Origin of the sequence: Pseudoalteromonas sp. A757, assembly GCF_004103285.1 — a bacterium.
GTDB classification, from domain to species: Bacteria; Pseudomonadota; Gammaproteobacteria; order Enterobacterales; family Alteromonadaceae; genus Pseudoalteromonas; species Pseudoalteromonas galatheae.
In genome coordinates this window covers 1-57,671 of record NZ_QNQN01000073.1, presented here as the reverse complement: position 1 = coordinate 57,671, position 57,671 = coordinate 1, and the positions used below count along the sequence as shown (strand labels likewise).

Annotated in this window: 54 protein-coding genes and 1 pseudogene (1 of these 55 running past the window's edge); 22 read left to right on the top strand and 33 right to left on the bottom strand. The window is 42.9% G+C overall.

Annotated features, from left to right (window positions below; all coding sequences use genetic code 11):
- From serS to lrp, 6 genes are all read right to left on the bottom strand, one after another.
- Positions 1-649, bottom strand: the 5' portion of a protein-coding gene (gene serS, locus DRB05_RS17690; RefSeq protein WP_128728106.1) for a serine--tRNA ligase. 647 nt of this gene lie to the left of the window's left edge; 649 of the gene's 1,296 nt are visible here — the first part of the coding sequence; its start codon is at positions 647-649; the stop codon falls past the left edge of the window.
- Between the two features lie 7 nt (positions 650-656).
- Complete coding sequence (crcB, locus tag DRB05_RS17685; protein ID WP_128728105.1) at positions 657-1,037, bottom strand: fluoride efflux transporter CrcB; 381 nt, start codon at positions 1,035-1,037, stop codon at positions 657-659.
- Positions 1,038-1,039: 2 nt separating this feature from the next.
- Positions 1,040-2,380: a replication-associated recombination protein A gene (locus tag DRB05_RS17680; RefSeq protein WP_128728104.1), complete on the bottom strand. Its 1,341-nt coding sequence runs from the start codon at positions 2,378-2,380 to the stop codon at positions 1,040-1,042.
- A complete protein-coding gene (gene lolA / locus DRB05_RS17675; protein ID WP_128728103.1) occupies positions 2,373-3,011 on the bottom strand; it encodes an outer membrane lipoprotein chaperone LolA in 639 nt (212 codons plus the stop codon). The genes DRB05_RS17680 and lolA overlap by 8 nt, the downstream gene beginning before the upstream one ends.
- Positions 3,011-5,620 (bottom strand): DNA translocase FtsK, encoded by a 2,610-nt coding sequence (locus DRB05_RS17670; protein WP_128728102.1) that lies wholly within the window; start codon positions 5,618-5,620, stop codon positions 3,011-3,013. The genes lolA and DRB05_RS17670 overlap by 1 nt, the downstream gene beginning before the upstream one ends.
- Before the next feature lie 114 nt (positions 5,621-5,734).
- Positions 5,735-6,214: a leucine-responsive transcriptional regulator Lrp gene (lrp, locus tag DRB05_RS17665; protein WP_010372754.1), complete on the bottom strand. Its 480-nt coding sequence runs from the start codon at positions 6,212-6,214 to the stop codon at positions 5,735-5,737.
- Positions 6,215-6,353: 139 nt separating this feature from the next.
- Here lrp and ald point away from each other — a divergent pair, with 139 nt between their 5' ends.
- The gene (gene ald / locus DRB05_RS17660) at positions 6,354-7,475 is read left to right on the top strand and encodes an alanine dehydrogenase (protein ID WP_128728101.1); all 1,122 of its coding nucleotides are present in this window, start codon (positions 6,354-6,356) and stop codon (positions 7,473-7,475) included.
- 86 nt (positions 7,476-7,561) lie between these two features.
- Here the strand turns inward: ald and DRB05_RS17655 are convergent, their stop codons facing one another.
- Positions 7,562-8,521 carry a DUF4382 domain-containing protein gene (locus DRB05_RS17655; protein ID WP_128728100.1) on the bottom strand — a complete coding sequence of 320 codons (960 nt, stop codon included), beginning with the start codon at positions 8,519-8,521 and terminating at the stop codon, positions 7,562-7,564.
- Positions 8,522-8,686: 165 nt separating this feature from the next.
- Between DRB05_RS17655 and DRB05_RS17650 the strand changes: the two genes are divergently transcribed.
- From DRB05_RS17650 to DRB05_RS17620, 7 genes are all read left to right on the top strand, one after another.
- Entirely contained in the window at positions 8,687-10,555 is a 1,869-nt protein-coding gene (locus DRB05_RS17650) for a methyl-accepting chemotaxis protein (RefSeq protein ID WP_153188102.1), read from the top strand.
- 66 nt (positions 10,556-10,621) lie between these two features.
- Positions 10,622-11,188 carry a PilZ domain-containing protein gene (locus DRB05_RS17645; protein WP_128728098.1) on the top strand — a complete coding sequence of 189 codons (567 nt, stop codon included), beginning with the start codon at positions 10,622-10,624 and terminating at the stop codon, positions 11,186-11,188.
- Between the two features lie 114 nt (positions 11,189-11,302).
- Complete coding sequence (locus DRB05_RS17640) at positions 11,303-12,340, top strand: agmatine deiminase family protein (protein ID WP_128728097.1); 1,038 nt, start codon at positions 11,303-11,305, stop codon at positions 12,338-12,340.
- A gap of 5 nt (positions 12,341-12,345) precedes the next feature.
- Positions 12,346-13,236: a carbon-nitrogen hydrolase gene (locus DRB05_RS17635; protein ID WP_128728096.1), complete on the top strand. Its 891-nt coding sequence runs from the start codon at positions 12,346-12,348 to the stop codon at positions 13,234-13,236.
- A 16-nt stretch (positions 13,237-13,252) separates the two neighbouring features.
- Complete coding sequence (mfd, locus tag DRB05_RS17630; protein WP_128728095.1) at positions 13,253-16,726, top strand: transcription-repair coupling factor; 3,474 nt, start codon at positions 13,253-13,255, stop codon at positions 16,724-16,726.
- Complete coding sequence (locus DRB05_RS17625) at positions 16,723-17,547, top strand: CsiV family protein (RefSeq protein ID WP_128728094.1); 825 nt, start codon at positions 16,723-16,725, stop codon at positions 17,545-17,547. The genes mfd and DRB05_RS17625 overlap by 4 nt, the downstream gene beginning before the upstream one ends.
- Before the next feature lie 12 nt (positions 17,548-17,559).
- Complete coding sequence (locus DRB05_RS17620; RefSeq protein ID WP_128728093.1) at positions 17,560-17,808, top strand: DUF3862 domain-containing protein; 249 nt, start codon at positions 17,560-17,562, stop codon at positions 17,806-17,808.
- Between the two features lie 517 nt (positions 17,809-18,325).
- Here the strand turns inward: DRB05_RS17620 and DRB05_RS17615 are convergent.
- The 6 genes from DRB05_RS17615 to seqA all read right to left on the bottom strand — a co-directional run bounded on the left by DRB05_RS17615 (position 18,326) and on the right by seqA (position 25,767).
- Positions 18,326-19,897, bottom strand: a complete 1,572-nt coding sequence (locus tag DRB05_RS17615) for a dihydrolipoyllysine-residue acetyltransferase (RefSeq protein ID WP_128728092.1) — start codon at positions 19,895-19,897, stop codon at positions 18,326-18,328.
- A gap of 9 nt (positions 19,898-19,906) precedes the next feature.
- Positions 19,907-20,884 (bottom strand): alpha-ketoacid dehydrogenase subunit beta, encoded by a 978-nt coding sequence (locus DRB05_RS17610; protein ID WP_010604720.1) that lies wholly within the window; start codon positions 20,882-20,884, stop codon positions 19,907-19,909.
- Positions 20,884-22,101, bottom strand: coding sequence for a thiamine pyrophosphate-dependent dehydrogenase E1 component subunit alpha (locus tag DRB05_RS17605; protein WP_095726851.1), 1,218 nt, complete (start codon positions 22,099-22,101; stop codon positions 20,884-20,886). Before DRB05_RS17605 ends, DRB05_RS17610 begins: the two co-directional genes overlap by 1 nt.
- Before the next feature lie 349 nt (positions 22,102-22,450).
- Positions 22,451-23,485 (bottom strand): succinylglutamate desuccinylase, encoded by a 1,035-nt coding sequence (gene astE, locus DRB05_RS17600; protein ID WP_128728091.1) that lies wholly within the window; start codon positions 23,483-23,485, stop codon positions 22,451-22,453.
- A gap of 82 nt (positions 23,486-23,567) precedes the next feature.
- On the bottom strand, positions 23,568-25,205 hold the full coding sequence (gene pgm / locus DRB05_RS17595; protein ID WP_128728090.1) for a phosphoglucomutase (alpha-D-glucose-1,6-bisphosphate-dependent): 1,638 nt from the start codon (positions 25,203-25,205) through the stop codon (positions 23,568-23,570).
- Positions 25,206-25,218: 13 nt separating this feature from the next.
- Complete coding sequence (gene seqA / locus DRB05_RS17590) at positions 25,219-25,767, bottom strand: replication initiation negative regulator SeqA (RefSeq protein ID WP_128728089.1); 549 nt, start codon at positions 25,765-25,767, stop codon at positions 25,219-25,221.
- Positions 25,768-25,903: 136 nt separating this feature from the next.
- Between seqA and DRB05_RS17585 the strand changes: the two genes are divergently transcribed.
- The 5 genes from DRB05_RS17585 to fur all read left to right on the top strand — a co-directional run bounded on the left by DRB05_RS17585 (position 25,904) and on the right by fur (position 28,349).
- Positions 25,904-26,671 (top strand): alpha/beta fold hydrolase, encoded by a 768-nt coding sequence (locus DRB05_RS17585; protein ID WP_128728088.1) that lies wholly within the window; start codon positions 25,904-25,906, stop codon positions 26,669-26,671.
- Positions 26,672-26,757: 86 nt separating this feature from the next.
- On the top strand, positions 26,758-26,979 hold the full coding sequence (locus DRB05_RS17580) for a DUF2788 domain-containing protein (protein ID WP_010372701.1): 222 nt from the start codon (positions 26,758-26,760) through the stop codon (positions 26,977-26,979).
- Entirely contained in the window at positions 26,979-27,257 is a 279-nt protein-coding gene (gene ybfE, locus DRB05_RS17575) for a LexA regulated protein (protein WP_010372698.1), read from the top strand. Before DRB05_RS17580 ends, ybfE begins: the two co-directional genes overlap by 1 nt.
- 14 nt (positions 27,258-27,271) lie before the next feature.
- Positions 27,272-27,799: a flavodoxin FldA gene (gene fldA, locus DRB05_RS17570; protein ID WP_010604714.1), complete on the top strand. Its 528-nt coding sequence runs from the start codon at positions 27,272-27,274 to the stop codon at positions 27,797-27,799.
- 103 nt (positions 27,800-27,902) lie between these two features.
- On the top strand, positions 27,903-28,349 hold the full coding sequence (gene fur / locus DRB05_RS17565; protein ID WP_010372691.1) for a ferric iron uptake transcriptional regulator: 447 nt from the start codon (positions 27,903-27,905) through the stop codon (positions 28,347-28,349).
- A gap of 67 nt (positions 28,350-28,416) precedes the next feature.
- Here fur and DRB05_RS17560 read toward each other — a convergent pair whose 3' ends face one another.
- The 7 genes from DRB05_RS17560 to glnS all read right to left on the bottom strand — a co-directional run bounded on the left by DRB05_RS17560 (position 28,417) and on the right by glnS (position 35,771).
- On the bottom strand, positions 28,417-28,770 hold the full coding sequence (locus DRB05_RS17560; RefSeq protein WP_128728087.1) for a DUF1428 domain-containing protein: 354 nt from the start codon (positions 28,768-28,770) through the stop codon (positions 28,417-28,419).
- A 14-nt stretch (positions 28,771-28,784) separates the two neighbouring features.
- On the bottom strand, positions 28,785-29,174 hold the full coding sequence (locus DRB05_RS17555; protein WP_128728086.1) for a YciI family protein: 390 nt from the start codon (positions 29,172-29,174) through the stop codon (positions 28,785-28,787).
- A gap of 86 nt (positions 29,175-29,260) precedes the next feature.
- Positions 29,261-30,109, bottom strand: a complete 849-nt coding sequence (locus tag DRB05_RS17550) for a YciI family protein (protein WP_128728085.1) — start codon at positions 30,107-30,109, stop codon at positions 29,261-29,263.
- Between the two features lie 137 nt (positions 30,110-30,246).
- Complete coding sequence (locus DRB05_RS17545; protein WP_128728084.1) at positions 30,247-31,518, bottom strand: RNA polymerase sigma factor; 1,272 nt, start codon at positions 31,516-31,518, stop codon at positions 30,247-30,249.
- 144 nt (positions 31,519-31,662) lie between these two features.
- Positions 31,663-32,136, bottom strand: coding sequence for a DUF1203 domain-containing protein (locus DRB05_RS17540; protein WP_128728083.1), 474 nt, complete (start codon positions 32,134-32,136; stop codon positions 31,663-31,665).
- Between the two features lie 87 nt (positions 32,137-32,223).
- On the bottom strand, positions 32,224-34,050 hold the full coding sequence (locus tag DRB05_RS17535) for a protein kinase (protein WP_128728082.1): 1,827 nt from the start codon (positions 34,048-34,050) through the stop codon (positions 32,224-32,226).
- A 56-nt stretch (positions 34,051-34,106) separates the two neighbouring features.
- Positions 34,107-35,771, bottom strand: a complete 1,665-nt coding sequence (glnS, locus tag DRB05_RS17530) for a glutamine--tRNA ligase (protein WP_128728081.1) — start codon at positions 35,769-35,771, stop codon at positions 34,107-34,109.
- 247 nt (positions 35,772-36,018) lie between these two features.
- Here glnS and DRB05_RS17525 point away from each other — a divergent pair, with 247 nt between their 5' ends.
- Positions 36,019-37,089, top strand: a complete 1,071-nt coding sequence (locus DRB05_RS17525; protein ID WP_128728080.1) for a DUF3083 family protein — start codon at positions 36,019-36,021, stop codon at positions 37,087-37,089.
- A gap of 44 nt (positions 37,090-37,133) precedes the next feature.
- Here the strand turns inward: DRB05_RS17525 and DRB05_RS17520 are convergent, their stop codons facing one another.
- The 4 genes from DRB05_RS17520 to DRB05_RS17505 form a co-directional block, all read right to left on the bottom strand.
- A complete protein-coding gene (locus tag DRB05_RS17520) occupies positions 37,134-37,988 on the bottom strand; it encodes a pirin family protein (RefSeq protein ID WP_128728079.1) in 855 nt (284 codons plus the stop codon).
- Positions 37,989-38,080: 92 nt separating this feature from the next.
- The gene (locus DRB05_RS17515) at positions 38,081-38,488 is read right to left on the bottom strand and encodes a VOC family protein (RefSeq protein WP_128728078.1); all 408 of its coding nucleotides are present in this window, start codon (positions 38,486-38,488) and stop codon (positions 38,081-38,083) included.
- A 101-nt stretch (positions 38,489-38,589) separates the two neighbouring features.
- Positions 38,590-39,516 (bottom strand): FAD-binding protein, encoded by a 927-nt coding sequence (locus DRB05_RS17510; RefSeq protein ID WP_128728077.1) that lies wholly within the window; start codon positions 39,514-39,516, stop codon positions 38,590-38,592.
- A complete protein-coding gene (locus DRB05_RS17505) occupies positions 39,513-40,265 on the bottom strand; it encodes an electron transfer flavoprotein subunit beta/FixA family protein (protein ID WP_128728076.1) in 753 nt (250 codons plus the stop codon). Before DRB05_RS17505 ends, DRB05_RS17510 begins: the two co-directional genes overlap by 4 nt.
- A 176-nt stretch (positions 40,266-40,441) precedes the next feature.
- On the opposite strand from DRB05_RS17505, the gene DRB05_RS17500 reads away from it, so the two are divergent.
- A complete protein-coding gene (locus tag DRB05_RS17500; protein ID WP_128728075.1) occupies positions 40,442-42,091 on the top strand; it encodes an electron transfer flavoprotein-ubiquinone oxidoreductase in 1,650 nt (549 codons plus the stop codon).
- Between the two features lie 84 nt (positions 42,092-42,175).
- Positions 42,176-42,655, top strand: a complete 480-nt coding sequence (locus DRB05_RS17495; protein ID WP_128728074.1) for an acyl-CoA thioesterase — start codon at positions 42,176-42,178, stop codon at positions 42,653-42,655.
- A gap of 44 nt (positions 42,656-42,699) precedes the next feature.
- Here DRB05_RS17495 and DRB05_RS17490 read toward each other — a convergent pair whose 3' ends face one another.
- The 3 genes from DRB05_RS17490 to DRB05_RS17480 form a co-directional block, all read right to left on the bottom strand.
- Complete coding sequence (locus DRB05_RS17490) at positions 42,700-43,707, bottom strand: energy transducer TonB (RefSeq protein WP_240036268.1); 1,008 nt, start codon at positions 43,705-43,707, stop codon at positions 42,700-42,702.
- 238 nt (positions 43,708-43,945) lie between these two features.
- On the bottom strand, positions 43,946-44,134 hold the full coding sequence (locus tag DRB05_RS17485; protein ID WP_235956544.1) for a hypothetical protein: 189 nt from the start codon (positions 44,132-44,134) through the stop codon (positions 43,946-43,948).
- Positions 44,135-44,232: 98 nt separating this feature from the next.
- Complete coding sequence (locus DRB05_RS17480; protein WP_128728071.1) at positions 44,233-44,412, bottom strand: hypothetical protein; 180 nt, start codon at positions 44,410-44,412, stop codon at positions 44,233-44,235.
- Between the two features lie 158 nt (positions 44,413-44,570).
- On the opposite strand from DRB05_RS17480, the gene tsaA reads away from it, so the two are divergent.
- The 3 genes from tsaA (at position 44,571) to DRB05_RS17465 (ending at position 48,069) form a co-directional block, all read left to right on the top strand.
- Positions 44,571-45,278, top strand: a complete 708-nt coding sequence (gene tsaA / locus DRB05_RS17475; RefSeq protein WP_128728070.1) for a tRNA (N6-threonylcarbamoyladenosine(37)-N6)-methyltransferase TrmO — start codon at positions 44,571-44,573, stop codon at positions 45,276-45,278.
- Positions 45,279-45,409: 131 nt separating this feature from the next.
- Entirely contained in the window at positions 45,410-47,137 is a 1,728-nt protein-coding gene (locus DRB05_RS17470) for a proline--tRNA ligase (RefSeq protein WP_128728069.1), read from the top strand.
- Positions 47,138-47,268: 131 nt separating this feature from the next.
- Positions 47,269-48,069: a UDP-2,3-diacylglucosamine diphosphatase gene (locus tag DRB05_RS17465; protein WP_128728068.1), complete on the top strand. Its 801-nt coding sequence runs from the start codon at positions 47,269-47,271 to the stop codon at positions 48,067-48,069.
- A 443-nt stretch (positions 48,070-48,512) separates the two neighbouring features.
- Here DRB05_RS17465 and DRB05_RS17460 read toward each other — a convergent pair whose 3' ends face one another.
- The 4 genes from DRB05_RS17460 to DRB05_RS17445 form a co-directional block, all read right to left on the bottom strand.
- Positions 48,513-49,661, bottom strand: a complete 1,149-nt coding sequence (locus DRB05_RS17460) for a hypothetical protein (protein ID WP_128728067.1) — start codon at positions 49,659-49,661, stop codon at positions 48,513-48,515.
- 155 nt (positions 49,662-49,816) lie between these two features.
- Positions 49,817-51,025 (bottom strand): ABC transporter permease, encoded by a 1,209-nt coding sequence (locus tag DRB05_RS17455; RefSeq protein WP_128728066.1) that lies wholly within the window; start codon positions 51,023-51,025, stop codon positions 49,817-49,819.
- A complete protein-coding gene (locus DRB05_RS17450) occupies positions 51,018-51,803 on the bottom strand; it encodes an ATP-binding cassette domain-containing protein (protein ID WP_128728065.1) in 786 nt (261 codons plus the stop codon). Before DRB05_RS17450 ends, DRB05_RS17455 begins: the two co-directional genes overlap by 8 nt.
- A gap of 1 nt (position 51,804) precedes the next feature.
- Positions 51,805-52,605: a DUF3025 domain-containing protein gene (locus DRB05_RS17445; RefSeq protein WP_128728064.1), complete on the bottom strand. Its 801-nt coding sequence runs from the start codon at positions 52,603-52,605 to the stop codon at positions 51,805-51,807.
- A 258-nt stretch (positions 52,606-52,863) separates the two neighbouring features.
- Here DRB05_RS17445 and DRB05_RS17440 point away from each other — a divergent pair, with 258 nt between their 5' ends.
- Positions 52,864-54,489 carry a M28 family metallopeptidase gene (locus DRB05_RS17440; protein ID WP_128728063.1) on the top strand — a complete coding sequence of 542 codons (1,626 nt, stop codon included), beginning with the start codon at positions 52,864-52,866 and terminating at the stop codon, positions 54,487-54,489.
- 70 nt (positions 54,490-54,559) lie between these two features.
- Entirely contained in the window at positions 54,560-55,726 is a 1,167-nt protein-coding gene (locus DRB05_RS17435) for a putative manganese transporter (protein WP_128728062.1), read from the top strand.
- 303 nt (positions 55,727-56,029) lie between these two features.
- Here the strand turns inward: DRB05_RS17435 and DRB05_RS17425 are convergent, their stop codons facing one another.
- On the bottom strand, positions 56,030-56,509 hold the full coding sequence (locus tag DRB05_RS17425) for a hypothetical protein (protein ID WP_128728060.1): 480 nt from the start codon (positions 56,507-56,509) through the stop codon (positions 56,030-56,032).
- 25 nt (positions 56,510-56,534) lie between these two features.
- Positions 56,535-56,900, bottom strand: a complete 366-nt coding sequence (locus tag DRB05_RS22845) for a prolyl oligopeptidase family serine peptidase (RefSeq protein ID WP_275669094.1) — start codon at positions 56,898-56,900, stop codon at positions 56,535-56,537.
- Positions 56,901-57,183: 283 nt separating this feature from the next.
- Between DRB05_RS22845 and DRB05_RS17415 the strand changes: the two are divergent.
- Positions 57,184-57,671 (top strand): annotated as a pseudogene (locus DRB05_RS17415) (transposase); the annotation flags it as partial.

The following is a 57,671-nucleotide window of genomic DNA, read 5'->3' as shown; positions in this document are numbered from 1 at the left end:
CTTCTGCAAACTTAGGAAGTTGACCCGTGCCAAACAAGCTCGCTTTATTTACAAGATATGGTACATACATTTCTGTATAACCATTTTGCTCAGTGTGAGTATTCAGCATCAGTTGGACAAGTGCTCTATGCATACGTGCTACGCCACCGCGCATCACTGTAAAGCGAGAACCACTTAGCTTAACACCAGTTTCGAAATCGAGGCCCTTATCAAGCGCTTCACCAAGGTCAACATGATCTTTAACTTCAAAATCAAACTGCTTTGGTTCACCCCAAGTGCTTATTTCAACATTTTCTGATTCATCAGCACCTGCTGGTACCTCTTCAGCAGGAAGGTTTGGCAACGACATTGCGTAGTCATTAAGTTCAGCAAGAATTTTATCCTGCTCTTCTTTTGCCGCACTTAATTGGTCGCCCAAGTTTGCAACAGCATCTAGTAAAGGTTGAACGTCTTCCCCTTTCGCTTTAGCTTGACCAATCGCTTTGGAGGAACTGTTACGCTCACTCTGTAATTCCTGAGTTTTGGTTTGTAGCGCTTTGCGCTTTTCTTCTAATTCGGTGATCTTAGCAACATCGAGTTCAAAACCACGCTTTTTCAAACGCGCAGCGGCTTCCTCGATGTCTTGACGAAAGTATTTAGAATCTAACATTGTTTTTTTAACCTTTTTGCATGATGAGGCAGAGACCAACCCAGGCCATAAAGATACACGCCACCACGTTTAATGTGACGTTAAACGCCATTTTCATATATTGCCCTTGTTGAAGTAACAACAAGGAATCCATTGAGAATGTAGAAAAAGTAGTCAGCGCACCTAAAAAGCCAATACCTATCAACGTTTTAGATGGAGAAGCTGAAATAACTTCTTTTTCAATTAAACCGTAAAGCACACCCATCAATAATGAACCAAGAATATTAACGATCAACGTCCCAAAAGGGAATCCCTTACCTAAGAGTTTTATCGACATATCGCTGATAAAAAAGCGTAACATTGCACCAAACGCTCCACCTAGCGCGATTGTGAGATAATTTATCAGCATCGCTACTTGTACCTCTTGGTGCTACTTTGTGCATTTTGCGCCTGTAGATAGTTAAGCTTGTCAGCTATTTGTTTCTCAAGTCCCCTGTCTGTCGGATGATAATATTGTCGCTCTTGAATGGCTTCTGGAAAGTAATTTTCTCCAGCTGCAAACGCGCCGGGTTCATTATGTGCATAACGGTATTCTTCGCCAAAACCCAGCTCTTTCATTAGTTTTGTCGGTGCATTTCTGAGATGTTCAGGTACGGGGTAATTCGGATCACTTGCAGCATCGCGTTTAGCTTGATTGAACGCCATGTAGACCGCATTACTTTTCGGCGCACTTGCAAGATAAAGCGTTGCCTGTGCTATCGCACGCTCTCCTTCGCTTGGCCCAACACGATGAAATATATCCCAAGCATTTAACGCAACTTGCATCGCTCTTGGGTCTGCATTGCCGATATCTTCGGTGGCGATCGCCAGTAATCGCCGTGCAACATAGAGCGGATCGCCTCCGCCTGCTAATATTTTGCAATACCAATAAAGTGCTGCATCTGGTGCGCTGCCGCGAACTGACTTATGAAACGCTGAGATTAGATCGTAGTATAAGTCGCCCTTATTGTCATAACTTGATAATTGGCTGGGCAACACTTGTTTTAGTACAAGTTCATTCACCAAATGAGTGTTTGAGTTTGGCTCAAAACTTAAGTCAACCGCCTGTTCTAGTAGATTAAGCGCCTTTCTCGCATCTCCCGAAGCGGCTTTGGCGATAAGTTCAAGTGCGCTGTCATCAATGTTGATGGTTAATTTCGACAGTTGTTCATCACGTGACAACGCGTCTTTAAGTACTTGACCTAATTCATCCTCTACAAGTGATTGCAGAGTATAAACACGCGCGCGAGACAAGATCGCATTATTTAGTGCAAAAGATGGGTTTTCAGTGGTCGCGCCAATAAAAATAAAGGTGCCATCTTCAATATGAGGTAAAAAACCGTCTTGCTGGGATTTATTAAAGCGATGTACTTCATCAACAAATAACAGCGTACGTCTACCAAACTGAGCTAATCGATTTTTAGCATCGACGACTGCTTCACGAACCTCTTTAATTCCCGCGCTAACAGCGGAAAGCTTAATAAGCTCTGCATCCGCATAGTTGGCAATGATCTCAGCAAGGGTGGTTTTACCCACTCCGGGTGGCCCCCAAAGGATTAGGCTATGACAGCGTCCAGATTCAATTGCACGATAAAGTACAGAACCCTTAGACAAAATATGGCTCTGCCCAACATAATGCTCTAACGAGGTTGGCCGCATTCTTGCGGCCAACGGTCGTACATCTGGTGTGAAATCAAACCCTAAACTAGTCACTGCCTCTTTGGTCGTCTACGACCACTCCTTGTGGAATTGTAAACTCAAACAAACTCTCTTTTACTGGCGCATTGACTTTGCTTTCCTTAAAGCTAAAAGTAGATACTTGACCTGAAATATCATTCACTTTCAATAGCGCTAAGCCGTCGTTTTTATCATCAAAACGCAGTGTTAATTGCTCTACCTGCGAGTCTACTTTGTTTTTTGGCGTGATCAGATATTCTTGACCATTAAGTGCTACATTGTACTTCAACCATTGACTGTCCTCTTGGGTCGTAAGTAGCACAAATGGCGTAGTATCAATAAGTTTAGTCGTATCTAGGATGGTCACTTGCTCAGCAAACGTATCGTAGTAATAGGTTGTTGCTCCGCTTGATACAAATAAAGTGTCATCCGGCATCTCTTGTTGCCAGCGGATTTTTAATGGCTGCGCTAAGGTTATCGCCCCTTCACCGGTTTGCAACTCATTGCCATCTTGATCTTTAACGATTTGCTCAAACTTACCTTGAAAACTGGTTAATTCAGCCAGTCTTCCTTTTAGACTTTGCATCGCAGCCTCATCAGCCCACACAGGCTGAATAAAAAGGTTTGATAGTACCGTTAGCAATGCAATTTGCTTAAATTTTTTCATTAATTGGCTCCACCTTTTACCAATACATCTCGTGCACCATTGTGACCAGGAGCGCTTACCACTCCCGACATTTCCATTTGCTCAACTAATCGAGCGGCACGGTTATAACCAACTCTTAACTTACGTTGTACACTCGAAACAGACACTTTGCCTGTTTCAATAACAAACCCAACGGCTTCATCATAAAGTGGGTCAGACTCTTCATCCCCACCTTCCGGTGCTTCGCCTGGTAGTAAAATATCCTCAGTTGCTTCACCGCATAGAATTTCTTCTACGTAGTTTGGTTTACCTCTTGCTTTCCAGTCACTCACTACCGCATGCACTTCATGATCGTCAACAAACGCGCCATGTACACGAACCGGAACACTCGTTCCTGGCGGCAGATAGAGCATGTCACCCATACCCAACAGGTTTTCTGCGCCTTGTTGGTCTAGGATTGTACGTGAATCAATCTTACTTGATACTTGGAACGCCATTCGCGTTGGTATATTCGCTTTGATCAAACCCGTAATGACATCCACTGATGGGCGCTGTGTTGCCAGCACTAAATGTATGCCTGCCGCTCGTGCTTTTTGTGCAATACGTGCAATTAACTCTTCTACTTTTTTACCAACAATCATCATCATGTCGGCAAATTCATCTATAACGACCACGATACTCGGTAATTTATCTAGCTCTTGTGGTTCATCCGCCATACCGTCTGTATCTTTAAAGAGTGGATCTAAAATTGGGTGACCCGCTTCTTTAGCGTCTTTAATCTTTTGATTGTAGCCTTTAAGGTTACGGACACCGAGTGCAGACATCAGCTTGTAACGGCGTTCCATTTCCCCCACACACCAACGTAGCGCGTTTGCTGCCTCTTTCATATCGGTAACCACTTCACACAATAAGTGCGGGATACCTTCGTAGACTGAAAGTTCGAGCATTTTCGGATCTATCATGATCATTCGCACATCTTCTGGTGGCGACTTATATAACAAGCTTAAGATCATGACATTAACGCCCACTGACTTACCAGAGCCTGTTGTTCCAGCCACCAGCAGGTGCGGCATTTTGGCTAAATCAGCAACGACCGGCTGGCCTGCGATATCTTTACCAAGCACCATAGTCAAAGGAGATGGATTTTGTTCAAACTTAGGAGCATCTATCACTTCGGACAAACGTACGATTTCGCGGTGTTTGTTAGGCAACTCTAAACCCACATACGTCTTGCCTGGGATAACCTCAACTACACGCACACTAACTGCAGATAATGAACGTGCCAAGTCCTTTGCTAAGCCGGTGATCTTGGCCACTTTAATGCCCGGCGCGAGATCTAACTCAAAACGCGTAACGACAGGGCCTGGATACACACCTACTACTTGAGCCTGAACATTGAAATCTAATAGCTTGGTTTCAACTAACCGCGAGACCTGATCTAGCTCTTCTTGCGAAATTGGATTTTTAGCCTTGTCTGGCCTATCCAACAGATCTAATGAAGGCAATGGATCCGCAGGTGGTTGAGCTTCTAGAAGCGCTTCAAATTGCTCTTTAGCGCTTGGTGGAGGCTGATAACCATTGGCCGTCTTTTCAGGTGCTTTAGGCTTAAGAGGCCTTGCCGGAGAAACCACTTTGGTTTCATGCACTGGTGCTTCATCCAAGGCATTTAAAGCCGCGACAGTATCCAGTGGCTCATCTTCTATTGCAGAAAAGTTGATTTCTTGCTCTAGAATATCATCTAGCTCATCGAACACCGACGGCTCTTTCTTCTCTTGTAGATCAGAGTGCGGTGCAGACGAAGTTTGAGGTGTAGATTCAGTACTCGTTTTGCGGAACAATTTATCTTTTAATTTGCCTAGTCCACTGGGTTCTTCTTCAGCATCGAAATCTATATTAGTTTCTGTATCAGTTTGTTGCTGGAGAGCCTGCTCGAGATCATCTTTTCGCTCGGTAGCTGTTATTGGAGTCTCAGTTTCTAGTTTATCCGTGCTGATGCCAGCGGTCTCAGGTTTCTGTGAAATTGGCTGCGTTTGCTCTATATTGCGCTCAGCTGTCAGTCTATCACGTAACCATCTACAGCCGGCAAGGACCTTTTCACCCAAATAATCTACGAATTCAACCCAAGACACACCGGTAAGTAATGTCATTCCTGCAAAGAAAAAGCACAGTAACAGTATAGAGGTACCAGTAAAGTTAAAGGCAGGCATCATGGCCCCTGCAACAACATCGCCAACTACCCCACCAGATGAGAAATTATAGATATCATCAAAGTTGATACTGCTGATTGCACTTGCAGAGGTGATAAACAGTGTTGCGCCAATAAGACGTAAGCCAAGTGTGGTGTAGTCTAATTGCAGTAGCTTATGCGGCTTTTTAAATAGTAAGTAACCAAGAAACTGCAGCGCCGCTGGGATCAAAAACGCCAGCCAACCGAAACTCAGTAGCATAATGTCCGCCAGCCAAGCTCCGGCAGCACCAGTTATGTTGTTTACTTTTATGTACTCACCGGATTGAGTCCAAGCAGGATCGGCTGGGTCGAAACTTATCAACGCACACAACATAAATATTGCTGCAGCCGTGCTTACAATCAAACCTGTCTCTAAGAGGCGTTGCACACCATTTAAGCGCATTGTAATTAAACCTTTTTTCTGTTTCTTTTCCGGGCAATTAAAGCCCAAAACGTCAGCAAATTAGTGATTTGCGTTAGTATTGCTGTATATACTTACACCTTACCAAGAAATACCTCAAGGTGCACAAGGTTTTATTACTTCTCCCTCTTCTCCTTTTACTTCTTCCATGACCACAAAAGTTCGACTTTCACTGATGTTTGGCAGTTTAAGTAAAATTTCTCCTAACACTCCGCGATATTCGGACATATCGGTCACTCGTGTTTTCAATAAATAGTCGAAACTACCGGACACAAGATGACATTCAATAATTTCGTCATGCTGCTTTACTGCTTGATTAAATCTATCGAATACATCAGGCGAATTTTTATTCACTGTAACTTCAACAAACACCAAAAGCCCCTGTCCAAGCTTAGCAGGATCGACTACGGCTTTATAACCGCGAATAAATCCTTCTCGCTCCAGCTTTTTAACGCGCTCTAAGCAAGGCGTCGCGCTTAATCCGATGCGTTTCGCTAATTCAACATTAGAAATTCTGCCATCTTTCTGAAGTTCTACTAAAATCTTTCTGTCGATCCTGTCTAGTTGTTGATACATAGTGTAGTTTTTTATCCTGAACGATTCGTTAATTTAGAGTATATCACTACACTTAGATATTAAAACAGTGAGACACACTGGCTATAGGTAAATATAATAGTCAAAAATTTTACCCCGTTCTTATTTTGAGGCGAATATTATGATTATTGGTGTACCTAAAGAGATAAAAAACCACGAATACCGCGTTGGTATGGTTCCTGCGAGCGTTCGTGAACTAATCAATCACGGTCACGAAGTCGTTGTTGAGACAAATGCTGGTATTGGCATTGGTTTTACTGACGAAGATTATGTTCAAGTTGGTGCTAAAGTTTTAGACACGGCGGCAGACGTTTTTGCTACTGCTGATATGATTGTTAAAGTAAAAGAGCCTCAAGCTGTTGAGCGCGCGATGCTACGTGAAGACCAAATTCTATTCACTTACCTTCACCTAGCACCAGACCTTCCACAAACAGAAGATCTTGTAAAAAGTGGTGCTATCTGTATCGCGTACGAAACAGTAACTGATGCACGTGGTGGTCTTCCACTGCTAGCACCAATGTCAGAAGTTGCTGGTCGAATGTCAATTCAAGCTGGTGCTCAAGCGCTTGAAAAGTCACGTGAAGGCCGTGGTATGCTGCTAGGTGGTGTGCCGGGCGTTGAACCAGCTAAAGTTGTTGTGATCGGCGGTGGTATGGTTGGCCGTAACGCAGCGCAAATGGCTGTAGGTCTAGGCGCAGACGTAACTATTCTTGACCGTAGCATTGATGTGCTACGCTCTTTGAATGCACAGTTCGGTAGCCAAGCTAAAGTTATTTACTCAACGGCTGATGCACTTGAAAAACACGTACTTGAAGCAGACCTTGTGATTGGTGGTGTACTAATTCCTGGTGCAGCAGCTCCTAAGCTTGTAACTGCAGAACACATCAAAGCGATGAAGCCTGGTGCTGCTATCGTTGACGTTGCAATCGACCAAGGTGGCTGTATCGCGACTTCTAAAGCGACTACGCACGCAGATCCAACATACATTGTTGACGACGTAGTTCACTACTGTGTAGCGAACATGCCAGGTGCTGTACCTCGTACTTCAACGTTTGCACTTAACAATGCAACGCTTCCGTACATCATCAAGCTTGCAAACCTAGGCTACAAACAAGCACTATTAAATGACAAACACTTCATGGACGGCTTAAACGTTCTGAAAGGTCAGATAACGTGTAAAGAAGTGGCAGAAGGTTTCAACATGGAATATGTTGACCCGCGCGCAGCACTAGAAAATGCTTAATTTTGAATTTAAGTAGTAAAAAGGGCTTCACTTGAAGCCCTTTTTGTTTTGCTGTTACATCAATTCGTTTAAAAGACTAAATGGTATTAGTTTATCTCGAAATTCACTTCGATATCTTGAGTTAACGTAACGTCTTTTGTTTGATACAAGCCAAAATCTGCATCTATCGTTTCGGCATCATCTAAATGGCCTAAGCACGAATACCCTACTTTGTAATCTCCCGAACCAATAAATGCTATCTCATATTCACTCTCGGCATCTAAGTTTGCGGTTGCTACTGGCGCTGAATCTTCATCACTGATGTCGCCTGGCACTGCAACATCCGCTTTATAAAGATACACAACATGTTTGTACTCTCCGACTAGAGGAGCTAGATCTGCATTATCTGCTACACATGCATTTTTTACAGACTCGCTAACCATGCCCTCAATCTCAAAACTGGTTAATAGATTCTCCAAACGGACAGCTGTTGGTTTTAGATAAACCGTGTCATCATTTGTGCGCTTCAACAGCGCCTTATTCAAGTCAAACTCCAATACGATCTGGTTCTCACCTTCATTTAGCGAGAAATTATTGAGTTGGATTTCACCTACACCATCGTTACCTTTACGGGTTACGGCTAATGGTGCTTGACTACCATCTAAAAAACGCACGCTAGAAGTGAAATCAAAATTCGACCCAACACTGCCGTTTACAACATCGGCTCTGATCCACTCATAATCCCCAGCATCGATCTCTTGGTCGTTTACAACTAAATAGATATCATCACCCGTATACTCAAGCAGATTGATCTTCATTGGATTACCCTGTGCATCCAAGGTATCAAATGTCACATCTTCTTTTCCAGATGCTCTAAATGTCAGCCGTTGAATAACAAGGTTGACCTCAGCAAGATTATTCACAGCAGCATCTGAGACACCAACACTTACAGTGGTTTTTTGAGTTGGTTGTGAGGTGTTGTTGTCGTTTGAGTCAGAACCTGAACCGCCACCGCATGCAGCGAGTATCATCGCCGAGGCAATTGCTGTTAAAACTGGTTTGTGCATGATGTTTTCTCCTCTTCTAAGCATTAAAGAATAGGAATTGCGCCATGAATAAATAATTAATATAAACGCAACAATTTGAAATAGCTTCAAATGCAGCGCAGAAGGTTTGGCATTTTCTTATTAAATGTCATAAGTTTAATGTATCAAACTTATTGGAGTGTGGCCGTGAAGTTTAAACACAAAGTCGTATCCGTCTCTGCGCTTGTGCTGCTAATAGCATTACTGATCTTATCTGTTATTCAATATATTTCTGTGCAATCAGCAATCAAAGCGCAAGCAGAACAAAGTGTGGATGAAATAATTCAGGGGATTGGTAACACTGTCACTGCGCAAATGAAAGGAGCAACCGATCTCGCCGCGCTTGCTACCAATCTCGTTGCTTCCACTGACACCTTAGACGCAGCCTTTCCTATTCTCTCGCAGCCACAGCTCACAACCTCTTTCCTACTGATAGGTTATGGAGAAGAGCAAACCGGAAAATATGTCGCAAGCGATCCAAATTGGAACCCCGGTGCGAACTGGGACCCGAGAAAACGGCCTTGGTATACCGACGCAAAAACTGCACGAAAGCTAATTATCACAGCGCCTTACGCTGATGCGGTAAGTAACGAAATCGTGGTATCAATCGGTGCACCTGTGTTTAAACAAGGCCAATTCAACGGCGCGATTTTTTACGACGTTAGTTTGGCAAAACTCGGCGAAATGATTAACTCGTTTAACCTGCTAGACGCGGGTTTTGCCTTTATGGTGAGTAAAGACGGGTCGACTATCTCACACCCAGATGTAAAACTAAATGGTAAGTCTTCTCGTACATTTCTCGGTGACATTAGTATATCGGAAAATATTCAATACGTTGAAGTGAACGGCGAAGACAAATTAGTACAGTTTAAAGAGGTCGAAGGCTTAGATTGGTATTTAGGGGTGATGCTGGATGAAGACACCGTTTTTGCCGCACTTTCACGACTGCAAAGAGATGCAGCCATATTTGCCTTTATTTCTGTGGCACTCGCGACTGTACTACTTTCTTTTGTGATTAGCTTATTATTAAAGCCACTTGATGAAATCAACACCGCCATGGCTGCTATCGCACGCGGTAATGCGGACTTAACCGTACGATTAAATACCGAGCATGAACCCGAATTTGCAGCACTGGCGCAAAATTTTAATGCCTTTACCAGTAGCTTACAGTCTCTAATAGCGAATATTCAGGGTCTAGGCCATGAAGTTTTAAACGATGCTCAACAAACATCTCAGGTTGCAAATAAAGCCAAACTTTCCATTCAAGAGCAATTAGCCAGTATCAAAGTCCTTGATGAAGCAACAACACACATGTCTGCAACTGAGCATCAAGTAACTCAATCTGCCCATGAGGCCGCTGAAGCAATTAAAACCACCGATCAAGTTGCGCGCCAAGGAGAAAAAATCGTTGCAGAAACAACCGAGACAATTCAAGAGCTATCTAATCAGATCAGTTCGGCAATGACCGTAGTTACGGAGTTAGAAAGCTCGTCTACCGCTATTGAGCAAATATTATCGGTTATCAACAGCATTGCTGAGCAAACCAACCTCCTAGCGCTCAATGCTGCCATTGAAGCCGCAAGGGCCGGTGAGTCTGGCCGCGGCTTTGCCGTCGTTGCAGACGAAGTAAGATCGCTTGCACAAAGAACACAAGAAGCCACAACTGAAATCCGTGGAATGATAAGTCAACTACAGTCAGGTTCAGAAAGCGCGGTTACTGTAATGAAGCAAAGCCAACATTATGTTGATAAAACGGTTGAAAAGGCAGAGCAAACTAGAGCGGCACTTGAAGATATGCGTAGTGCCATTCGCCATATTGTTGATTTGAACTCACGTATTGCTGATATGCTGAATGAGCAAAATGATATTGTAAATAACGTGAATGGCAGTAGCTCATCTATTCGCGGTATTTCCGAGTCGGTGTATAGCGAAGCTAAGAGCGTTGATGCCACCATGCAGTCTCAAGTAGAAAAGATAACAACCCAAGAACAACTCCTTGAGCAATTCAAAGTTTGATTATCGGTAAACTAAACCGTTACTATAGAGACAGTTGTAAAGCGGCGCGATGCCAAGAGATAAAACATGAAAGCGAATTTGCAGGAATTATTTGAACAGTATTTTCAGATAGCTGAACAGGTTCAGATCAACCTCTACCCGGTTGATGACAATATGGTTCCAGAAAACGAATATCAATTAGAAGCTGCAATTCCGCCGCTATTTAAGCTCGCGAACGAAATTAATGAGTTAGATCTTAATGCCCTGCGACCACTTCGTAATCTGGGTGATATTGCCAATGAGTTAGCAGCTTATTTGCAGGCGCAATCACGTAAGATTGATTTAATTATCAGCCATATTCTCGCAACCGAAGAACCTGATGACAGTCATCTATTTTGTGACAGCTACGGCGGTGGTGGCCTGACCGCGACGTTAGAAGCAGATTATGAGGTCGGACAATCGTTACGAACTAAAATATTTTTGCGCAATGAAGCCAGTGCTATCTTTTGTTACTCACAAGTCATTGCCAAGCAAGATGGTAAATTCACCCTCGCCTTTACCGCTATTAGAGAAGCGGATCAAGAGTTGCTCGTACGGGCGAGCTTACACGCCCAGACCAGACAACTTAAGCTGAAGCAGCAAAAAGACCAATAAGGCATTTAACGCATTAAGTGCCTTCTTTAAATGCTCAATTATCTTCACAAAACTTACTGACACACCTGAGGTTAATGATAAACTATAGGCTTATTATTATATGGTGATGATTTAATGAGTTTTACTTTACTCCCAGAGTGGGCACCACAAGATGCAATCATGCTTACTTGGCCGCATTCTGATACCGATTGGAGCGACATTCTCAGTGACGTTGAACCTGTGTACGTTGCACTTTGCCAACATATTACCCAAGTTCAAGAAGTCGTTATCGTGGCGCATAATGAAGCGCTAAAACAGCATATCGAGAACCTACTCGGCGCAGCTGAGGTTAGCTTAAGCAAGTGTCACTTTGTTGTTACGCCTTGCAATGACACATGGGCCCGTGACCATGGTCCACTTACGACGCAAACAAGTACAGGAAATCTATGTATTAAGGATTTCACCTTTACGGGTTGGGGTAATAAGTTTGCTGCGGATTTAGACAATAAGATCAATCAACAGCTTGCAAAACAGGTCCTCAACCCAAACTGTACCTTTGAAAAAGTTGACGTGGTACTTGAAGGCGGCGGTATTGAGATCAACGAGTCCAATGTCTTATTGACCACTTCAGAGTGTCTGTTGAACCCAAATCGCAATCCACATCTAAGTAAAACCGAATTAGAACTATTGTTGCAAAAAGAGTTGGGGGCTGAGTCATTCCTGTGGGTAGATCATGGATACTTAGCCGGTGATGATACTGACAGTCATATCGACACTTTAGTGCGTTTTGCACCAGATAACACCTTGGTATATGTAAAGTGCGACGACAAGTCAGACGAGCATTATGATGCCCTCAATAAAATGGAGCAGCAGCTACGCACATTTCGCACCCCAAATGGCGATCCATACCGTTTGATTAGTTTACCTTGGCCGAGTGCTAAGTTTGATAACCAGGGTGAGAGATTACCTGCCACCTATGCAAACTATCTGATCTTGAATAAAACGGTGTTAGTACCTATCTATGGCGACGACAAAGATCAAGAAGCGCTGGACAAAGTCTCTCTTGCTCACCCAGAAAGAACGGTAATTGGCGTAAACTGCCTACCAATCATCCATCAATTCGGTAGCCTGCACTGTATTACGATGCAGTTACCAAAAGGTTTTTTAAGGTAAGTACCATGACTGAAAAAAACATCAAAGTTGGTATTGTTCAACATAGCAACTCTAGAGATCTCGTAAACAACTTTGCGAAAACCTGTGACGGTATCCGAGAAGCAGCAAGCAAGGGGGCTAAGCTTATCGTGTTACAAGAGTTGCACCGCAGCTTGTATTTTTGCCAGACAGAAGACACCGAACTCTTCGACTTAGCGGAAACCATTCCTGGCCCAAGCACAGACTCACTAAGCGCACTTGCAAAAGAGCTTAATGTAGTCATCGTTGCATCGCTATTTGAAAAGCGTGCAACAGGCCTTTATCACAACACCGCTGTTGTACTTGAGTCTGATGGTACGATCGCCGGCAAATACCGTAAAATGCACATTCCTGATGACCCAGGTTTTTATGAAAAGTTTTACTTCACACCCGGCGACATGGGCTTTACTCCAATTCAGACTTCTGTAGGCAAATTAGGCGTACTGGTGTGTTGGGATCAATGGTTCCCAGAAGGTGCGCGTCTGATGGCAATGGCGGGCGCTGAGTTTTTAATTTACCCAACGGCAATTGGCTGGGATCCTCGCGATGACAAAGCAGAGCAAATTCGTCAACGAGATGCTTGGATAATTGCACAGCGTGCACATGCAGTGTCGAACGGAGTACCTGTGATTAGCGTTAACCGTGTTGGCCATGAATCAGACCCTTCAGGTCAAAGTGAAGGTATTCAATTCTGGGGCAATTCTTTTGTTACCGGTCCGCAAGGTGAAATGTTATTGCATGCATCTGAAGAAGCTGAGGAAGTCTCGGTTGTTGATGTTGATATTGCACGCAGTGAATCTGTTCGTCGCATCTGGCCGTATTTAAGAGACAGACGAATCGATCACTATCAGGATCTTTGCAAAATTTATCGCGATTAATAAATAGGAGTAATCAATGGCGAATGTGCAATGGAACAATTTACCTTGGGTAAAATCAAACAAGGATAAAATTTCGTGGGGTAATTTGGTTGGCAGTAGCTTATCACTGTGTTTGAGTGAGCACATCCAACAACATGACAACTTAGTTGTACTCGTCACCCCCGACACGCCCTCTGCACTTCGCCTTGAGCATGAACTGGCGTATCTTTTAAAAGATACACCAGTCATGATGTTTCCTGATTGGGAAACATTACCCTATGATCACTTTTCACCACATCAAGACATTATCTCCCAGCGTCTTGCGACGCTAAATACACTCAAACAGGAAAAGCAATCCGTACTCATCATTCCTGTTTCAACCCTGATGCTACGTACCGCACCACCTAGCTTTATTCACGGCATGAGTCTTCAGGTAAAAAAAGGTGACACAGTAGACGCACAAAGCTTGCGTGATACCCTAACTCAAGCGGGTTATCGTCATGTTCAGCAGGTAATGGAGCATGGTGAGTTTGCCGTTCGAGGCTCCATTATCGATTTATACCCCATGGGTAGCCCACTCCCCTTTAGACTAGATTTCTTTGATGATGAGTTAGATTCCATTCGTCATTTTGATATCGAAAGCCAACGCTCAAATGATGAGATTGATGCTATCGATTTATTACCGGCGCACGAATTCCCAACCAATGCAGAAGACATTGAACGCTTTAGAATTAATTATCGCGAAGCGTTCGGCGCAAGTAGTGAAAAAGACAGCATCTATATGCAAGTTAGTAAAGGAAACTGGCCTGCGGGTATAGAGTACTATTTGCCGCTCTTTTTTGATTCATTGGCGACAGTGTTTGACTATTTGCCTGAAGATACCGTATTTATGCCTTTTGGCGACATTGAATCTGCGGCGCAAACCTTTTGGCAAGACGTATCTAAACGCTACGAAAGTCGCCGGGTTGACCCTCTTCGCCCGCTACTTTCACCAGCCAAGCTATATCAGCCAATTGAGACCTTATTTGAAGGCCTTAATGGCTTCTCTCGAATAAAGCTTAGTCAAGCGATGCTAGGAACCAAAGCGGGCAATAACAATGTCGCAGCTGAATTAATCAACGATGTTCGCATTGAGCATAAACAAGCTAATCCATATCAAAAAATCCTCGATTACATCGCTGCTGAGAAAAAGCAAAAGTCGCGCGTGTTATTCAGTGTTGAATCAGAGGGCCGGCGAGAGTCACTGCTTACCTTATTAAAACCAACTGGGCTAAAGCTTAAGCCTTATAAGCGCATTGCAGAGTTTGTATCTAGCGACTCAGATGTTGGTGTGGTCGTCACTCCACTTGCTACCAGTGTGAAACTACTGGATAAACAATCGCTGTCTATCATCACCGAACAAGAGCTATTAGGTGTTAAGATCTCCCAAAAGCGCCGTCGAAAACATAAATACGAACAAGGGCAAGATGCGCTGATCCGAAACCTCGCTGAGTTAAAAGAAGGTCAACCTATTGTTCATTTAGATCATGGTGTAGGCCGCTATTTAGGGCTGGAAACCATAGATGCTGCGGGTATTGCTACCGAGTTTGTGACTATCATCTATGCCAATGACGCTAAACTTTATGTGCCAGTTTCTTCGCTCCATATGCTCAGTCGTTACTCTGGAGGTGAAGAAGCTTCTGCTCCTCTTCATAAACTGGGCAATGACGCGTGGGAAAAAGCAAAACGTAAAGCGGCTGAAAAAGTCAGAGATGTCGCTGCTGAACTCCTAGACATATACGCAAAACGCCAAAGTAAACCAGGTTATGCATTTAAGCTAGATGCGAGCGCCTATCGAGACTTTTCTGATAGCTTTCCATTTGAAGAAACAGACGATCAACGCAATGCAATCACAGCCGTACTTGCAGACATGCAATCAAGCCTAGCGATGGACAGACTCGTTTGTGGTGATGTTGGCTTTGGTAAAACCGAAGTGGCCATGCGTGCAGCATTTGTTGCCGTCAACGATAGCAAACAAGTGGCTGTCTTAGTACCAACTACGCTCCTTGCCCAACAACACTTTGAGAACTTTAAAGACCGTTTTGCCGATCTGCCTGTTGAAGTCGGTGTGCTTTCGCGCTTTAACTCAGCGAAAGAACAAAAAGAGACGTTACAAAAACTTGAAGAAGGCAAAATTGATATTGTGATAGGCACCCATAAGCTTATTCAAGAAAACATCAAGTTCGCCGATTTGGGTCTGTTGATTGTTGACGAAGAACACCGTTTTGGTGTGAGACAAAAAGAGAAGATTAAGCAGCTTAGAGCGGATGTCGACATTCTTACCCTGACCGCTACCCCAATCCCGCGTACGCTGAATATGGCGATGAGTGGTATGCGTGATCTTTCTATTATCGCGACACCTCCAGCCAAGCGATTAGCGGTAAAGACCTTTGTGCGAGAGCGCAACGACGAGCTTATCCGCGAAGCAATTTTGCGTGAAATCAAGCGCGGTGGACAGGTTTACTTCCTCCACAATAGCGTCGAGACAATAGACAAGGTCACCGCTGATATCTCAGCGCTCGTGCCAGAAGCCAACGTCACCACTGCTCACGGGCAAATGCGTGAAAAAGAACTTGAGCACTTGATGGGTGAATTCTATCACCAAAAGTATAACGTGCTTGTGTGTACAACCATTATTGAAACCGGTATCGATATTCCCTCTGCTAATACCATCATAATGGATAGAGCCGATAAACTCGGATTGGCACAGTTACATCAGCTTCGCGGCCGTGTAGGACGAAGCCATCACCAAGCATACGCATACCTTCTCACGAAGAATAGCCAAGCCTTAACTAAAGACGCAGTCAAGCGCTTACAGGCCATTGAGCAACTCGAAGACTTAGGCGCAGGTTTTGCCCTCGCCACCCACGATTTAGAGATCAGAGGTGCAGGTGAGCTGTTGGGAGATGATCAAAGCGGTCAAATTCAAACTGTAGGCTTTACGCTGTATATGGAAATGCTGGAACAAGCAGTCGAAGCCTTGAAAAATGGTAAAGAACCAACACTCGACAATCTACTTCAGCAGCAAAGCGAGGTTGACCTTAAATTCCCAGCACTGCTACCGGATGATTACATTCATGATGTAAATATTCGTCTTAGCATGTATAAACGCATCGCAAGCACTAAATCACTGGCTGAACTCGATGAGCTGCAAATCGAATTAATCGACCGCTTTGGACTGCTTCCAGATGCGGCGAAAAACCTTTTTGCGGTGCAGTCTGTTAAGCTAAAGGCAACTCAATTGGGCATTAACAAGGTCGAGGCAAACCCTAAGGGTGGCTTCTTTGAGTTCAGTAGTCATACAAAAGTTAACCCAACATTCATCATAGGATTGATACAAAGTAGCCCGTCAACCTATAGAATGGAAGGCGCGAATAAACTTAAGTTCCTGATCGAAGAAAAAAATGGCCAAGAGAGATTGAAACTGGTTAATGCGATGATTGATGACTTTGAGAAAAAGGCTGTAGCATGAAAACAATAAAAAATCTGGCCATCCTAGCGGCTTTGATAAGTAGCACGTCTGCACATGCCACCCGTTGGTTTGAAGTAGAAATGATAGCATTTGAGCAAGAGCCTAGTTTCTCTTTGCGAGAAGACTTTAGTATTGAACCTGAACCGCTCAATCGGAAAAACATCAAGTCACTCTTATTTGACGGTTTTAATACCACCGGCTATAAACTATGCTTGGAAGGCAGTGAGCAGTTTGCTGAGCAAGATTTTATTCGCGGATTAACATCGGGTGCGCACTCTAGCTCTTGCAACCCAGATGCAAACTATGTTGAAAAATTTGACACTTTGCCTCTTTCACCGCAAGTTGAACCACAAGAACATATGGACTCAATTTATTTGTTGAATGAGTCACAGTTTAATTTTTCTAATAAAATTAATGAGTTAAAACGTAAAGGACTCAAGCCTCTTTTACACACTGGCTGGCGATTCCCAGAACAAAGTAATAAGCGTGCTCCCAACATCGAAATTATTGGCGGCAAACAGTTTGCGTCACCATCAAGTTATAGCGTAACTGAAAATGACGATCAGTTTTCGTCATTGTCAAATCGCTTTAATATTCAAGAATCAAAAGAGCAAGTACATTGGCAACTTGAAGGCTTGATTAAAATTCACGTGAGGCATTACCTTTACGTGACCACAGATTTAGATTTAAAGTACGAAGACGGCAACGACATTCGTACCGCTCGTATGTCACAATATACGCGCGTGTATAGCGGCGACATACATTACTTAGATCACCCTAAACTTGGGGTCATCTTTCAAATAAGAAAATACAAACATTAGACGGACAACCCTATGAAAAAATTACTAACTGCTGCTGCGCTACTCACCCTAGCCGGCTGTTCAAAAGTAAGTCTAGAAAACTACAACAAGATTGAAGTTGGTATGGATAAAGCTGAAGTTGAGAACATTCTTGGCTCTGCTGATAAATGTGAAGAGAAAACGCTACATACCAATTGCATTTGGGGTAACGAAAACAAGCATATAAAAGTAACGCTACTTTCTGACAAAGTCACTCTATATTCAAAGAAAGGGTTAGAATAACCTCAATAAATGCCTTTTCAGTGTTTAAGAGGAGGCATTTATTCACCGCTATTGGTATTATTCAAAATATCACCCTACTCCCTCTCCACAAAATATTACAACTCAATCTAATTAAAGTAATCGCGTATTCCGAACAATTCAGCTCGAAACTTTCAAAACCTTTCTATAATACCAATTGAATTAATTCTCTAATCAATTTGAAGGGTGAAATAGCATATTAGCTTCGTTAAAAATTTCTCATTTAGAACAACTAAATAGCAAAATTTTTGCCTTGCCTATATGGGAGATAGGTACCTTAGCGGTAGCAGGCCGCGAGAGCGGTGCTACTAAAGCTATTTCCCCGCTTAAAGATAGATCATTTACTTAATACAACTGTTATAAGTCCGAGCGGGCTTAAAATTGGACCAAAGCCATCAAAGCTTTTAAATACAGATAGGTACATAACCCAATTGGCATGAGAAACGAAAAAGGGCCGTAAAGGCCCTTTACAACAAGTAGAAACTAGCAAAAACAAGGGTTAGCGCATTGCCATCATCATTTTAGCCGGTTCCTCTAGGAAGGTTTTCCATAAATTATTGAAACGTGCGATCGTGCCACCATCAATAATACGATGGTCGCCAGACCAACTTACTTGCATGATAGAGCGCGCAACCACATTACCTTGTGCATCAAAGCGTGGTAACTGCTGAACCTTGCCAAGTGCAACGATAGCAACTTCAGGTTTATTGATAATCGGTGTCGCAACCGTACCACCAATAGCCCCTATGTTTGAGATTGAGATAGTACCGCCTTTCAGTGAATCAGGAGATACGCGCCCTTCCCTAGCGGCTTCTGTCAGTTCAGTAACAGATTGGGCAACTTCAACAATCGATTTGCTTTGGCATGATTTAATATTTGGTACAAGAAGACCCAGCTTGCTGTCCACCGCCATACCAATATTATGGTCGTCAAAATAAGTGATTTCCGTACAGTCATCATTTACTTTTGCATTAAGAATTGGGAACTCGTTGATTGCAAGTGACAACGCCTTAATAAAAAATGGCATCATCGTCAACTTCACGCCTTGTTTAGCATATTGCTCTTTCAAAGCTCCACGAAGCGCAATTAAATCGGTTAAGTCAATCTCATCACAGTAAGTGAAATGTGGGATCGTCGATACAGAGGCCACCATTTGTTTGGCCATCGCCGCTTTCATACCACGTAAAGGCTCAACTCTTTTCCCACCTTCTGAGATAGGAGTTGGCTTTTGCGTTTGAGACTGTACCGTTGTGCTAGCTTCATTCGAGGTCGAAGAGTCACTTACACCGTGCTCAAGGAAATGTTCGATGTCCTCTTTATACACACGACCATTTTTACCAGAACCAGGGACTTCAGAAAGATCAACACCAACTTCGCGCGCCTTACGGCGCACTGCTGGAGAGGCGATTGCTTTACCATTTTTCGGCAAACTTCGCGTGGCCTCATTGCTCGCAGTAGTTGTGTGTGCTGTACTTTCTTTAGGTTTGTGAACATCAGCGATTGGATCGTCTGATTTTCCAGCGTGAGAGGACGCCAACTTCATTTGAAATAGCGGACTATGCACCTGTGCTATCTCGCCTTTTTGATAATAGAGTTTCTCAACAATACCATCGTACTTAGCTGGAATTTGCACTAGAGCCTTGTCAGTCATTACATCACAAACGGCCTGATCTTCTTTGATTTCATCGCCTTCAGCGACAAGCCATTCAACGATTTCACACTCAACAATGCCTTCACCGATGTCTGGTAAAATAAAATCTTCAAGTACTGCATTGGTTGAAGTAGTTGGCGAGGATTGAGCTTCCGGTTGTTCTGACTGAGTAGCTTGCTCGCCGGCAACATCCATCGCAAACAAAGGTTCATGGACCTTTGCAATTTCACCTTTTTCGTAATGCAGCTTGGTGATCACACCATCATGTACCGCAGGGATCTGCACTAGCGCCTTATCCGTCATTACGTCACAAATAGGTTGATCTTCTTTTACTTCGTCACCAACAGCCACCAACCACTCGACGATTTCGCACTCTACGATGCCTTCACCAATATCTGGTAAGATAAATTCTTTAGCCATAACTTATCCTCAAAATTCCATAGAACGTTTGATAGCGGCGAACACTTTCAGTGCATCTGGCACATATTCTTTTTCAAGTGCTAAAGGATATGGCGTGTCTAATCCACAAACTCGCTCAATTGGAGATTCTAAATGCAGGAAACACTCTTTTTGTATGGTTGCTGCGATCTCAGCACCAAAACCATTTGTGATTGGCGCTTCGTGGCTCACGACCAAACGACCCGTTTTAACCACTGACTTGGCTACCGTGTCCATATCCCAAGGAAGAATACTTCTTAAGTCGATTATTTCGCAGCTAATACCTGCTTCTTCAGCTTTTTGCGCCGCTTGTTCGATGATTTCCATCTGCGCGCCCCAAGCCAATAGCGTTATATCGGTACCTTCTTTAATCACTTCGGCTTTACCAAGCTCGATGCTGTAATCTTCTTCTGGTACTTCACCAACAGAAGCGCGATATAAGCGCTTAGGTTCAAAGAAAATAACCGGGTTATCGTCTTTAATGGCAGCACGTAGTAGGCCTTTTGCTTGATACGGGTTACGCGGTACTACAATTTTAAGACCAGGTGTATGCGCAAAGTAAGCTTCTGGTGATTGTGAATGATATAGACCACCTGCAATACCACCACCGTATGGCGTACGAATTGTTAAGTTACCCACGTCAAACTCATTACCCGAGCGATAACGGAACTTGGCCGACTCGTTCACGATTTGGTCAAATGCTGGGAAGATATAATCCGCAAATTGAATTTCAGCTAGCGCAGGGGCACCAAACGCTGCAAGACCATTGGCAAAACCCAAAATACCTTGCTCGGTCAATGGCGTATTAAAAACACGGTGTTTACCATATTTTTCTTGAAGGCCTGACGTTGCACGGAATACACCACCAAAGTAGCCGACATCTTCACCAAAAATACAAGCCTGCGGATGCTCCGCCATCGTGATATCTAGCGCCGAATTAATGGCGTGTAGCATGTTCATTTTAGCCATTATTTAATTCTCCCTGCTGTGACTGGGTATGCGTCTGGATAAGCTTTAATATGCGCTTTCAATTCATCATATTGCTTCTGCAGCGATGGAATTGGCGTGTCATAAACATCTGAGACCAGATCTTCTAATGCAGGCTTCTGTACTTTCTCTGCGACCTTCAATGCAGCCAAGATATCTTCACGGATTTTCTCTTTTTCCGCATCATCTTGGGCTTCATCTAGCCAACCTTGTTTTAGAAGCCATTGCTTAAATCGATTTACTGGACAACTATTCTTAAATTCAGCTTCTTCATCTTTGGTACGGTAACCAGATGGGTCATCGGAAGTTGAATGTGCACCCAAACGATATGCGATAGACTCAATCATCACAGGCTCACCGTTTTCAACTGCGATTTTACGCGCGGCTTGTGTCGCGGCGTAAACGGCAAGCGCATCGGCACCATCCACACGGATGGTCTTAATACCATAGCCCACACCGCGAGCGGCAATACCATCACCTTTGAACTGTTCATCCGCAGGTGTTGAAATCGCATAACCATTATTACGTGCATAGAAGATAACCGGTGAACCATGTACCGCGGCCATGTTTAGACCAGCGTGGAAGTCACCTTCTGAGGCAGCACCTTCGCCAAAATAGCAAATCGTGACGTTATCGATTTCAGACGTTAGCTCGCCGGTTTCTTTATCAATGTGTTTTAACTTTTGGCCGTAGGCATAGCCCGTTGCTTGAGGAATTTGCGTTCCTAGCGGCGACGAAATAGTCAGGTAATGTAATTCTTTAGAACCATAATGCACAGGCATTTGGCGGCCTTTACCTAAGTCCTTCTCATTCGAGAATAACTGATTCATGAATTGCTCAAGCGAAAAACCACGATAGTGAATTGCGGCTTGCTCACGGTACTGAGCCATGATCATGTCATCTTCTTTAAGCGCTGCGGCACTTGCCGTAACAGCAGCTTCTTCGCCAAGACATTGCATGTAAAAGCTAATGCGTCCTTGACGCTGAGCACCTTGCATACGCTCGTCAAGTAAACGGATAAACCGCATTGTTGAATAAATTCTTAATGCCGTTTCTTTGTCAATATCTGGTGCTGTTGCACCGTCTAAAACATCGCCTTGGTCACTTAAAATCTGTAATGTAGGGATATTGAGTGCATGACCATCTATAAATTCCAGCGCGTGGCTGATATTTAAGGATATATTATTGGGGTTAGTCATAACCTACCTTCTCTTGTTGTCATAACAAACTTACGGAGTTCAACCCGACTTCCTCATACGAGATCTGGCTTCAGATTGCGTAAGACGAAAAGAGTCTTAACTCACCTCGCATTTATGATTGTGTTAATTGGTCTTGATCACATTTGTGGTTAGTATGAATAACTGGTCTAACAACTTATCAAAGACTGAATAATATTTGCGATTTAAGTAAGTAAATTAAATTAAAGCGTTTCAACTTTACGTTAACGTAAACGTTATTCAACTAATCCTAGATGAATAACCGTGAAAATGCATCAATGTTTTTGGAAAGATTTTGATACGAAGGCAAGTAGAATTTTACATCTATGATTTATATAAAGTTTTCATCAACCTCTAACGGGATAACCGTTAGTAATGCACGTTGCCCCAAAGCAACATTGGCATTTGGGAAGATAATAGCTTCGCCCTCAACTTCAGCGAAATACTGCTTATCTCCGTCTGTCGCTAGTAATTCACCTTTTGCAAAGCCTGTAAAATTCTCAGCAGAATCAGGGAATGGGAAAGAGAATTCTGCTTGAGTACGATTGATGGTGCGATAAACCGTAAACAGCTCGAAGTCATTTGCATTAAATTCTTTATATTCTACTTCTTCTTGGCTAATTAATGCTTTTAGCGTTTCTTTGGTTTTTGCAAAGCTCGCCATGTTATTTTCACCAAACGGCTTAACCTGTCCAAGTTCGATAGTAAAAGCGTCGGCCCCAAACTGGTAAGAAGAAAAGTAACTAAATGTCGTCGCAGCCGAGCGCATCATTAATACGGTATTGACACCGCATGACAATAAAAATTGCAGCTGCGATTTCTTCCATGGCTTACCATGTAAAAATGGATAGACTGCAAACTTCTCGTTTTTAGATCCCCGAATAGCAGTGTGAAGGTCGTAATGACAACGATAGCGCTCACCGTCATCTTGTTCAAAGAAAGCCCTAACATAACCTTCTAGCTTTTGAGCTCTGACCTTTTCAGGATTATCTGTTTCTTGATTATGTGCACCGTTAAATAGGCGGTTTAGATTTTCATCGACAAAACGCTTGCCAATATTAATGGATTTCGGGTTGCCAAAAATAAACAACACCCGTTGTGCCAACGCCAGTTTACCAGTAATAATATGTTGGATAAGCTCGTCACATATTTCAATTGGTGCGGTTTCATTACCGTGCACAGCGCTCGATAGCACAATATCTTTCGTTGTTTCACCTGCGGGCGTAAACTGGATCACACCAGTATCATGGACTTCCACCAAGGTACCGTTGTCTAAAGTGAAGTTCACGGGTTCAAGTGTAAATTCGTTATTTCTTGTGATAGTAAGAAAGTCACCGCTTTGTTTTAATTCTGCTAAGTACGTCATAATTCCAAATTGATATTGTTGAATAATCCGCATTGGGATACAAAAAAGCCATACGAGGAGTATGGCTTGTAGAAGCTTTTTGTTAACTAATCACTGAGTCAACCAATGTCTTTGCCTCATGTTCAAGTTCAGCTAAATGCGCTTCACCTTTAAATGATTCAAGATAAATTTTGTAGATATCTTCAGTGCCCGATGGACGCGCCGCAAACCAACCGTTTTCGGTAACGACTTTAAGGCCACCGATAGCCGCGCCGTTACCAGGGGCATTGGTTAATATCTGAGTAATTTTATCACCTGCTAGGGTGTCCGCCTTAATGTTGTCCGCACTCAATGCCTTGAGCTTTGCTTTTTGCTCAGTACTTGCGGGTGCATCGATACGTTTGTATACAGGTGCGCCAAATGCTTGTTCAAAAGCGCGATAATGCTGAGATGGCGATTTACCGGTAACAGCTTGGATTTCAGCGGCAAGTAACCCCATGATAAAACCGTCTTTATCTGTACACCATGTAGTGCCATCTTTTCTTAAAAACGCAGCGCCAGCACTCTCTTCACCACCAAACGCGAGTTCTCCAGCCGCTAAACCGTCTACAAACCATTTAAAGCCAACTGGCACTTCGTAAACTTCTCGACCATTTGCGCCACACACTTTGTCAATCATGGCACTAGATACCAAAGTTTTACCGATTTTTACTGAGCTCTTCCAGCCTCGGTGTTTAATGAGGTAATCAATTGCAACCGCTAAAAAGTGATTAGGATTCATCAGGCCATCAGGCGTGACAATGCCATGTCTGTCGAAGTCTGGGTCATTACCAATACCGATATCGTAGTCGTCTTTTAGTGCTATCAAATTAGCCATCGCAAAAGGCGATGAACAATCCATCCGCACCTTGCCGTCTTTATCTAGTGGCATAAAAGAAAAACTCGGGTCTACAACGTCATTTACAACCGTGAGCTTCAAGTCATAGTGTTTGGCGATCACCGGCCAGAAATTAACACCTGAACCACCAAGAGGATCCACACCAATATTAACTCCGGCTCGAGCAATAGCTTCCATATCAATTATATTACCCAAGTCTTCGACATATGGCGTGATCAGATCTTCATACTTGATAAATCCAGATCTTCTCGCTTTTGCAAACGGGAATAACTCAACTTCAACCAAATCTTCAAGTAGTAGCTGATTAGCCCTATCTTCAATCCACTTGGTAACATCAGTATCGGCAGGTCCACCATTTGGTGGGTTATATTTGAACCCGCCATCTTCTGGCGGGTTATGTGATGGCGTCACCACAATACCATCTGCAAGTTCGTGTGGATTGGTTAAATTGTGCGAGACAATCGCATGACTGATCACTGGGGTTGGAGTGTAGTCATCATTTTGTTGTGTGATAACTTGCACTTCGTTGGCAACCAAAACCTCAATAGCCGAGTTAAAAGCGGCCTCCGACAACGCATGAGTGTCTTTACCAAGAAAAAGCGGACCGTAAATATTATTGTTTTTACGGTAGTCACAAATCGCTTGAGTGATGGCCAGAATATGCGACTCATTAAACTTAAAATTAAGTGAGCAACCTCGGTGACCACTTGTGCCAAAGGCGACACAATGCTCTGGATGTGCTTCTAAATCAGGCTCATTTAAATAGTACGATGAAACCAATTTTGGTACATTTACCAATAATTCTTTCGATACCTTGTTGCCAGCTTGTGGATGGATCGCCATAAGATTTCCTTACTTATAGGTAGTCTCTAATTTTCTCGGCAGCTTCATCTGTGTAACCTAACACCTTAGCTACTTCATGAAGCATCATTTTCTTTCTAGTCGTATTTGAATTTGTCATCACCCAATATTCGCTGTCTGCGATATTTTTCGGGTTCATACTGCTGCCACTTTCGAGTAGTGCATTTTTACTCGTAGCAAAATAAATTCTATCGCGACCCTTAATTTCAAGCACATTATTAAATTCGGATTTATGTGTACGATGGAGCGCGGATAGGATAAACAAAAAGCGCCCGACTACGCCCTTTTGCATTGCGAGCTCTTCTTTATTAAGAATATTAAAGACATTCGCTGCTGGCTTTACCGTTTGGTTTGGTGTTTTTGTTTGCGACTCAGCGGCCAATTCTTGTACTTGTTTTTCTTCCTGCTGTACGACGGGTTTAGATTCTGTCCCAGGAGTAAGTTTTAATAAACGACGCAAAATCTCAGAAGCACTTTCTCCAATACTTTGTGTGTTACTTGCAATGTATTGATATAGCTCGTCATCTATTTCTATCTTTTTCATGCGTTTCCTGTCATCTATGCTAATTAGGAGCAACTCATTTCAATTGCCACTTAGTATATCCAAATTTAACTTATTACTCTATGGCTTTGCATTTTTACTCTTCGATGTCACAATTAGCGCCAAATTTGGAGGATTTATGCAGTTAAACTATCAACAAATTGGCGACCAAGCCAAACCTAGTGTATTTGTTATGCACGGACTATTTGGTTCTTTGGAAAATGTAAATGTGGTGGCAAAAGCACTTGCCGAACATTTCAATGTGATTAATGTCGATTTGAGAAATCACGGTCGCTCTTTTCATGATGGGCAAATGTCCTATCCAATAATGGCAAATGACGTCAAGGCGCTAATGGAAGAGTTAGAGCTGGATAAAGTAAACCTCGTTGGCCATTCGATGGGTGGTAAAGTGGTAATGCAATTTGCCCAATTATTCCCTGAAAGCGTCAACAAACTTGTCGTATTAGATATTGCACCTGTTGATTATCACTCTAGGCATGATGCAATAATTACTGCGCTGAACGAAGTACAAGAAAGTGATGTATCCAGTCGTAGTGAAGCAGATGCCATCATGTCGCAGTATATTGAAACAGTCGGCGTGCGTCAGTTTTTGCTCAAAAGTTTAGCAAAAAATGAACAAGGCAAACTTGCTTGGCGTTTTAATTTAGACGTAATTACTGAAAAATACGATACAATTACATCAAACATTAATGAAACTCATTCCTGTTTGTGCGATACTTTGTTTATTAAAGGGAATAATTCTGACTACATCCTGCCTGAGCATAGGGATGCAATAGCTCGCTCTTTTCCAAATGCGCGAGCAAAAATAATTCAAGGTGCAGGCCATTGGCTACACGCAGAAAAACCTGAAGCAGTAAATCGCTCAATTATTGATTTTCTTCAATAAAACGAATCGAATTACCGTTATAAACTTAATTTATGCATTTAGGTTGTGATATAGTAGCCGCCGTTTAAGTATTGAGTAGAGCTCAGATGGTCAGTCAATTTATAAATGAATTTGAAACGCTAGGGCTATGGTTTGCACTAGCTGGTATATTCTTTTTCATCGGTATGGCTATTCAGGACGTACTGAAAAAAGGTGATGTACCAAAGTTCGGACGCTACATCGTATGGCTAGTGTTATTTCTAGGCTGTTCTGGATTTATTGCTAAAGGCTTGATCCAGGTGTTTTGGCAAGGCGCAGGTGTTGGATAATGGCCAAGGCTGAAACAGATAGAACCACTATCGACCTATTTGAAAATGAAAAACGTCCCGGACGTCCCAAGACAAATCCACTGCCACGAGAAGTGCAGTTAAAGGTTAACAAGCGCAATCAAATCAAAAGAGATCGTGCTCGTGGCCTGAAAAGAGTAGAATTTAAGGTTTCATCAGAGTTGTATCAAGCGCTAAGTGATATGGCAGAGTCGCAAAACATTAGTCGAAGTGCACTCATCGAGACCATCTTACAAGAAAAGTTAGCGGTTAATAGATAGAAGGTAAGCAATTAATGGCAAGCGTAGGTATTTTTTTCGGCAGTGATACTGGTAACACAGAACACGTTGCTAAAATGATTCAAAAAGAGCTGGGTAAAAAGCTCGTAGACGTAAAAGATATTGCTAAAAGCAGTAAGGAAGAGATTGCCGAATTTGATTTACTACTATTCGGTATTCCAACTTGGTATTACGGCGAAGCACAGTGTGATTGGGATGATTTTTTCCCTGAGCTTGAAGAAGTCGATTTCGAAGGTAAGTTAGTTGCAATTTTTGGCTGTGGCGATCAGGAAGATTACGCAGAGTATTTCCTTGACGCGATGGGCATGGTTAATGACATAGTTACCGAGCGCGGAGCAATTGTGGTTGGTCATTGGTCTACCGATGGTTATGATTTTGAAGCGTCAAAAGCTGTCGTTGAAGACGGTAAGTTTGTTGGTCTTGGTATTGATGAAGACCGTCAGCCTGAACTAACAGAGCAACGTGTTAAACAATGGTGTGCACAAGTATATGATGAAATGTGCTTAAGCGAGCTGGAAGATTAATTCCATTTGCTTTGCACTTGCTGCCCGAGCAAGTTATTCTTAGGTATAGCGTCGTGAATATTGACCTAAGACAAATTATAACTAACAGATTGAGACAGATTTAATGACTGATCACAACTTAGAGCTTAAAAAGGCTGGTTTAAAAGTAACGCTTCCACGCATCAAAATTTTAGAGATCCTTCAGTCTCCTGATAATCAGCACATCAGCGCAGAAGATGTGTACAAGATCTTATTAGACAAAGGTGAAGAAATTGGCCTAGCTACGGTATATCGCGTACTAAACCAATTTGATGATGCTGGTATTGTAACACGTCACCACTTTGAAGGCGGTAAATCTGTTTTCGAGCTGTCTGGCAGCACTCACCATGATCACTTGGTATGTTTGAAATGCGGCAAAGTTGTCGAATTCGAGGATGACGTTATTGAAACACGCCAAGAAGAAATTGCTAACAGCAATGGTATCAAACTGACTAACCATTCACTATACCTTTATGGTGAGTGTGAAGATAAAGAAGCGTGCAAAAAGTACGCTGAGGAAAATGGTAATTAACCTACCCTTTTCGCCTATTTAAGCATTATTAAGCCAGCACAAGTTGCTGGCTTTTTTGTAGAGTAGCTCAGCATTCCACAATTGTCCTAAAGCCACCATAGATAAGCCTTTTGCCATCAAACGGCATTGGATTAGCTTCTTGATCGCAAATAGGATCTTTAAATACTTCTGCCATTCCAGCATCACGGACTTCTTTTGAAGGCCAAGTGATCCAGGAAAACACCACAGTTTCATCAGGCTTACACTTTACAGCCAGTGGAAAAGAGGTAAGCGTTCCATCAGGAACATCATCCCCCCAGGCCTCGACAACGCGCTCTGCTCCAAATTTTTTAAACACTTTTGCCGCTTTACTGGCGTGCGCTTGATATTCTTCACGTTTATTGGTGGGTACAGCACATACAAAACCATCGATATAACTCATTTTTGACCTCTCTATTATCCTCGTCTTTGTGCTTCATAGCTGACATTATTCTCGTCTTGCAACTCGCGAACAGGCCGAATTTCAATGCTGCCATAACGCGCTGGCGGAATTTTGCTAGCCGCTTGGATGGCCTCATTTAGATCTTTAACATCAAGTAAATAAAAGCCCGCAAGCTGCTCTTTAGTCTCTGCGAATGGACCATCGGTAATATCGACTTTACCCGCTCGTATCCGTAGTGTTGTCGCACTTTGAGTTGAGAGTAAGGCGTTACCGCCTATCATCTGCTTGCGCTCTTTTAATGATTCTCCACACGCGATGCATTCACGATTCAGTGCGTCCCATTCATCTTGTGAGAGCTTTTCCATTGATTGTTCATCGTAATAAACCAAAGCTACATATTTCATAGTATGTCCAGCTCCTTATTAATTGGTATCTGAATAGCTAGCGTCTTATGCTGCTCGCTTTTAACTTAGCTATTTCGTGATCAAGGTTAATTAGCAGCGTTACTGGGTAACATCACCATCCACGCCACACCGAATTTATCGACGACCTGACCATACAGGGGGGACCAAAATGTTTCTTGTAATGGCATTTTGACCGTACCACCATCGGCTAGCGCATTAAATGCTCGGTGAGCTTCTTGTTCAGAATCAATTGTTATAGACAGACTAAATCCTGCAAACGGTGCATCACCACCACAGCCGTCAGATGCAAAAATATTCATATCGCCAATACTAAACTCACAGTGCATTACTTTATCTGAGAAGTTTTCTGGTATCGCACCATCAGGAATAGGATCTGGACTTTCGTTAAAACGCATAAGCAGACCGACTTTGGCACATAGATGCTGTTGATAGTATTCAAGTGCCTCTTCGGTACGCCCTGCAAAGAATAAATAATTGCAAACATGCGCGGTTTGCATCGCAATCTTTTGTCTTAATTGTTCTTCGTCTTCGAGGATTTCGCCGCAGGGGTCGATACCTGCAAAATCAGCCATTTCATAAAACGGTCTAACTTCAATATCAGATTCCTCATTCATAGGATTAGGGCAGCGCTTAACCCATTCTAGCGCCTCTTCCATTGATGTTACTTCCCATACCCAATAACCTGCAATTAACTCATTAGTCTCTGCAAAAGGCCCTTTAGTTACAATGCGCTCTTCGCCTTTAAAACGAACGCGAACTCCCTCTTTACTCGGCTTCAAACCGTCACCAGAAGTCATTATTCCAGCATCAACTAATGCATTATTGAATTCTCCCATCGCAGCCATTAATTCCGCGGTTGGTAGCCCCCCTGCTTCAGACCCTTCACTTGCTTTTACAATCACCATTACTTTCATCGTCAATTCTCCTGATATCTTTCATAAATAGAGCTGAATAACCAAAGATTACCTGCGGTTTTGATAAATAAAGTGCTCTATACACTCTAGTCGAATGCACTCTCTAGAGATCGACAAAGTAAGGAGAATTTTCTTAATTAATTTTCACCGAGCTTGAGAAGCTTTTGTTTGAGAACCCTTTGCTCTGGTAATTGCGTTGTTAAATTGAGAGCCGTTTTAAATGCATTAATCGCACTAGCCGTTCTGCCAGCACGAGATAATAGTTCGCCATAAGCCGCATGAGCCAAGTGATACCTTTGCATTTCTTTGTGCTCAAATAGCCGCTCTATCACGGTAATACCCGCATCTGGTCCCTCTTTCATAGCGATTGCAACCGCTTGGTTGAGCTCGATAACAGGAGACGGGCTCACTTGGTGTAGCTGAGCGTATAATTCAACAATCTGTGACCAATCTGTCGCCTCTGCGGTTGTCGCCACAGCATGAGTCGCAGAGATAGCCGCCTGAATGGTGTAAAAGCCATATTCACCGGCGCGCATTATTTCAGCGATCAACTGCGTACCTTCTGCAATCATACCTTTACTCCAAAGGCTTCGGTCTTGATCTTCCAGTAAAATGATGTCACCGCTAGCATTGGTGCGCGCCGCCTTTCTAGCATCATTCAAGAGCATCAAGGCGAGTAGCCCCGCCACTTCTGGATCTGGCGTTAGAGAATAAAGTAAACGAGTTAAGCGGATGGCCTCCGAAGTCAGTTCACTGCGTATTGCAAGTTCGCCTTGTGTTGCAGAATACCCTTCATTAAAGACCAGATAGATAACCGTGAGCACCGCATCAAGTCGGTTGTTAAAGTCAGTGTCGTCTGGCAGCTCGAACGGAATACGGGCATCACGGATCTTCGCTTTGCCGCGCACAATTCGTTGTGCCATTGTTGTGTTAGACACCAAAAATGCACTGGCAATTTCCTCTGTTGTTAGTCCACAGACCTCCCGCAGAGTAAGCGCAACTTGTACTTTAGGATCAATCGCTGGATGGCAACAAGTAAAAATTAACCGCAGTTGGTCGTCTTCAATTACATTGGCGTTTTGCTCTTGGGCTTGACCTGCGATATCAGAAAGCTCATCCACTTCAGTAGCAACTTCTAGCTTTTCTCTTTGACGTTGCTGTTTGCGTATTGCATCAATGGCTTTAAAACGACCAGTAGAAATCAGCCAAGGGACTGGGTTTTCTGGCATGCCTTGAGTAGGCCAGTGTTTTAACGCCATATTAAACGCGTCTTGCAATGCTTCTTCTGCTAACTCAAAGTCACCTAGAAGGCGGATCAGTGTGGCATAAATTTTCCGGCTTTCTTGCTTGTACAGCACTTCTATAGACTTACGAATAGCATTGCTATCGCAAGCGAGTTGATTGCTCATCACTTTCTTTCGTCAGCTAGGTTATAACCATTTGAATTGGTATAGTCACTATTTCATAAATCAGTAAGAGCCTCAACTTGACACCATCAACTCTGAAAGGCTCAACAGATTGGTTTTAGCCTGGGCAGATCCACCTTCTTTTTCCTATACTCTGCGCGCTATGCAATTAAAGCAACCGGGGCTTGCATTGTGAATATGCACATATTCGATTTTATGGTCATCCAATATGGTATGGAGGCAGTCTTTAACTTCCATTCCTTTTACGATTTGCGCCTCAATCATTACACCCAAACTGTCGTAGGCCCTGATGGACAGTGATCTGGTTTGCAAGATTTCTGGCACTTCATTTACTTTAGGCTCTGCCAGTACTGCATTTTCCCTCACAAAGATAGGCCCAGAAGAGCGATATGGCGATAAAGTAGTATGGTGCTGATATTGTAATAACAACACCACCTCCCCAATCTCGGCTTCTTGTAGGGAAACACGACAAGGATAGCCGGGTTTAGCGTCAACCATGAGCTTCTTGGCATGTAATGCCGCTAGTTCTTCATCACTTAAAGAAAATAAATGCTTAAATTGTTTGTAATCAATCGCGTTAATTTGAAATTGTGTTGTCATGTTTACCACTCCTGCTTTCACTATAATTAGTGTAAAGAATTAGTAGTTAATGACTGGCCAGAAGTGGTACTAACACCTAAGTAGCACCTAAGTGTTAACAACAAATGTTTTGGGGTTTTTGGGAAAGAAAAAGTCAGGCTGACGATCGCATAGAGCAAACTCACGTGTATTTTTATAGGGCAGCTTCATAAACCCTGCTACGCCATAATCTTGAATACTAACCGCATATTGCATGATCCGAGTCAGTAGCGCCTTAAATTGCGCCTCTTTATTAGCATCAAGTAGCCGATAGTAATAATGAATTTTCATCCTATCTTGCAACGATTCAAAAATGATGCAACCTGTATGATGGATCTGGTTTAACTCGAACACGCATTGAATTATCTGTCTTGGCAGCTGCAGTTGCTCGTCTGGATCTTTACCGTCTTCAAAGTATGAATGCGGGCGTGTAATTTCATTGCTCGAAATATCGCTAATGCTAAACTCTAGTTCTGGCAGATGGTCAAATTGGAATGCACCAGTGCCGTCACGAGTCAATTGAATAGTTTGTCGCGCGTCGAACAAACAACATTTAAACAAACCTTTTTGTTTTATTCCCTGCGCGAGCATTACGGTAGCGTTTAACGCGTCTTTAAATGCAAGACTCAATGTTTCGTCATGTAAAATAAGACTCGACTCAACAAATAACTGCACGTCTTTCCAGTGAAAACTGAGACCACCAACCACTGGGTATTTTGCCAGTCTGCTAATTGAGGCCAAAAAGGCTTTCTCAGTATCGCCGGTATCGAACAAAAACTCTTTATAATATCTATCTAATTGCGCGTCGTTTACGTCTCTTAGATTGTGTTTATCATCAGCACGACGCAAAAACTGCTTGCGTGAGCTGTAGACGACCGTTTCAGGCTTAACTGAGGTTTCATAGGTCCAAAAAGGAATGCGGGATTTTTTCTCTGACAGCGTTAAATCAGGTAAATACATTTTTGCCATTGCAGGCATATTACGAACAAAGTAATCCCCTGCGCTATCTCTCGTTGCTTTGTCTTTGCTAAGCATGCCATCTAGCACTTGCGCAAATACTTTTGGCAGCCCCAAAGCGCTAGCAGGGATGACCTGAGCACCAAAGCGACATGATTGTGCGCTAGCCAGTGCATAAATCGTCGATGCAACGCCTTGCTCATCAAAACGAGGAGAAGATTGTGCACCCGACATTTGTTCATCACCAATAAAATACACATCTCCCATCCGAGCGTTGGTCGTACTTACATCAGATGACATTAAATCCATGATATTGCTAGCGATAGGCTCGCCATGTACGTCCACCTGAGCATAGACTGAGCTTCCCCAATCAACCAAAGAGAAACCATCGGAAGCTTCATCCCAAACGATATTAGATGGCTTAATATCTCCATGAACTATGGGCTGCGGAGACATACCGTTGCGACGCTCGCGCAAATCAACCAATACATTTCTGAGTTTTAACGCGAGGCTTACCAACTCATGCGCTTTAAAACGGCCCTTTTTGAGTGAGATCTTTTCTAAATCTTCACCTGGGGCACGCTCCATCATCAAAATGCCTTGCTTTTTTACTCGCTCGAAGGCATAGAAGTTTGGCACCATCGGGTTGTCAATTTGCGACAACATATAGCCTTCATCTTCAAGCCTATCACGCACACTTTGGGCAAGCGTGATCCGAGAAAATTTAAACACCCAGTCTTTACCCATATCACTTGTACCAGCAAATACGAAACCAAATGCACCAGAGCCAATTACCTCAACATGTTTATAGCCAAGTTGGCTCAATTGTTTTTTACAGATATTCAGCCATTGACGGTGCTTTTTTGCATCATGATGAGACAGTAAGTAGATGGACTGCTGTTCGTTGATATAGAAGTGTTGGATGGATTTTTCAGACATAATTTTACGCAGAAAAAGCAATAAAAAAGGTCGACATAAGCCGACCTCATTGAGTGTTAACCTTGCTGTTCTATCTTAGCCCACGAATCACGTAGACCAACAGTTTGGTTAAACATTAGCGCTTCTGACTTGTTATCCCGACAGAAGTAACCTAAACGCTCAAACTGATAACCTTGTTCAGGCTTAGCGTTTGCAAGCGCAGGCTCAAGTTTTGCATTTGCAATGGTTACCAAAGAGTCTGGGTTTAATACTTCCGTGAAATCTTCAGCAGCCGCAGGGTTTGGTACCGTAAATAGGCGGTCATACTGACGCACTGGCGCTTCAATACAATGTGAAGCAGATACCCAGTGAATTACGCCTTTCACCTTGCGACCATCTTCTGGGTTTTTACCCAAAGTATCAGGGTCGTAACTACAGTAGATTGTCGTAATATTACCGTTTTCGTCTTCTTCAATGCGCTCAGCTTTAATCACATAGGCATTACGAAGACGCACTTCTTTACCTAGCACCAAACGCTTGAACTTTTTATTCGCTTCTACACGGAAATCTTCTTGTTCAATGTAGACTTCGCGCGTAAACGGTAGCTCACGCTCGCCCATGTCTAAAGTTGGGTGATTAGGCGCTTGTAGCATTTCAACTTTATCTGCATCAAAGTTTTCAATGATTAGCTTAACCGGGTCAAGTACCGCCATGGCGCGTGGTGCATTTTCGTTTAAGTCGTCACGGATACACGCTTCTAGCATGCCCATTTCAACCATGTTGTCCATTTTGGTTACGCCAATGCGCTTACAAAATTCGCGAATTGCAGCTGGTGTATAACCACGACGACGAAGCCCTGCAATTGTCGGCATGCGCGGGTCATCCCACCCTTCAACATGGTTATTAACAACCAAGTCATTAAGCTTACGCTTTGACATCACCGTGTATTCAAGATTTAAACGAGAAAACTCGATTTGCTGTGGATGACACTCGATGCTGATGTTATCTAGCACCCAGTCGTACAAACGGCGGTTATCTTGGAATTCTAATGTACAAAGTGAATGTGTGATCCCTTCAAGCGCATCGGAAATACAGTGCGTAAAGTCATACATCGGATAGATGCACCACTTATCACCAGTTTGATGATGGTGTGCAAAACGTACACGATAGATGATAGGGTCGCGAAGCACCATAAATGAGCTTGCCATGTCAATCTTAGCGCGAAGTACACATTCACCTTCTTTAAACTCGCCATTTCTCATTTTTTCGAATAAGGCTAAGTTCTCTTCAGGTGAAGTGTCACGATAAGGGCTGTTTTTGCCAGGCTCAGTCAACGTACCGCGATACTCGCGCGCTTGCTCTGGAGATAAAAAACAGACATACGCTTTACCGTTTTCAATTAGCTCTACGGCATAACTATACAACTTGTCAAAGTAGTTTGATGAATAGCAAATTTCGCCATCCCATTCGAAACCTAGCCACTGTACGTCTTCTTGGATAGACTTAACGTAGTTTATGTCTTCTTTTTCTGGGTTGGTATCGTCAAAACGTAAGTTACACTTACCTTGATAATCTTGGGCAATACCAAAATTTAAGCAAATTGATTTAGCATGGCCAATGTGTAAAAAGCCATTTGGCTCAGGTGGAAAACGTGTGTGCGTAGACGCATGTTTGCCACTGGCAAGATCCGCATCGATAATGTTGCGAATAAAGTTTGATGGGCGATTTTCAGTTTCCGCCATAGGAAATCTTTCCTCTGAATTATGCTCTTAGTTAACCTCGGCATTATTACAAAAACTCAGCAGAACTTACAGCAATTATCTGCGCTGTATCAGGATTTATTCATTTGGTTAAATGTTCATCAGTTTTTTGTGACAAATTTTGTTCTAGCGCAATATTTCCGTCACAACTTCATCCTATAGTTTCGCCATCTCAGTGTTTATAACGCTAATAACGCTTAAGTCTCGCTACCGAGGAAAGGACAAAGTAATGGCTTCAATGAATTTGAATCGTGTTTATATATCAACTAAGGCTAGAAACAATCACTATATTCTTGCTGAGTTTAAACCAGATGATGCATTCTATGCATGTTTTGACTCCAGTAGCGCCTGTTACGAGCGTTTGTCTCGTCAGCTGTTCGCGCTTTGCGACGAATATGAATTGCATAATGTGCATGTCATCGCAAACGACAAATTACCTGTAGTGCGTTACCACGATGAAGCCTATACCATGCAAACGGAAAAGCAGATTTTGTTTTTCTATAACCCTAAGTTCCACGAAGCGCATCAGACTTATCTCAATGACGGATACCAAGCACGTAAAATTCGCTTATTATTTTTAGCCACGGGAAATGAATTACGCGCCAATGCGGCGACTTTTCACAGCAAAGTGAAAAAGGTACTTGATGCACTTAAAGAAGGCTTTTCTCCGGTAGAACCTCAATTTAGAGTGCGAGATCACCAACATTTAACTTATGACCTTTTTGCCAAAGCGAAAGGTGACAAAGAGTCGTATGGCTATAAGTTACGGGCGCTTTACCCTCGTTATCAAGCCAGAAACTGCACGTTACCAGAAGAATATAGCGAAATGACCTATGCGACCTTTAACATTCCAGTGTCACGAGCAATAAAAACAGAGTTCCAAAGCCAAATGCGCCCGGGTGACTACGGACAACTCTATCGCACACTGGAAGATGCATTTCTTTCTTCTTGCAATGATAAACAGCTCAATATGGTAGCCATGGTAGCCGATGGCCGTTTACCTATTGTCAGAAGCGCCAAAATCGATAAGTCTGATACTAACCGAGAACTACAAAAGCTGAGTTTTGATACCGGCTCCGGTGACAATCAAATTTACTCGCTGTTTAACGAAGCAAACCTAGTGGATACCATTCGCTTTGTCATCGTCGCCAATGACAAAGACAAAAAAGACATGGGCTATGGTCGTTTTATGAATCACGTAGAAACGGCGATTAAGCGCTTTGTTGCACAACTTCCTGTTAATATTGAAAAGCAAGATATCAACGTTCGCTTCTTCCAGCATATTAGTTACGACTATTAATAGATAAAAGGGAGCGTGTTCTATTAGGGTGTACTTTTATCACCCTAAGGCAAAGGAATATGCTCCAATTTATCACCGGGGATCATATCGAACCTACCCTCACGCCAATCTTGCTTCGCTTGTTCAATACGGGATTTACTAAAAGAAACAAAGTTCCAATCAATATAAGGGACTTTTTTAAACGCCTCTCCACCGAGCAATACCACTCTGCTATTCTCATTGAAATGTAATTGCGCGTCGTCGTCTTCAAGTAATACAAATGAGCCTGCACAATATGAGTTATTAGACACCACCACTTCGCCGTAAATCACATATACGCCAACTTCTTGTGTCTGATCAGGCCTTTCAATATGTCCGCCAGCTTTTGCCATCACATCAACATAAAACATAGGTGAAAATGTTGGGACAGGAGAATGCAAACCATACGCACTGCCGATAATGACCCTAGCCATCACCCCTTCTAGTTGCCTAGTCGGCAAATCAAAACGGTTTATATGTGAGAAACTGGGCTCAACTTCAGCATTTTCTTCCGGTAGCACCACCCAGCATTGCAAACCATGAATAGCATGTGGTTGCGCTTTAGTTTCAAACGATTCTCTCTCCGAGTGCACAATACCGCGCCCTGCCACCATCCAATTTACATCCCCTGGATGGATCTCAAGTTGATTACCAAGAGAATCTCGATGGAGCAAGTTACCTTCAAACAAATAAGTGAGGGTTGCAAGCCCAATATGCGGATGCGGCCTAACATCGATACCATCACCAATACTGAATTTGCCGGGTCCCATTTGATCAAAAAAGATAAATGGACCTACCATACGTTTCGCACGCTGTGGAAGTACGCGGTGTACTGAGAGACCACCGATGTCATGTGCTTTGCCATTTAGTTGAATTGCCATTACTTTGCTCCATCATGTTTTGTTTTATTATGGAGCTCAGTAACCAGAAGTAAAATGCGCAATTAAAGATACAAGCATTCTAGAAAATAGAATCACACCGCTTTGTGCCAAGTGAGGCCTGAATATGGTTGCTGCTGCAAACTTCTTAACCGACTTTGCAAACTACCACTATGGACCTCAAGTTTATGATGATCGGGATCGTAAATATAGAGCGAGTCTCCTTCGCTGCTATTTTGCTGCCATACGCCAACCCCGTATTCCAATACTGTTTTAGAAAAAGTTGTAAAGTCTTCGGCAGCAATATTGAACGCTATATGACTGTAATCTGAGCTTGGAGATATCTCACCTAAAGATAAGCAAAGCCATACGTCACCAAGCGTTAAATATGCCCCTTTGTCCCAAGTTACCCAAAGCTCGAATCTTAACAAGCCGCAGTAAAAATCCAGTGATATGTTTAGGTTAGATACTGCTATTGTAATGTGATTTATACCTGTAAGCATTTCGCCTCCAGCTAGACACGAAAAAAGCCGCGACCAAAGGTACAACGGCTTTAACAACCAGAATTATTTTTCTCGATGTAGGCTAGCTACAAAAAGAAGCGTTACAATGCCTGTTCAAGCTCTGGTAACGCATCAAATAGATCCGCAACAAGGCCATAATCAGCCACTTGGAAAATCGGGGCCTCTGGATCTTTGTTGATAGCAACAATGACCTTAGAATCTTTCATACCTGCAAGGTGTTGAATAGCGCCGCTGATCCCAACTGCAATATATAAGTTAGGCGCCACAATCTTACCGGTTTGGCCAACTTGCATATCATTAGGCACAAAGCCCGCGTCAACAGCAGCACGCGATGCACCAATTGCAGCCCCTAGTTTGTCAGCAATACCATTTAGCAAGGCAAAATTTTCACCGTTTTGCATACCACGGCCGCCTGAAATAACAACCGGTGCCGCAGTTAATTCAGGGCGCTCAGATTCAGTTTGTTCAATGCTCACAAACTCACTCACTTGAGAGGCTATACTTTGCGAGCGCTCCTCAATGTCACATGCTGCTTGAGTCTCTACGGCATCAAATGCTGATGCACGCACAGTGATAACTTTTTGAGAGTCTAATGATTTTACAGTTGCAATTGCATTACCCGCATAAATTGGACGCTTAAAGGTGTCAGCATCAATCACATCGATAATTTCTGATATCTGTGATTTGTCGAGTAACGCCGCAACACGTGGCGCGATATTTTTACCTGTGGTAGACGCTGAAAACAAAATGTGTGAAAAGTCATTTGCTAATTCAACAACTAGCTCAGATGTGTTTTCTGCCAATTGATGTTCGAATGAAGCATCGTCAACAGCAACCACCTTTTGTACGCCAGCGATCTGTGCAGAGTGATTGGCAGCCTCAGCAATGTTGTGACCTGCAACCAATACGGTAATGTCGCTTGCGATTTTTGTTGCAGCAGCAACCACCTTAGCGGTTTCAGGTTTCAATACACCATTTTCATGCTCAGCAATAACTAATACGCTCATGAGATCACCTTTGCTTCTGTTTTTAACTTGTTTACTAACTCTTCAACGCTCTCAACCATCACGCCACCAGAGCGCTTAGCTGGCTCTTCAACTTTCACCAATTCAATACGAGGTGCTAAATTGACACCTAGCGAATCCGCTGCGATCACATCTAGTGGTTTACGCTTAGCTTTCATGATATTTGGCAGTGAAGCATAACGAGGTTCATTCAAACGCAAATCCGTTGTCACGACCGCTGGAAGTGATAGCGACACCGTTTGCAGACCGCCATCAACTTCACGCGTCACTTGCACTTTATCGCCTTCAACCACAACTTTAGAGGCAAAAGTGCCTTGAGCACGCTTAGTTAACGCTGCTAGCATTTGTCCTGTTTGGTTATTATCAGAATCGATAGACTGTTTACCTAGAATCACCAGCTTTGGACTTTCTTGTTCCACTACCTTAGCCAGTAGTTTTGCGATGTGCAGAGATTCAAGCTTTGCGCCTGTCTCAATGTGAACTGCTTTATCTGCACCCAGTGCAAGCGCCGTTCTTAACTGCTCTTGACAAGCTTTATCGCCAATTGATACGGCAATAACTTCCGTTGCAGTGCCCGCTTCTTTTAAACGAACCGCCTCTTCTACTGCAATTTCACAAAATGGATTGATCGCCATTTTTACGTTGCTCAAATCAACATCACTGTTGTCAGGTTTGACTCTTGCCTTTACGTTGTAATCAATCACGCGTTTGATTGGCACAAGTACTTTCATGGTTACTCCATCATCTGGTTATTCTCTAAGCTGACGTCTACGTCAACAAATTATTTTATTGGTTTCAGACTACTTCCTGTTGACGTAAACGTCAACCTCAAATAACCTTAGTTTAACGAAAATCAAACTAAAGCCTCTCTTTAGTTAATCTACCGTCAAATAGTGTGAGGTTAATAATGGTCGAACGTGAAACCATGGAGTTTGATGTTGTGATAGTTGGTGCAGGTCCTGCGGGCCTGTCTTGCGCTATCCGACTCGCTCAACAGGCTCAAGAAAAACAACAAGAATTAATGATCTGTGTAGTCGAAAAAGGCTCAGAAGTAGGTGCACATATCTTGTCTGGTGCAGTATTTGAAACCAAAGCACTAGACGAACTTATCCCTGATTGGGCTGCAAAAGGCGCTCCCGTGACAACGAAAGTGACGGGTGACGACATTTATTTATTCAAAAACGAAACCAATGCCACCAAACTGCCTCATCTAGTGGTACCAAAAACATTTAAAAATGACGGCAACTATATTGTTTCAATGGGGAATGTTTGCCGTTGGCTCGCTGAACAAGCAGAACAACTTGGTGTTGAAATTTTCCCAGGCTTTAGCGCCCACTCTTTAATAATAGAAGAGCAACAAGTTAAAGGTATTATTACCGGTGATATGGGCCTAGATAGAGATGGCCAGCCTAAAGACAGCTACATGCCTGGAATGGAGCTTAGAGCGAAATATACCGTATTTGCTGAAGGTTGCCGTGGCCACTTAGGTAAGCAACTTATAGCTGAATTTAAACTGGATAAAGGCGCTTCCCCTCAACACTATGGGATCGGCTTTAAGGAAATTTGGCAAGTAGACCCAAGCAAGCATAAAGAAGGTCTTGTTGTACACGGCACAGGTTGGCCGCTCGACAATGATACCCATGGCGGTTCATTTATGTATCATGCTGAAAACAATCAAGTCGTGGTCGGGTTAATCATCGACTTAAATTACACTAATCCACACCTAAGCCCATTTGATGAATTTCAGCGTATGAAGCATCACCACACCTTTGCGAGTGTACTTGAAGGTGGTGAGCGCATTGCCTATGGTGCTCGCGCAATCGCCAAAGGTGGCTTCCACAGCCTACCTAAAATGCATTTCCCAGGTGGTTTATTGATTGGCTGTGACGCAGGTACCCTCAACTTTGCCAAAATTAAAGGCAACCATACAGCAATGAAGTCCGGTATGCTTGCAGCCGATGCCATCATTGAGGCACTCGGCCAAGAAAGCGCTCCGTCAGACTTGGTAAGCTTTGCCGACAAGTTTAAGGCAAGTTGGCTTTATGATGAGCTTTATCAATCTCGTAACTTTGGTCCAGCAATGCATAAGTTAGGTCGTATTATGGGTGGCGCTTACAATATGATCGACCAAAACATTTTCTCAGGTTCGCTACCATTTACTATTAAGGACGAACATCAGGATCACGCACAGCTTAAGCTTGCGTCTGAATCGCAAACTATAAGTTACCCAAAGCCGGATGGTAAATTAAGTTTTGACAAACTTTCTTCCGTATTTTTATCGAATACCAATCATGAAGAAGTACAACCATGTCATTTACAGTTAAAAGATTCTGATATACCAATCAAAGTGAATTTAGCTAAGTTTGATGAGCCTGCACAGCGATACTGCCCCGCTGGCGTGTATGAAATAAACGAAAACGAGCAAGGTGAGAAGCTGTTTGTTATCAATTCGCAAAACTGTATTCATTGCAAAACCTGCGATATTAAAGATCCGAGCCAAAATATTACCTGGGTCACACCAGAAGGGGCTGGTGGTCCGAACTATCCAAACATGTAATACCAATAAATCCTAAATTGCGGGGGCGAAATGCCCCTTTCTTTCCTATACTTAGCGTATATTTTTAAAAATAGAGCTGAGTCTATGCCTCAACAGTCCGTCACCTTTCGATTTTTAGCTGAGCCCACCGACGTTAACTTTGGCGGTAAAGTACACGGTGGTATGGTCATGAAATGGATTGATCAAGCTGGGTATGCTTGTGCTGCTGGTTGGAGTGGCAGTTATTGCGTTACCGTTTCGGTAGCAGGCATGCGTTTCCACCGTCCTATTCTCGTCGGCCAGATTGTTGAGGTTTCCGCGCGTATTGCTCATACAGGGAACACCAGTATGCAAATTTTTATTCAGGTGCGCTGTGGCGATCCAAAAACGCAGCGACTTGTCGAAACCAATCACTGTATTATCAGCTTTATTGCCATGGACCAAGCTGGGTATCCAATTCAAATTCCTCAGTTTAAAGCGAAAACCGAGGAGGAGAAAAAACTAGAAGCTTATGCGGTGAAGATGAAAGAAATAGCGATCCAAACCGAATCGCTATTGGAAGAGACCTTGTCTGATAATAAATAAATTGAGCGTTGGACTACTGAAAAGTCTAATACCTAGAAGTTCGACTACGATTGAACTTCTATCAGTTTAAAGGAGCTATTCGGCTCACCAAAAACCACGACATTACACTCTCCCCAACTTTTCGGTATATTCCACTGCATATTTTCAGCAAATTTAAATTGTGAAAACTGATTGTCACACCGTACTTCAAGGGTGTGAAGATTTCCCTTCACTTCTGCAATCGAAAAGCTAGGTCTAACCAGCGCATGTGTCCAGACATCATCCTGTTTGACCTCAGCTGCGATAACAAGCATTTTATCTTTATCCGAGATTAAGGTATTAATGCCATCGACTATTGGTTGCACTGCCGATTTATACGGTTCCAGTCCTTCCATTTCCATCAACGTCTTATAATTATTTAAAGCACCTTTGTACTCTTGTAGTTGTGCTTGGAGATTGATTGCATTGACGAGCGCGCTGGCATAAAGTTCTGATTTAACGATATCTTTACCGTGCCAGATAATCCCTTTATGCGCTTCGAGTTCCTCTTTACGCTCTTTTGTTAGTACAAAATACCGCGCTTTTAATAAGTTGAAATATGCTTCTTCATAACGATTCCAGCGTCCTTTGTCGGCAAGTTTTTCTATCAAGATATTCGCTTCTGGCAAGTTCCCATCTTCAAGCACAGCATTTATTTTGCGGTAACTTCTGACGAAGCTTTTTGAAGCGGCCTCAGTTGCTTCGGACATATTAAACGAGAACATCACACTATTTTTACACTGCTTAATCGGCTTCCCATCTTTTGTTGCTGGAGAATATTGCCAATCTTTGATTGCCTTGAGTGCAGCGCGCTCGAATCCTGATTGACCAGAGGATTCTTCTACAATCGGCGACGCGACTGATCCATCTTCATTCACTACATAACTAAGGATAACCCAACCTTCCCCACCTTTTAAGGCAACATTACGTGGATATCTAGGCGGTTCTCTTTCAAGTGGAGTGGCATTAACAATAGTGGATAAATGCAAATTTGATTCGCTCTGTGCTGCGATACTAAAGTTGCTGAAACTCATTATGATTGAACTAGCGACTAACGATTTAACCCAACTTTCCATATACAAAAAACTATCCATTCATTATTTAGATAACTTCAATATAACACAGAGTTTACCTGCCAAACAACGGACCCAGAATGGGTTCTGTTCTTTTTCTGAAGGGTTACTCTAAAAGTAGCTAGACTTTGGAGATAATTCGGTCAGCTTTTTCTACCAAAGTACATTACTAATTCAAACTTTAATTTTAATAGCAATTTCACAATAGATTTCTTGCAAGAGAAAATATAACTTTTTCACTAGCCGCTAGCGCGTCGCGTTTGCTTAAGTTGCCTTCTTTTAATAATTGTAAGCATACTTTTTCAGCTTCTTGACTGAGAAGTACATCCATCTTCGTAGGACTTACCACCCCTTCAGTTAAATCATTTATTATTGCTTGCAACGTCACTCTACGCTCCGATATCGCGCGGATCAAAATAGGTTTAAGAGGGGATGATTTGCAGAGCGCTTCTTGACAGCTTTGATCAACCTTTCTATTGAACTCCATTATCTATACTCATCTTTTCGGCGATTAAATGCTTGTAATTTTTCTCGTAAGCCTTGGATTGGTTTTATTTCTTCTACCAATTGCTTATATTCGGACGCTCTAGTACCAATAATTTGTCCGTTATCTGTGCGTAAACTCGAACATAAACCATTTTGGGGCGAAAAAGTGTGCCGATTCATGTTGCGACTCCCACCAAAAATTCCGTTATGTACGAGGTTATGCGAAAAAGCTGAATAAATAAATTACATCACATTACAGTAGCTAATTATGAACAGGATTTTGTGAAAGTCAGGATCAATAGTAAACTTCGCTCATCTTAATTCAGACAGAGACCATAGTGGAACAAATCACTATCGAGCCCATCGGCTTTATCCAATCTCCTTATAAACAGAAGTTCGCTATTCCAAGGCAACCAAGGCTTGTTCCTGAAGCAAAAGCTAAGCTTAGATTTGTTGGCGAATTTAACCGCGAAGAGTTTGTTCGTGGTATTGAAGAATTTACGCATATCTGGTTGTTATTTCGCTTTCATGAAACCGCTGATAAAGGTTACTCTGCGCTTGTACGCCCGCCAAGACTCGGTGGTAATGAGCGCAAGGGCGTGTTTGCGACTAGAGCGACTTTTCGACCCAACGGGATTGGCATGAGTGCGGTAAAGCTCGAGGGCGTAGAATATAAAAATGGCCAGCTTGATCTGTTACTCTCTGGTGTAGATTTATTGGACGGTACACCAATCATTGATATTAAGCCGTACCTTCCCTATTCAGATGCTTTGGTGGATGCCACAGCTGGCTTTGCTGATACTCGGCCAGAAACCCAAATGTCTGTTAGCTTTTCAGACGAGGCTATTGTTTTTATTGAAAAACAGAAAAACTATCCCGAACTTCGACAGTTCATTACCAATGTACTGAAGCAAGACCCCCGCCCGGCTTATAAAAAGAAACGCACATCGCAGCAAGACTATGGTATGAGTTTGTATGATTTTAATATCCGCTGGACAGTAGATGGTGAGCATAACCATGTCACTGAAATTTCGTTAGCAAAATAGCAAATTCAGCGGCTTGCCAATAAACTTATAAATTATGAAGATGTTTAGGTATTAAAGCTTTTTAAGCGGCTACTGCACTGCTAGAATAGCCGCCAATAAGAGAACAATAAGTAACTTATACTGGAATAAGAATGCGTACGAGTGAATATATATTGGCGACTCAAAAAGAGACGCCGTCTGATGCAGAGGTGGTAAGCCACCAGCTAATGCTTAGAGCGGGTATGATCCGTAAATTGGCTTCAGGTCTTTATACTTGGCTACCATCAGGCCTAAAAGTTTTCCGCAAAGTAGAGAGAATTGTCCGTGAAGAAATGGACAAAGCGGGAGCGATTGAGCTGCTAATGCCAGTGATCCAGCCTGCAGAGCTATGGGAAGAGTCAGGCCGTTGGGAACAGTTTGGTCCTGAACTACTTCGTATTAATGACCGTCATGGCCGTCCATTTGCACTTGGTCCAACGCATGAAGAAGTGATCACTGATCTTGTACGACGCGAAATCAACAGCTATAAGCAACTGCCAATCACACTGTATCAAGTCAGTACTAAAGTACGTGACGAAGTTCGTCCACGTTTTGGTGTGATGCGCGCACGTGAGTTCACCATGAAAGACGCCTATTCATTCCACATGACTGATGAGTGTCTTGAAAAAACGTACCACAAAATGTTCCAAGCTTACTGTAACATTTTTGATCGTTTAGGCGTTGACTACCGTCCAGTTATTGCAGACAGTGGTTCAATTGGCGGTAACCTATCCCACGAGTTCCATGTACTTGCAGAGTCTGGTGAAGATGCGATCGCATTCAGTGATGAAAGTGACTACGCTGCAAACATTGAAAAGGCAGAAGCGCTTGCACCAAATGAAACTCGCCCTGCGCCAAGTAAAGAACTTAATACGTTTGACACACCAGAAGCTTTCACCATCGCTGAACTAAAAGCAAAACATGGTGTTAAACCACACCGCGGTGTTAAAACACTCATCGTGTATGGCGCACCAGACGAAGACGGTAAACGTGGTCTTGTCGCGCTTATCGTTCGTGGCGACCATGACCTAAATGAGCTGAAAGCTGAGAAATTAGCACAAGTGGATTCACCGCTTGAGATGGCGAGCGAAGAAGACATTGTTAACGCTATTGGTGCAAAGCCAGGGTCTTTGGGACCTGTTGGTCTTTCAATGCCTATTATTGTCGATCGTAGCGCAGCTATCATGGCTGATTTTGTTGCTGGTGCAAACAAAGATGGTGTCCATTACAGTGGCATTAACTGGGACAGAGACGTAAGCGCTTATACTGTTGAAGATATCCGTAACGTGGTTGAAGGCGATCCAAGCCCTTGTGGTAAAGGTAAAATCCTTATCAAACGTGGTATCGAAGTAGGTCACGTGTTCCAACTTGGTACTAAGTACTCTGAAGCAATGAAAGCTGGTGTACTTGGCGAAGAAGGGAAAAACCAAACATTAACCATGGGTTGTTATGGTATTGGCGTTTCTCGTATCGTTGCCGCAGCAATCGAACAAAATAACGATGATTACGGTATCAAATGGCCTGTTGCTATTGCGCCATTTGAGTTGGCAATCGTGCCAATGAATATGCATAAGTCTCACCGTATTCCAGAGATCGCAGAAAAGTTCTATGCAGATCTACAAAATGCAGGAATTGATGTGTTATTTGACGACCGTAAAGAGCGTCCGGGCGTTATGTTTAACGATATGGAACTTATCGGTATTCCATACACCCTAGTGATTGGTGAGCGTAACCTTGATGAAAATAAGGTTGAGCTGAAAAATCGTCAAACGGGCGAAAAACTGATGCTGGATATTAGATCTGCGGTTGAAACAATCGTTAATGCAATTAAAAGCAAATAAGCCTACTTAAAATTACATAATAAAAGAGCATACATCTGTATGCTCTTTTGTCATATTAGCTTCTCCTAACTGCCCCGCCACTGTCATCTTTGCCTCTTAGCATTGTCATTATTACGCTAAAGAGCCAAGCCATGAAAACAACATATTATCCGAGTATTTGGATCTCAGACGTACACTTGGGCTACAAGGACTGTAAAGCGAAGTTCTTGCTAGATTTTCTCAACAAAACTGAATGTGATGTACTCTATCTGGTTGGTGATATCGTTGATCTATGGTCAATGAAACGCCAATTTTTTTGGGATCCATCCCACTATCAGGTATTAGAATGCATACAAAAAAAAGCGGGATCTGGTACACGCGTTATCTACATACCGGGTAATCACGACGAAACCTTCAGAAACTATGTTGGGCAAACGCTTTTTAAAGTCGAAGTACATAAAACCTTTATTCATACTACTTCCGCAGGTAAGCGGTTTTTATTACTGCACGGTGATGATTTTGACTCGGCAACAAGATACAACAAATTGATCAGTATTATTGGGGATGCCGCTTATGATTTTCTACTCTTCTTAAATCGCTGGACCAATCGCGTACGACGTTTATATGGTGGTCATTATTGGTCGCTTGCATCTTGGCTGAAAAAGCGTGTGCATAAAGCCAGAGAGGCCATTGCTGCATTCGAGAATGCAGCAATTCATGAAGCGAGAAAACAAGGTGTCGACGGCATTATCTGCGGGCATATCCACCAACCGGAGATCCGTGTCGTAGATGGTATTGTGTACTGCAACGATGGTGATTGGATAGAAAACTGCACGGCATTGGTTGAAAACCAAGAAGGTCGTATCGAATTGCTGCATTGGTCAGATGTACAGTCCGTTCTTAACGTAGTTGAAATTGAAAACATTGAAACCGACAATGTTGAAGCCGCTTAATTAGCGGCTTCAGTTCTTCCAATTACTCTTCTTTTAATAACTTATGCAGTAAATCAATACGCTTGTTAATACGTTTGTTTTGCGCGTACGACTCTGCGCTTGCGCTCATCATTAAAATCCAAAAGATGTATAATACCAATTGAATTAATTCTCTAATCAATTTGAAGGGTGAAATAGCATATTAGCTTCGTTAAAAATTTCTCATTTAGAACAACTAAATAGCAAAATTTTTGCCTTGCCTATATGGATATAGGTACCTTAGCGGTAGCAGGACGCGAGAGCGGTGCTACTAAAGCTATTTCCCCGCTTCAAGATAGATCATTTACTTAATACAACTGGTATAAAACGGGTTGTTCAATAATTTCTGGATAGCGATAAATTAAAAACACTATTGCCTCTAGCATACCGATATTCAGGTAGAATCGCCGCTTTTGTCAAGTGTGTTATATCACAAATGTGGTCATTGCCCAGACAATAATACCGATAATAAACACTAGACTGCCATATTGAAAGTGCCTCACCATTGGGAACACCGCTTTATCCGTGCGCTCAATAGACAAAGGATATTGCCAATGCGTTAACGCAAGTAAAAGTGGCTCGGCTTCTACGCTCATGCCAGAGAGTGAAACCGTCGCGCCATACTCAGTATCAAAGACCAAATCAACAACGTGATTACGACGAGTCGACGCGGTTAACATATCCAAGTCGCTGACTATAAACGTATTCCAGTGTACCTTTATATCGTTAACTTCATCCTTTGTTACCTCTCGTGCTTGTTTATCTGTAAACAGTAACGCAGGTAAAAACAAGCTATCTTCCTCAACCTTAATTTCGTTACAGGGTGAGTGATAGACAAAATAGTGTTTATTACTAATAAGTAAAGACGTCAACCAATAGCTCAAGTACGTGAGCACCAAAAATACCAAACCAGCTATGTAATTTTGTGACGAGTAAAGAATAAAGCAGGTCATTAGAGCAAAAGCCCCTACCACCATCCAAGCAATATGCTGCTTATGCTTAGGCGTCGGTAGTGCACATCGTAATACAGAGAATCGCGCTTCAATATCGCGATTGCGATTCATAAACAAAGGAAATAATCTTGCAAGGCTAGTTGGAGTTGAGCGCGTAGCTGATCTTCTATTTGCATCCGCGCCTGCCGTTGGTTGAACGTTATGGTCAAGATCTGATGCAGACAAAAGCGCGGTGAGTTTATCAGCTTGCCGCAAACACGAAAATGAATAGACCGCAGGTTCTTCACTTTCTGAAAGATAACTTATACCAATATAATTGAGTTGCTTGTTACCACCCGAAGATACATCAGTCACTGTTGAAAGCGGTATCACACACTCGTCTATTCGCCGAATATTTATATTCAATAACGATAGTTGTTTAGTGATTACAAACTGCTTTTGTGCAGGGTCAAACATTAAACGATTACGGTATGAAAATAGTAACAAAGAAATCACTAAGTAGATCAGAGCTTCCAAAAAGCTTGACCCGACTAAGTGAAAAACCGACGATAACAAGAATAAAATGGCAATGCCGTTAGTTACTGATTCACTGACTGACTTAAGTACTGAGGTTGATGTCATCCTACATTCCTTGAGTGACTAAAATTGAAACCTACGACTTCCGCAAGCTATCCAAATAAACAGCAGGCTAAATTACAGAAAGTTAAGCGCTGAATAAAGCGTTTATCGTACAGAAAAACGCCATAATTCTCAATGACTCACACCTAGCTCAAACTTTACCTAAACAATACGGTTTCTTTATTAAACCATTTAACGCAGCACACGAGTAACCCCGCCGCTAAAACGGCAGAAGCGCCAAAAATTAACGCAACGTAGCCATAATCAACGGTGCCTTTGATGATTTCTTTTATCGCTAATGCGACATTGGTAATTGGGATCAATGCGGTTTTTGCGGTTAGTTCCATATTTGGCATTAAGGACATAACAATCGGTATGAAGATCCCCATGCTGAGTGGTCCCATGTAGTTTTGTGCTTCTTTAAAGGTTCTGGCGTAAATTGAAATGGCAAGTGTTAGCGATGAAAGCATCACAGCAACAGGGAGCAACAACGCAAAAATCAACACAAAGTCTAATAATGCAACCGACGAGAAGGCGTTTTTAATTACGTCTAGCTCGACAAAGCTACTGGCAACCCCTATCCACAGCGCCATGCTGGAGACCGTGATAAGCGCGCAGAATATCGAACTGCTCAATACAGTTAAAAACTTACCTAGCACCAGCTCTGTGCGAGAGATTGGTGTTAATAGCAGCGTCTCTAAGGTGCCACGCTCTTTCTCTCCAGCGCCTAAATCAATAGCTGGATAGCTTGCCCCCATCAATACCAGCGGAATCAACATATAAGGGATAAATGCACCTAACTTCTCGCCTAAATTTTCGCGTTTGTCAGCAGTATCCACTTTAGTAATCGATATGGGTTGGAGCACTGCCGCTTGCTCCGCTTGCGACAACCCCAGTGAGGTTAACTTCGCCGCTCTGAGTTCATCAGAAAACTTCTTAGCAAGTTTAGACAAGCGGTCGTAAATAAAGTTGATAGATTGCGCATCGTTAAACACGATTTTCCATTCACTTTTTACGCCAGACTCCAGATTTCCAACCGGATCGGATGGAATAAAAACCCCAACATCGATCACACCACTTCGTACCGCATCACTCAGCGCTTCGACACTATCAAGCTTGAGCTCACCTGCATATTTCTTAAAACTTTTATGATAAAAAACCTGCTCAGAGAACTTTTCAGCATAGGCTTCGTTTGCGATGTAATACGTATGAACTTCTTGCTCCGCTTCCATAGCGGCTTGTGATGCCATAAAGCCTACTAACGCCATAATCACTGGAAATACCAACATCGGCAGTGCAATCACAAAGAATAGTGTTTTGCGGTCGCGCAGCAGCTCTCTAATTTCTTTAAAAAATACCTCAAACATGCTGTGCTCCCGTCAACAGGTTCAAAAATGCCTGATTAAGCTCTTCACTTTGCCCTTTCGTTTTGAAATCAGCCAAGCTGCCATCAAAGCAGGTGATCCCTTTATCAATAACAGACACTCTATCGCACAATAACGCGACTTCATCTAAGTGGTGGGTAGAAAATATAACGGGTGTACCACGCGCTTTGAGGTCGCGAATAAAAGAGATAACTGTTTGTGTAGTCATAATATCAAGGCCGGTCGTAGGCTCATCTAGTACCACCACTTTAGGGCTATGTACCACCGCCCGTGCAATATTGGTTTTTTGTTTCATACCGGTCGATAGGTGTTCAGCCCTTTTATCTAGAAAGGTTTCCATCTCTAGGCGCTGAAATAGCTCATCACATTTCGCTTTTAATGCTTTTCCTTTTAAACCATGAAGTCGTGCAAAATATTCAACATTTTCTTTGGCGGTAAGACGTCCATATAAACCAGTTGACCCTGATAAAAAACCGATGGCTTTGCGTGCAACAACAGGCTTTTTCACAATATCCTGACCATCCACTAAGATAGTACCGGCATCCGGCGTCAGCGCTGTTGAGAGCATACGCAAAGTGGTGGTTTTTCCCGCCCCATTGGGGCCTAGCAATCCAAGTACTTCGCCTTGTCCACAGTGCAGGTTAACCTCTTCTACACTGTGAAAAAAGCCATCACGCTCGCGAGGATCCGTCTGACTCTTTTTCTTTTTGTGTTCGCGAGTCAGGGCGAAGCGTTTTTTTAATCCATTGATAGCTATCATGCTATTTCCTTCTTTTCGGCCTGAAATAGTCCGTATTTTGATAAAATTCTAAATCTTGTGGCTCATACCAGTTTGGGATCCCAAGCAGCGGAATGGGTGACATTTTGGTATTGTCTTCAAGTAGCCCACCATTGATCAGTGCGACCAATTTATCATCTAAGCAACGATATTGTTCGCTTAGTGAAAGTTGCCAAAATGCGGTATCAACATTGATACATACCAGTTTTCCCGTTAGCCCAATAAAGGGATTGGTTAGCATCTCGTAGTTTGCATGGCCAAACACAAAAGGCTTTAGGTTTTGCTGCCATTCTGAGCGATTATCGTAAAATACATTCTGCCATTGGTGTGATTTAAAGCCATCACGCCATTTATCATCATCGATTGCCAACACCAAACCACACTCATCAAAAAGTGTTAACGCATTGCGCTTTTTACTTCGCTGCTTTAAACCAAACTGTGCTATTTCTTCGATATGTAGGGCATTTAACAAAGCTTTTGTTTTAGGGAATAAACACCAAATCAACGCGCCAAATAAGTCGTGCCAATTTTGACTACGCGTCGGTACCTGATGGGTTTCAAAGATAATCTCTTCATAGTATTTATCGCCAAAGTCTATCGTTTCATCGGCCACAAAGCGGGTATCATACTGTTGCAAGCTAATGCTGTTTACGTGCGAAGACAGCCACTGGGGGCTTGGCCAGTCTTGTTGGCTTTTTAAGTCAAAAAGCTGATTTAAATGGGAAAATGGCTCAGCATGTAAACATGCAACCTGCCACGCCTCAGGCGCTGTAAACTTTTTCATTTGATTGAGATACTTATCATACAATTAGCCGACTATTTTACTGAAGCGCCTGATACTTGGCAAAAGCCAATTGTAAATGAGCGTAACAGGCTAAATCACATGCTAAAATTAAGGTAATTATTCAAAATTGTGCTGTGTTCTGTTCCAACTACGGATTTTCATTCATTTCTATCTCCTCTAGCCGTCTTGTCCCGCTCGAACTTTTACGCATTTTATGTTACTACTTATGGGTTCCTAACAAGTAAAAGAAAGGCAATTATGAAACTTAAACTGACGCTCAGCGCTCTATCTATGGCGGTGTTGGCGGGCTGTGTTAGCACTAGCAATAGCCCCCAAGACATCGATACTGCATACAATAGTATTAATGATGCTCAACTCAGAGCCCATATTAAAACCCTTGCCTCTGACGAGTTTGGCGGACGTGCTCCGTCCACAAAAGGTGAAGAGCTAACGCTTGCCTATTTAACCAAACATTTTAAAGCGCTTGGCTATCAGCCAGGCAATGGCAACAGCTTCTTACAAGAAGTGCCGCTGGTTTCGCTTGAAGCCGATCCTGATATGACGTTAACTATCGGTGGCAAAAACTACGAATATAAAAAAGACATGGTGATGGGCTCGGCCCGTATCAGTGAACTCGAATCAATCAAAGATTCAGAGCTGGTTTTTGTTGGCTATGGCGTAAATGCTCCAGAGTACGACTGGAATGACTACGAAGGCCTAGACGTGAAAGGCAAGACAGTGGTGATGCTAGTAAACGATCCTGGCTTTGCTAATCCTGAGTCGGGTAAATTTACCGGTGAAGCTATGACCTATTATGGTCGTTGGACGTATAAATACGAAGAAGCCTCACGTCAAGGCGCAGCAGGTGCGATCATTATTCATGAAACAGCGCCAGCTTCTTATCCTTGGAGCGTAGTAGAAAATTCTTGGAGTGGCCCACAGTTTGGCTTCCAAAAAGAAAATAACAATATGGACCGCGTTGCGGTTGAAGGTTGGGTAACGGTAGACGTTGCTAAAGAGCTGTTTCAAAAGGCTGGACTTGATTTTGACGCAGCAAAGAAAAAGGCAGCAGCAGGCGCATACCACGTTGATATGGGTAACCTAAGCGCGTCAGTTACCGTCAAAAACACCATCAAAAAATCAACTTCGTATAACTTTATCGCCACCCTGCCAGGTAGTAATAAGTCTGACGAGCACATCATCTACTCAGCACACTGGGATCATTTAGGTACCGATCCAAACCGTAAAGGCGACCAGATCTATAACGGTGCGCATGATAATGCTAGCGGTACAGGCGGTATGATTGAGGTAGCTGAAGCCTTTACTAAACTGCCAACTCGCCCTAGCCGTTCAATTACGTTTTTGGCTGTGACGGCTGAAGAGCAAGGTCTATTAGGCTCAAAATTTTATGCTGCAAACCCTGTTATTCCAGCAGAGAAAACCGTTGCTAACATCAATATGGATAGCCTAAATTTATTGGGTAAAGTAAAAGACATCAGCGTGGTTGGTATTGGCAAATCAGAACTCGATGAAATGCTAGAAACCGCAGCAAAAGCGCAAGACCGCGTAGTTTCAGGGGATCCACGCCCTGCTGCTGGTGGTTACTATCGCTCTGATCACTTCGCATTTGCGAACATGGGCGTGCCTGCAATGTACGCCGGCGGTGGAACCGAAGCACGTGATGAAGAGACTGAAACCTACCGTAAACGTATGGGATTAGTATTGCGCGGTTGTTATCATCAGCCGTGTGACCGCTACCGTGAAGAGTGGGATTTAAGCGGCGCGATACAGGATCTACAGCTGTTCTTTAAAGTTGGCTATGATGTCTCTGAGCAAGACGCTTGGCCGAAATGGAAAGCAACCGCAGAGTTCCAAAGAAAATAACGCAAATGATATTGATTTTCATTTAAAATGAAATTAAAGTGCAACTTAGACAATACACGGGTTGCACTTTATGTTTTCATCTCTACTTCGATACTCTCAACCAGCACATGGCGCTAAGGTGAGTTTATTGTTCAACAAACGGCTAATTTTACCCCTCGTTATTATTGTACTTTTAGCATTTGAAACGGCGAGACCAATTGTGGTCAGCGCGCTGAGCGATGCATTCTTTCAAGTCAGCGTCTTTGTCGCCGCTACTCTACTCGTGTACTACTTTCTTGTTGATAAAATTCCACAGCTTAATCTCAGTTATCTGAGTACCAAATCCCCTATTCTCGAAATAGCCATGGCGTCAATATTGGGCGCACTGCCTGGCTGTGGTGGTGCGATTATAGTGGTCACCCAATTTACCAAAAAACAAGCAAGCTTTGCTTCCGTTGTCGCTGTGCTTACTGCGACGATGGGAGACGCTGCGTTTTTACTGCTCGCCAAAGAGCCGCTGACAGGCCTCACTATCATCGCGATGGGCGTTGGTGTGGGTATCGTGAGTGGGCTATGTGTGCACTTAATTCATAAACCCGACTTTTGTGTCCCGCAGACCATCAATGAAGTCGAAGAAGAAACCTTACACGCGAGCCGTGCGTTTAGTCTAAGCCGTAAGGTGTGGAAGCTGTGCTTACTGCCTAGTCTTGCAATTGCACTCGCGATTGCTTTTAACGTCGACTTAGCACCTTTTGATACAGAAATCGCTTGGCTTGGTGCTGCATTATGTCTTTTCGCTGTGTGTGTGTGGGCACTTAATTCAAAAGGCGTAAGCTATAAAGATATCACCTGTGAAGAAGGTGAATGCGACCCACCGTCAAAACTCACTAGAGTACTACAGGATACGCACTTTGTGACCGCTTGGGTCGTTGCAAGCTTTTTGCTTTACGAGCTATCTACCGCGTATTTAGGGCTTGATCTCGCGGTTTGGTTTAAAGACTATGCGCTGTATGCACCACTGGTGGCCATTATTGTCGGATTATTACCAGGCTGTGGACCCCAAATTGTTGTTACAACGCTGTACCTGCAAGGCGTCGTGCCATTTAGTGCCCTGGCGGCCAATGCCGTTGCTAACGATGGCGATGCGTTATTTCCAGCGATAGCACTGGCACCAAGGGCGGCGCTATTTGCCACCATCTACTCTGCAGTGCCTGCATTTATCGTGGGCTACGGCCTCTACTACATTAACTTGGCTTAATACTTGAGCACGTCGACGAAGTGACCTGACGCTGGCTCATACACGATCTGGCTGTTTAGGGTTATGAGTTCAAGCAAATCTGACCGCTCGTAACTGATTAATGGCCGAAAAGAGCGAATAGCGGGCGGTCAAATAAACTTTTTGTTGGACATAAACGTTTTTGGTCGTCGGCTGTATTAGGTGAACTTAACATAAAAATTCTATGGGCTAACGCCGCATTAAGGTATGAGTAACGCTTGGCTATACTTGAGCGAAGCCAAAATGCCAAGTGTTGCGGATCACTATTCAGTCCTTTTGTTAGCACTATAAGTACTCTTGACCAACACTTTGCAGCACAGAAAGCATTGCCAACACTTCAGATGCTACATAGCTACCATTATTGCCTTCGAAACCATAGCGCCATGAAACGAAATGTTTACTGTTTGTTTCAAAGAAACTTTCAGCAGATAACCCCATCTCTAGAGCATCGAACTTGCTCACTATTTTCTCTTTGTACTCACAAGGTAAACCACCAAACAAATTCTTTAAGTTATGACCTTGTTGGCTAACGCTGCCTATGACTCTTTCGTATTGAAAAACCCCTTCGCAGTACACAGAAGGTTTTTTAAAAACTGTCTTTCCATCAAAACATTTCAAATATAGTTCAAGCGCGAAACTAGCATTTACTATAAAAGGCGCACCGCGATACTTCATTAACTCTGATTCATGTAATACGTCTGCCGCAATATGAAATGCTTCTGCCTGATAATAAATTTTAGGTTCTACTTGCCTTACCACTTTCATCGTAACCTCATATAGTGCTAACTCCTCAATCAGTCGACGCGTTAGCGGTCGGCTGCACTGATTTGTTAGGGTTTACAAGCTTGCTCTTTAACCAATTATTTATATCGCTTACTATCTTTTCGCGCATGCTTTCGCCATTAATATTCGCGAACCCATGATCGAGCGCTTCATATCTTCGGTATTCAATGTTTTGCTTTTTAATCTCTCTAAGGTTAGTGATCATTTCATCGACTTTGTCGGGTGATACAGATAAATCTCCACCCCCTTGAAGAATAAGCAAAGGTGTGTTCACCTTTTTTAGAACGTCAAATTGATCAATAGATAGCATCTGTTGCCACCACTTGTAACCATGTCCACTTACTTCGAGCTTATCTGGTTTGTTGTTAAGAATGTGATTTGAGAACTCTTTAAAACCAATGATACTTACTTCCGCTTCTGTACTATTTGCAGCGGTCGCAGAAATATTGTGTGTGACATCATCGATGAACTTTCTCCCCCCTCCATTGAAAGAGATTGTTGCAGTTATACCGTCAATAAGAACAAATCGCTGACACCCACCACTAATTTTGCACCTTCCTAACGCTCAAATCGCTGACACCCACCGCTAATTTGCACCTTCCTAAGATACCGCCTAAGCTTTGAATCTACACTCAAAGGATTGAGGAAACTAAACTATGGCTACTGCCCGTAAAAGACAAATCAGTTTAACCGACACCAAATACTATCACTGTATCTCCCGTTGCGTAAGGCGCGCGTTTCTGTGCGGTGAAGATAAATTTACTGGCAAATCATACGAGCACCGCCGTGATTGGGTTGAAGAAAAGCTATTGATGTTGGGCTCCGTGTTTTGTATTGATATTTGTGCTTATGCGGTGATGAGTAATCACACTCATATTGTTTTATATGTTGATGATAAAAAGGCTAGGCGCCTGTCGGATGAAGCGATTGTGATACGGTGGCATAAGTTGTTTAAAGGCAATTGGATAAGCCAAAAATTTACTGAAGGTGAGCCACTCAATGAGTCGGAGCAATTGATGCTAGATGAGCTGGTTGATAAGTACAGGGGAAGACTAGCGGATATTAGTTGGTTTATGCGAGTGCTTAACGAAGACATCGCCCGCCGAGCAAATAAAGAAGATAATTGTACAGGCCGGTTTTGGGA

What these genes read in the sequence shown, in the direction of transcription:
- DRB05_RS17440 (WP_128728063.1), top strand. Translation starts at nt 52,864, where the DNA reads ATGAAACTTAAACTGACGCTCAGCGCTCTATCTATGGCGGTGTTGGCG.
- glnS (WP_128728081.1), bottom strand. Translation starts at nt 35,771, where the DNA reads ATGGCGGAAACTGAAAATCGCCCATCAAACTTTATTCGCAACATTATC.
- DRB05_RS17495 (WP_128728074.1), top strand. Translation starts at nt 42,176, where the DNA reads ATGCCTCAACAGTCCGTCACCTTTCGATTTTTAGCTGAGCCCACCGAC.
- DRB05_RS17555 (WP_128728086.1), bottom strand. Translation starts at nt 29,174, where the DNA reads ATGAAATATGTAGCTTTGGTTTATTACGATGAACAATCAATGGAAAAG.
- DRB05_RS17625 (WP_128728094.1), top strand. Translation starts at nt 16,723, where the DNA reads ATGAAAACAATAAAAAATCTGGCCATCCTAGCGGCTTTGATAAGTAGC.
- DRB05_RS17550 (WP_128728085.1), bottom strand. Translation starts at nt 30,109, where the DNA reads ATGAAAGTAATGGTGATTGTAAAAGCAAGTGAAGGGTCTGAAGCAGGG.
- DRB05_RS17450 (WP_128728065.1), bottom strand. Translation starts at nt 51,803, where the DNA reads ATGATAGCTATCAATGGATTAAAAAAACGCTTCGCCCTGACTCGCGAA.
- DRB05_RS17655 (WP_128728100.1), bottom strand. Translation starts at nt 8,521, where the DNA reads ATGCACAAACCAGTTTTAACAGCAATTGCCTCGGCGATGATACTCGCT.
- DRB05_RS17455 (WP_128728066.1), bottom strand. Translation starts at nt 51,025, where the DNA reads ATGTTTGAGGTATTTTTTAAAGAAATTAGAGAGCTGCTGCGCGACCGC.
- DRB05_RS17525 (WP_128728080.1), top strand. Translation starts at nt 36,019, where the DNA reads ATGGCTTCAATGAATTTGAATCGTGTTTATATATCAACTAAGGCTAGA.
- DRB05_RS17515 (WP_128728078.1), bottom strand. Translation starts at nt 38,488, where the DNA reads ATGCTTACAGGTATAAATCACATTACAATAGCAGTATCTAACCTAAAC.
- DRB05_RS17500 (WP_128728075.1), top strand. Translation starts at nt 40,442, where the DNA reads ATGGTCGAACGTGAAACCATGGAGTTTGATGTTGTGATAGTTGGTGCA.
- DRB05_RS17645 (WP_128728098.1), top strand. Translation starts at nt 10,622, where the DNA reads ATGAAAGCGAATTTGCAGGAATTATTTGAACAGTATTTTCAGATAGCT.
- DRB05_RS17460 (WP_128728067.1), bottom strand. Translation starts at nt 49,661, where the DNA reads ATGACATCAACCTCAGTACTTAAGTCAGTCAGTGAATCAGTAACTAAC.
- crcB (WP_128728105.1), bottom strand. Translation starts at nt 1,037, where the DNA reads ATGCTGATAAATTATCTCACAATCGCGCTAGGTGGAGCGTTTGGTGCA.
- lolA (WP_128728103.1), bottom strand. Translation starts at nt 3,011, where the DNA reads ATGAAAAAATTTAAGCAAATTGCATTGCTAACGGTACTATCAAACCTT.
- DRB05_RS17560 (WP_128728087.1), bottom strand. Translation starts at nt 28,770, where the DNA reads ATGAGTTATATCGATGGTTTTGTATGTGCTGTACCCACCAATAAACGT.
- DRB05_RS17465 (WP_128728068.1), top strand. Translation starts at nt 47,269, where the DNA reads ATGAAAACAACATATTATCCGAGTATTTGGATCTCAGACGTACACTTG.
- astE (WP_128728091.1), bottom strand. Translation starts at nt 23,485, where the DNA reads ATGACGTACTTAGCAGAATTAAAACAAAGCGGTGACTTTCTTACTATC.
- ybfE (WP_010372698.1), top strand. Translation starts at nt 26,979, where the DNA reads ATGGCCAAGGCTGAAACAGATAGAACCACTATCGACCTATTTGAAAAT.
- DRB05_RS17520 (WP_128728079.1), bottom strand. Translation starts at nt 37,988, where the DNA reads ATGGCAATTCAACTAAATGGCAAAGCACATGACATCGGTGGTCTCTCA.
- DRB05_RS17510 (WP_128728077.1), bottom strand. Translation starts at nt 39,516, where the DNA reads ATGAGCGTATTAGTTATTGCTGAGCATGAAAATGGTGTATTGAAACCT.
- fldA (WP_010604714.1), top strand. Translation starts at nt 27,272, where the DNA reads ATGGCAAGCGTAGGTATTTTTTTCGGCAGTGATACTGGTAACACAGAA.
- DRB05_RS17480 (WP_128728071.1), bottom strand. Translation starts at nt 44,412, where the DNA reads ATGAATCGGCACACTTTTTCGCCCCAAAATGGTTTATGTTCGAGTTTA.
- seqA (WP_128728089.1), bottom strand. Translation starts at nt 25,767, where the DNA reads ATGAAAAAGATAGAAATAGATGACGAGCTATATCAATACATTGCAAGT.
- DRB05_RS17635 (WP_128728096.1), top strand. Translation starts at nt 12,346, where the DNA reads ATGACTGAAAAAAACATCAAAGTTGGTATTGTTCAACATAGCAACTCT.
- DRB05_RS17445 (WP_128728064.1), bottom strand. Translation starts at nt 52,605, where the DNA reads ATGAAAAAGTTTACAGCGCCTGAGGCGTGGCAGGTTGCATGTTTACAT.
- DRB05_RS17505 (WP_128728076.1), bottom strand. Translation starts at nt 40,265, where the DNA reads ATGAAAGTACTTGTGCCAATCAAACGCGTGATTGATTACAACGTAAAG.
- DRB05_RS17490 (WP_240036268.1), bottom strand. Translation starts at nt 43,707, where the DNA reads ATGAGTTTCAGCAACTTTAGTATCGCAGCACAGAGCGAATCAAATTTG.
- mfd (WP_128728095.1), top strand. Translation starts at nt 13,253, where the DNA reads ATGGCGAATGTGCAATGGAACAATTTACCTTGGGTAAAATCAAACAAG.
- DRB05_RS17425 (WP_128728060.1), bottom strand. Translation starts at nt 56,509, where the DNA reads ATGAAAGTGGTAAGGCAAGTAGAACCTAAAATTTATTATCAGGCAGAA.
- DRB05_RS17545 (WP_128728084.1), bottom strand. Translation starts at nt 31,518, where the DNA reads ATGAGCAATCAACTCGCTTGCGATAGCAATGCTATTCGTAAGTCTATA.
- DRB05_RS17620 (WP_128728093.1), top strand. Translation starts at nt 17,560, where the DNA reads ATGAAAAAATTACTAACTGCTGCTGCGCTACTCACCCTAGCCGGCTGT.
- DRB05_RS17580 (WP_010372701.1), top strand. Translation starts at nt 26,758, where the DNA reads ATGGTCAGTCAATTTATAAATGAATTTGAAACGCTAGGGCTATGGTTT.
- DRB05_RS17640 (WP_128728097.1), top strand. Translation starts at nt 11,303, where the DNA reads ATGAGTTTTACTTTACTCCCAGAGTGGGCACCACAAGATGCAATCATG.
- DRB05_RS17535 (WP_128728082.1), bottom strand. Translation starts at nt 34,050, where the DNA reads ATGTCTGAAAAATCCATCCAACACTTCTATATCAACGAACAGCAGTCC.
- lrp (WP_010372754.1), bottom strand. Translation starts at nt 6,214, where the DNA reads ATGTATCAACAACTAGACAGGATCGACAGAAAGATTTTAGTAGAACTT.
- DRB05_RS17540 (WP_128728083.1), bottom strand. Translation starts at nt 32,136, where the DNA reads ATGACAACACAATTTCAAATTAACGCGATTGATTACAAACAATTTAAG.
- fur (WP_010372691.1), top strand. Translation starts at nt 27,903, where the DNA reads ATGACTGATCACAACTTAGAGCTTAAAAAGGCTGGTTTAAAAGTAACG.
- ald (WP_128728101.1), top strand. Translation starts at nt 6,354, where the DNA reads ATGATTATTGGTGTACCTAAAGAGATAAAAAACCACGAATACCGCGTT.
- DRB05_RS17670 (WP_128728102.1), bottom strand. Translation starts at nt 5,620, where the DNA reads ATGCGCTTAAATGGTGTGCAACGCCTCTTAGAGACAGGTTTGATTGTA.
- pgm (WP_128728090.1), bottom strand. Translation starts at nt 25,205, where the DNA reads ATGGCGATCCATCCACAAGCTGGCAACAAGGTATCGAAAGAATTATTG.
- DRB05_RS17610 (WP_010604720.1), bottom strand. Translation starts at nt 20,884, where the DNA reads ATGGCTAAAATGAACATGCTACACGCCATTAATTCGGCGCTAGATATC.
- DRB05_RS17435 (WP_128728062.1), top strand. Translation starts at nt 54,560, where the DNA reads ATGTTTTCATCTCTACTTCGATACTCTCAACCAGCACATGGCGCTAAG.
- DRB05_RS17470 (WP_128728069.1), top strand. Translation starts at nt 45,410, where the DNA reads ATGCGTACGAGTGAATATATATTGGCGACTCAAAAAGAGACGCCGTCT.
- DRB05_RS17605 (WP_095726851.1), bottom strand. Translation starts at nt 22,101, where the DNA reads ATGACTAACCCCAATAATATATCCTTAAATATCAGCCACGCGCTGGAA.
- DRB05_RS17615 (WP_128728092.1), bottom strand. Translation starts at nt 19,897, where the DNA reads ATGGCTAAAGAATTTATCTTACCAGATATTGGTGAAGGCATCGTAGAG.
- DRB05_RS17585 (WP_128728088.1), top strand. Translation starts at nt 25,904, where the DNA reads ATGCAGTTAAACTATCAACAAATTGGCGACCAAGCCAAACCTAGTGTA.